Annotated in this window: 32 protein-coding genes and 1 pseudogene; 25 read left to right on the top strand and 8 right to left on the bottom strand. The window is 54.8% G+C overall.

Annotated features, from left to right (window positions below; genetic code table 11):
- Positions 1-200: 200 nt before the first annotated feature.
- From ACIGG6_RS16315 to ACIGG6_RS16305, 3 genes are read left to right on the top strand one after another with little or no spacing between them, the layout of a single operon-like run.
- The gene (locus ACIGG6_RS16315; RefSeq protein ID WP_399845894.1) at positions 201-4,754 is read left to right on the top strand and encodes an EAL domain-containing protein; all 4,554 of its coding nucleotides are present in this window, start codon (positions 201-203) and stop codon (positions 4,752-4,754) included.
- Positions 4,754-6,241, top strand: a complete 1,488-nt coding sequence (locus ACIGG6_RS16310) for a GAF domain-containing protein (RefSeq protein WP_399845892.1) — start codon at positions 4,754-4,756, stop codon at positions 6,239-6,241. The genes ACIGG6_RS16315 and ACIGG6_RS16310 overlap by 1 nt, the downstream gene beginning before the upstream one ends.
- A complete protein-coding gene (locus ACIGG6_RS16305; protein WP_399845888.1) occupies positions 6,231-6,842 on the top strand; it encodes a biliverdin-producing heme oxygenase in 612 nt (203 codons plus the stop codon). The genes ACIGG6_RS16310 and ACIGG6_RS16305 overlap by 11 nt, the downstream gene beginning before the upstream one ends.
- Here ACIGG6_RS16305 and ACIGG6_RS16300 read toward each other — a convergent pair.
- Positions 6,808-8,880, bottom strand: coding sequence for a S9 family peptidase (locus ACIGG6_RS16300; protein WP_399845885.1), 2,073 nt, complete (start codon positions 8,878-8,880; stop codon positions 6,808-6,810). The genes ACIGG6_RS16305 and ACIGG6_RS16300 overlap by 35 nt on opposite strands.
- A 62-nt stretch (positions 8,881-8,942) precedes the next feature.
- Between ACIGG6_RS16300 and ACIGG6_RS16295 the strand changes: the two genes are divergently transcribed.
- From ACIGG6_RS16295 to ACIGG6_RS16260, 8 genes are all read left to right on the top strand, one after another.
- Entirely contained in the window at positions 8,943-9,368 is a 426-nt protein-coding gene (locus ACIGG6_RS16295) for a hypothetical protein (protein WP_399845884.1), read from the top strand.
- A 27-nt stretch (positions 9,369-9,395) separates the two neighbouring features.
- Positions 9,396-10,175 (top strand): class II glutamine amidotransferase, encoded by a 780-nt coding sequence (locus ACIGG6_RS16290; protein ID WP_399845881.1) that lies wholly within the window; start codon positions 9,396-9,398, stop codon positions 10,173-10,175.
- Between the two features lie 165 nt (positions 10,176-10,340).
- Positions 10,341-12,014 (top strand): AMP-binding protein, encoded by a 1,674-nt coding sequence (locus tag ACIGG6_RS16285; protein ID WP_399845879.1) that lies wholly within the window; start codon positions 10,341-10,343, stop codon positions 12,012-12,014.
- A 203-nt stretch (positions 12,015-12,217) separates the two neighbouring features.
- Complete coding sequence (gene hrpA / locus ACIGG6_RS16280) at positions 12,218-16,129, top strand: ATP-dependent RNA helicase HrpA (RefSeq protein WP_399845900.1); 3,912 nt, start codon at positions 12,218-12,220, stop codon at positions 16,127-16,129.
- Positions 16,130-16,236: 107 nt separating this feature from the next.
- Positions 16,237-17,358: a beta-ketoacyl-ACP synthase III gene (locus ACIGG6_RS16275; protein ID WP_399845877.1), complete on the top strand. Its 1,122-nt coding sequence runs from the start codon at positions 16,237-16,239 to the stop codon at positions 17,356-17,358.
- Between the two features lie 65 nt (positions 17,359-17,423).
- Positions 17,424-18,245, top strand: coding sequence for a VacJ family lipoprotein (locus ACIGG6_RS16270; protein WP_399845875.1), 822 nt, complete (start codon positions 17,424-17,426; stop codon positions 18,243-18,245).
- Positions 18,246-18,253: 8 nt separating this feature from the next.
- Complete coding sequence (locus ACIGG6_RS16265) at positions 18,254-19,447, top strand: PP2C family protein-serine/threonine phosphatase (protein ID WP_399845873.1); 1,194 nt, start codon at positions 18,254-18,256, stop codon at positions 19,445-19,447.
- Entirely contained in the window at positions 19,437-19,955 is a 519-nt protein-coding gene (locus ACIGG6_RS16260; RefSeq protein WP_083024539.1) for an STAS domain-containing protein, read from the top strand. Before ACIGG6_RS16265 ends, ACIGG6_RS16260 begins: the two co-directional genes overlap by 11 nt.
- 60 nt (positions 19,956-20,015) lie before the next feature.
- On the opposite strand, the gene tal is transcribed toward ACIGG6_RS16260, so the two are convergent.
- The gene (gene tal / locus ACIGG6_RS16255; protein WP_399845872.1) at positions 20,016-20,954 is read right to left on the bottom strand and encodes a transaldolase; all 939 of its coding nucleotides are present in this window, start codon (positions 20,952-20,954) and stop codon (positions 20,016-20,018) included.
- Positions 20,955-21,104: 150 nt separating this feature from the next.
- Between tal and ACIGG6_RS16250 the strand changes: the two genes are divergently transcribed.
- The 8 genes from ACIGG6_RS16250 to arsJ all read left to right on the top strand — a co-directional run bounded on the left by ACIGG6_RS16250 (position 21,105) and on the right by arsJ (position 29,980).
- On the top strand, positions 21,105-22,298 hold the full coding sequence (locus ACIGG6_RS16250) for a multidrug effflux MFS transporter (protein ID WP_399845871.1): 1,194 nt from the start codon (positions 21,105-21,107) through the stop codon (positions 22,296-22,298).
- Positions 22,298-23,029, top strand: coding sequence for a sulfite exporter TauE/SafE family protein (locus tag ACIGG6_RS16245; RefSeq protein WP_399845869.1), 732 nt, complete (start codon positions 22,298-22,300; stop codon positions 23,027-23,029). The genes ACIGG6_RS16250 and ACIGG6_RS16245 overlap by 1 nt, the downstream gene beginning before the upstream one ends.
- Before the next feature lie 117 nt (positions 23,030-23,146).
- Complete coding sequence (locus ACIGG6_RS16240) at positions 23,147-24,160, top strand: substrate-binding domain-containing protein (protein WP_399845866.1); 1,014 nt, start codon at positions 23,147-23,149, stop codon at positions 24,158-24,160.
- A 146-nt stretch (positions 24,161-24,306) separates the two neighbouring features.
- Positions 24,307-25,557, top strand: coding sequence for a phosphate ABC transporter permease subunit PstC (gene pstC, locus ACIGG6_RS16235; RefSeq protein WP_399845865.1), 1,251 nt, complete (start codon positions 24,307-24,309; stop codon positions 25,555-25,557).
- An 18-nt stretch (positions 25,558-25,575) separates the two neighbouring features.
- Positions 25,576-26,742 (top strand): phosphate ABC transporter permease PstA, encoded by a 1,167-nt coding sequence (pstA, locus tag ACIGG6_RS16230; protein ID WP_399845862.1) that lies wholly within the window; start codon positions 25,576-25,578, stop codon positions 26,740-26,742.
- Between the two features lie 23 nt (positions 26,743-26,765).
- The gene (gene pstB, locus ACIGG6_RS16225) at positions 26,766-27,605 is read left to right on the top strand and encodes a phosphate ABC transporter ATP-binding protein PstB (protein ID WP_044630110.1); all 840 of its coding nucleotides are present in this window, start codon (positions 26,766-26,768) and stop codon (positions 27,603-27,605) included.
- A 127-nt stretch (positions 27,606-27,732) separates the two neighbouring features.
- Entirely contained in the window at positions 27,733-28,764 is a 1,032-nt protein-coding gene (locus ACIGG6_RS16220) for an ArsJ-associated glyceraldehyde-3-phosphate dehydrogenase (RefSeq protein ID WP_399845861.1), read from the top strand.
- Positions 28,765-28,813: 49 nt separating this feature from the next.
- Positions 28,814-29,980 (top strand): organoarsenical effux MFS transporter ArsJ, encoded by a 1,167-nt coding sequence (arsJ, locus tag ACIGG6_RS16215; protein WP_399845897.1) that lies wholly within the window; start codon positions 28,814-28,816, stop codon positions 29,978-29,980.
- 38 nt (positions 29,981-30,018) lie between these two features.
- On the opposite strand, the gene ACIGG6_RS16210 is transcribed toward arsJ, so the two are convergent.
- From ACIGG6_RS16210 to arsH, 5 genes and pseudogenes are all read right to left on the bottom strand, one after another.
- On the bottom strand, positions 30,019-30,315 hold the full coding sequence (locus ACIGG6_RS16210) for a CC/Se motif family (seleno)protein (protein ID WP_083024525.1): 297 nt from the start codon (positions 30,313-30,315) through the stop codon (positions 30,019-30,021).
- A 17-nt stretch (positions 30,316-30,332) separates the two neighbouring features.
- Positions 30,333-30,740, bottom strand: a complete 408-nt coding sequence (gene arsC, locus ACIGG6_RS16205) for an arsenate reductase (glutaredoxin) (protein WP_399845859.1) — start codon at positions 30,738-30,740, stop codon at positions 30,333-30,335.
- On the bottom strand, positions 30,740-31,393 hold the full coding sequence (locus ACIGG6_RS16200; protein WP_399845858.1) for an NADPH-dependent FMN reductase: 654 nt from the start codon (positions 31,391-31,393) through the stop codon (positions 30,740-30,742). Before ACIGG6_RS16200 ends, arsC begins: the two co-directional genes overlap by 1 nt.
- Before the next feature lie 12 nt (positions 31,394-31,405).
- Entirely contained in the window at positions 31,406-32,473 is a 1,068-nt protein-coding gene (gene arsB / locus ACIGG6_RS16195) for an ACR3 family arsenite efflux transporter (RefSeq protein WP_399845856.1), read from the bottom strand.
- A gap of 13 nt (positions 32,474-32,486) precedes the next feature.
- Positions 32,487-33,205 (bottom strand): annotated as a pseudogene (arsH, locus tag ACIGG6_RS16190) (arsenical resistance protein ArsH).
- A 148-nt stretch (positions 33,206-33,353) separates the two neighbouring features.
- Here arsH and ACIGG6_RS16185 point away from each other — a divergent pair.
- Positions 33,354-33,764, top strand: coding sequence for an arsenate reductase ArsC (locus ACIGG6_RS16185; protein ID WP_083024519.1), 411 nt, complete (start codon positions 33,354-33,356; stop codon positions 33,762-33,764).
- Positions 33,765-33,790: 26 nt separating this feature from the next.
- A complete protein-coding gene (locus tag ACIGG6_RS16180; protein WP_399845854.1) occupies positions 33,791-35,479 on the top strand; it encodes a methyl-accepting chemotaxis protein in 1,689 nt (562 codons plus the stop codon).
- A gap of 52 nt (positions 35,480-35,531) precedes the next feature.
- On the opposite strand, the gene ACIGG6_RS16175 is transcribed toward ACIGG6_RS16180, so the two are convergent.
- Positions 35,532-36,719: an acetyl-CoA C-acyltransferase gene (locus ACIGG6_RS16175; protein ID WP_399845852.1), complete on the bottom strand. Its 1,188-nt coding sequence runs from the start codon at positions 36,717-36,719 to the stop codon at positions 35,532-35,534.
- Between the two features lie 127 nt (positions 36,720-36,846).
- On the opposite strand from ACIGG6_RS16175, the gene ACIGG6_RS16170 reads away from it, so the two are divergent.
- From ACIGG6_RS16170 to ACIGG6_RS16155, 4 genes are all read left to right on the top strand, one after another.
- The gene (locus tag ACIGG6_RS16170; protein WP_058576310.1) at positions 36,847-37,410 is read left to right on the top strand and encodes a TetR/AcrR family transcriptional regulator; all 564 of its coding nucleotides are present in this window, start codon (positions 36,847-36,849) and stop codon (positions 37,408-37,410) included.
- Positions 37,411-37,603: 193 nt separating this feature from the next.
- Positions 37,604-39,274 (top strand): AMP-binding protein, encoded by a 1,671-nt coding sequence (locus tag ACIGG6_RS16165; RefSeq protein ID WP_399845849.1) that lies wholly within the window; start codon positions 37,604-37,606, stop codon positions 39,272-39,274.
- A 17-nt stretch (positions 39,275-39,291) separates the two neighbouring features.
- Positions 39,292-40,059 (top strand): SDR family NAD(P)-dependent oxidoreductase, encoded by a 768-nt coding sequence (locus tag ACIGG6_RS16160; RefSeq protein WP_399845848.1) that lies wholly within the window; start codon positions 39,292-39,294, stop codon positions 40,057-40,059.
- Positions 40,060-40,286: 227 nt separating this feature from the next.
- Positions 40,287-42,092, top strand: coding sequence for an acyl-CoA dehydrogenase C-terminal domain-containing protein (locus ACIGG6_RS16155; RefSeq protein WP_399845846.1), 1,806 nt, complete (start codon positions 40,287-40,289; stop codon positions 42,090-42,092).
- The last annotated feature ends 208 nt before the right edge of the window (positions 42,093-42,300 follow it).

The raw sequence follows: 42,300 nt of genomic DNA, 5'->3' as shown, positions 1-42,300 counted from the left end.
CCGACACGGCACAAGTGATAACTTGTCACCGGTTGAGTATGAAAGGCGTTACTTTAAGAGCCTAACGGGTGTCTAGAATACCCGGGGCGATTCAATGCTAACCAGCGCTAACGTTGATAGTTTATCGAAAGAGACCGTATAGCTTTGCTATCGAGCTGTGTAGACTGGCGAAAAGATCTCTCGATTAGCAAAGGAACCTCATGACTGCTGCAACCTCTGCCTCCGTTTCGCCATTGGTGGTGGGAATAGGCGCCTCTGCTGGCGGGCTCGAAGCTATCTCGAAATTGATTCGTCCGCTTGATCCCGCATTGCCAGTGGCGTATGTAGTGCTGCAGCATGTCTCGCCTACCCATAAGAGTATGCTAGTGGATATTCTTAGTCGTGAAACACGGCTACGGGTAACGCGGCTTGAAAGCCTCCAGCGCCCTGAAGCAGGGGTTATTTATGTAGTACCTGCTAATACCAATGCCACTATAAAAGAGGGCGTGTTTTACACAACACCCGCCTTGCCGCATGTAGTGCCGAAGCCTTCAATCAATGATTTCTTTGTGTCATTAGCCACTGATGCTCATGAGGCCTCGGTGGGTATTGTCCTGTCAGGAACCGGGTCGGATGGCACTGCAGGTTTGCGGGCGATTCTAGCGGCGGGCGGCGTGACCATGGTGCAGACGCCTGAAAGTGCTAAGTATGATGGGATGCCTCAGTCTGCAATAGGCGCAGGAGTTATTGATTACATTTTAAATGTTGAAGAAATGGCGTCACGCTTGGCCAAGCTTGCCCGGCTTGAATGCGCCAGCCTTGAAGGCAATCAGATTGAGGTACCAAGGCGGCTGCTTGAGCTGCTAAAAGAGCGTCGTCAACTGGACTTTTCTGGCTATAAGCAGGGTACCTTAAGCCGACGTATACGCCGTCGTTTGATAGCAACAAATGTTACGGATATGAATCAGTATCTTGCCTTAGCTGAAAGTGAACCTGCTGAACTTGAGCAGTTAGGCCGCGACATTCTCATATCGGTTACCGCCTTTTTTCGTGATACCAGCGCGTTTGAAGCGCTTGAAAAAGCGGTACGCCATATGGTGGAGCAGGTAGACAACACGCCTTTGAGAATCTGGGTGGCGGGTTGTGCAACTGGGGAGGAGGCCTACTCGATTGCGCTAATGATCGCTGAGGCAAAGCGTATTTTAAGCAGCCAAGTGGTTGTACAGATTTTTGCCACTGATATTGATGAAGACGCGCTGGAAATCGCTCGTAGAGGCCGGTATCTCGGCGCAGCCCTAGAGGCGCTGCCCAAGCCTATGCTAGAGCGTTACTTTGTAAAGAATGATCACACCTTTGAAGTCAACAAAATCCTACGCGATATGATTGTGTTTGCTAAACACAATCTTGTTGATGACCCGCCGTTTTTGCGCTTAAACCTGATTACCTGCCGCAACGTATTGATCTATTTCGATCATGAACTTCAGACGAAAGTGCTACAGCGTTTTCATTTTGGGCTGCGAGTCAAGGGTGTTCTCTTTTTGGGGCGCTCCGAGAGTGTTGGTCACTCTGAGACGCTGTTTACCCCACTAGATCGACGTGAGCGCTTATTTACCAAGCAGGGCGAAAGTCGAGAACTCAATGAACATGCTCCGGTTGTCCAGCGGGCCGCCTCGCCCTTAAAACGGCGTGATCGGGATATGCAGCAACTGCTTGATGCGCTAGTGGCCCATATGGGCGCCACCGTTGCACTGTGCGATGCGCGCGGCAATGTTCAGCATACCGCAGGAGATGTGGAGCGCTTTTTACGTTTTCCTGCAGGCCGCACCCAAGTAGGCATTCAGGACGTCATGAGTGCCCCCTTTCGTGGCGAGCTAATGTCCCTGCTTCACCAGTTCCAAAAGCAACGGATACCTCAGCTAGGGCGGCGTCGACGCTATGAGGGAGAGTGGTGGCGTTTGAGTGTGCGGGGGCTCACTGAGCAAGAAGATGACCGACGAATATTGGTAGTATTGTCGCCACTTTTAGAGAGTGAAAAGCCCACCAACGTGCCATTAGACCAGCTCATGGAGCCGCCGCAACTTGATGGTCTTGAGAGCCTTGAGGAGGAGTTGGAGGCTACTCGAGAGCACTTGCAGTCGCTCATTGAAGAGTTGGCGACGGCCAATGAAGAAATGCAGTCACTCAATGAAGAGGCGCAGGCTTCCAATGAGGAATTGCAGGCAACTAACGAAGAGCTAGAGGCTGCCAATGAAGAGTTGCAGGCCACCAATGAGGAGCTAATCAGCCTTAATGAAGAGCTTAATATTAAGACTGGCGAGCTCACTAAGCTAAATGATGAATATGCCTATCTCTATGATGCGCTAGATTTTCCGCTGCTTGTATTCGATAACGAATTTTGTCTCAAACGCTATAACGCTCCAGCGGCGCGCTACTTCAGCGTTCGCCCGACGGCATTACAGCGTCATGTCTCTGGGCTTAGACTGCCTGCTGTCCTTAACGATTTAGAGGACGCGTTGATCCAGGTAGCACATCAGGCAACGCCAGATGAGAACATCCTCGAGCTTGATGGGAGGCTGCTCCAGCGGCTGATTACACCTGGAGTTAATCAACATGGAGATGTTGAATTATTAGTCGTCACTTTAATGGACGTTACCGACCTTAGCCAGGTACAGGCCAAGCTCCGCCAGTCCCAGGCACAGTTGCATGCGCTGATGGAAAGCAGCACGGTGATGATTGCGCTGAAAGATCTTAACGGACGATATACTTTTGCGAATCCCCAGTTTTTGAACACGTTTGGGCTAACCCAGGAGCAGCTCATTGGGCGGAATGTATTTGAGTTATTTCCTGACGCCTATGCAGGTTCAGTGTGGTCGCGGGATCTAGAAGCACTTCGCTATCAGCAGATAGTCAAGGCAGAACACCTGCTACCAAGCGAGGGTGGTGGCTTGCGTATTATGTCGTGTGTACACCAAGTGCTTCGTGATGAACAAGGTCACCCTTACTTGATTCTGACCGAGTCAGAGGATATCACCGCGCGTAAGCACGCTGAGCGGGATATGCAAGTGGCAGCCAAAGTATTTGAGCAGGCTGGAGAAGCGATTGTTGTGATCAATGCCCTGGGTGAGGTGCAATCGGTCAACAACGCTTTTAGTCGCATTACGGGGTTTCTTGCTAGTGAAGTGGAGGGGCAACCTGCACTTCCCCTATTGTACTGTGAAGAAGAGAACCAAGGAGGAGGTCAAACTCCTGAAACTTGCTATGTCTTATGGGATGTCGTGCAGCAACACGGCTATTGGCAGGGTGAGGTCTTCAACAAACGTCGTGATGGGACGCTCTTTTCGCAATGGTTAACGCTTAACATTATTGCACCCGATAGCCATGATGATGCACTTTATGTGGCTGTTTTTTCAGATATTACACATATTAAAGAGTCTCAACGCCAAGCCGAATATCTGGCAACCCATGATGCTCTCACTGGGTTGCCTAATCGCACCTTGTTTCAGGACCGTTTGCAGGTTGTGATTGCTCATGCAAAGCGTAGTGAGCAACTAAGCGCATTGATGTTTCTTGATCTGGATAACTTCAAAAGCATCAACGATACATTAGGGCATGACGTTGGCGACGAACTTTTAATTCAGGTGGCAAGCCGGTTAAAGGAATTAGTGCGCGATATGGATACCGTGGCTCGCCTGGGGGGAGACGAGTTCACGATTATTCTCGTGGATACCACCATCGAAGGCGCGGAGCAGGTTGCCAAGCGCATTGTGGAAGCGCTCTCAAAACCCTTTGATGTTCGTCGACATGCGTTGTTTGTGACTTCCAGCATTGGTTTGGCGTTTTGCCCTGATGATGGTGATGACGTAGCAGGGCTGACCAAAGCAGCTGATACTGCCATGTATCGGGCCAAAGAGAACGGCCGTGACCGTTTTGAGCTGTTCAAGCCCGAGCTTCAAGCACGTTTAATGCGCGATGTAGCCATTGAGCAGGCGCTGCGTGAAGGCATGGAGCACAAACGGTTACGGTTAGTGTACCAACCTAAATTTTCTTGCGTGCCTGAGCCGCGACTCTCTGGCGCGGAAGCGCTATTGCGTTGGAACGACCCGGTCTTGGGCGCAGTGAGTCCCGCCGATTTTATTCCCGTTGCCGAGGCCACTGGGTTGATACTGGAACTCGACCGCTATGTAGCCCTGCTATTGATACGCCAGTTAGCCGCATGGCGAGATGAGGGGCTCAACCCACCGCCTATTGCTATGAATGTCTCAGCGCGTAGTTTTCAGGAAGAGCGGTTTGTGACGCATCTTTTTAATTGCTTGAAGCAATATCGAGTACCGCACTCGCTGGTGCAGGTTGAAATCACCGAAAGTACCTTGGTAGATCGCTCCAGTGCAGCGCTTGGCAACATCGAAAAATTGCGCGAAGCAGGTATCAAGCTAGCGGTAGATGATTTTGGTACCGGCTACTCGTCGCTGGCGTACTTGAAACGCTTGCCCTTGGCAGAATTGAAAATTGATAAAAGTTTTGTTGATGGGTTAGGCGGAAAAGATGAAGGAGATCAAGCGATTGCCCTAGCTATTTTAGGCATGGCAAAAGCACTCGGTATTTGTACTGTTGGCGAAGGGGTCGAGACGCAGGCGCAGCTTACTTGGCTAGTTGAAAACGGCTGCGACTTTGTTCAAGGCTATTTGCTGTCCATACCACTAGCGCTGGCTGATTTTGCCGCTTTAATTTCCGTCAATGGTAGTAATACCGAATACCACCCGCAGGATGCGACTTAATGGACCAACCCCGTGGTTTTATACATCAGTGCGAGCAGGAAGAGCTCCACCTATCTGGGGCTATTCAGCCCCACGGTGCACTGATCATAACCGATTCATCAGGCATCGTTACGCACCTTTCCGCCAACTGTAAAACGCTACTGGACGATGCTGCTGACAGCGTTTCACTTGGCCAGTTTTTGCCAGCGATGCTGCGCGACATTGCCTCGGTGCTGCCTGCGTTACCCCCTGGTGGGCGTTATGTGGGCCAGTGCGATAGCCCACAGCAAGAATTTGATGTGGTGGTCACGCCCAATGAGGGCGGATGGGTGTATGAGCTCTATCCGGTGGAAACTCACCCAGACCCCATGGCGATGCTTAATGGCGTCATTCCAGTGCCAGTAAGCGCGGATGAGCTGGCAGAGCAGTGCCAGTCACTTATAGAGGCACTATTAACGCTGAGTGGTTTTGATCGGGTGCTCTATTACCGCTTCATGCCTGAAGGTGATGGTGAAGTGCTGGCGGAGGCCCGCCGGGAGGGAGTGACAGGAAGCTATCAAGGGCTGCGCTTTCCGGCGAGCGACATTCCCTATATTGCTCGCGAACTTTATCTAAAGAACCCGTGGCGAACTATTCCAGATGCGACTGCTGCGCCAGTACCTATTTTCGCGGCAGAGGCCAATGTAACGCCTGACTTAAGTTATGTCGATTTGCGCAGCGTTTCACCCGTTCACTTGGAATATATGGCCAATATGGGCGTGAGTGGGGCGATTTCTCTACCGATTATTCAAGCGGGAGAGTTGGATGCGTTGATTTCCTGCCACTGTGCACAGCCTCGGCAGCTCACCGTTAGCCAGTTGCAGGCCATGCGTTCGCTAAGTGAGGGATTTAATCTGCGCTTACGTGATTATAAAGCGCGCAGACGCCTGGATGTTATCGATGGTCTTCAGCACTATTTTGACCATGCGAAAGCTGTATTGATGCGCCACGGCGAGCTTGAGAGTGCCTGGGGCGAGCTCAGCGCGTGGTTAATGGATACGTTTGCAGCAGATGGAGTGATGTTGCAAATGGGTGGTGAGTATTATCAGAAAGGGGTTGGTTTGACGCCCAATGTAATGCAGATAGTGGCGCAACAGGCGGCTCAGGCGTCCTCTAATGTATGGATCAGTGATTGCTTGCGGCGTGATTGTAGCGATATGCCATTGAGTGAGGTGGCCGGTGTGGCTCTAATCAGTGATTTGCCATTAGATCAGCACCATTTCGTCAATCTTTACCTATGCCGTGTTGAACATCTTTACGAAGTGGTTTGGGGCGGTAACCCTGATAAGCCCGTTGACTACCGGGAAGGTAGTAGGACGGTTTCGCCAAGACGCTCATTTGAATCCTGGATTGAGCAACGAGTTGGCTATAGCCGACCTTGGTCAGCGAGCACTCGGCTCTATTTGTTGAAGTTACGTACCTTACTGCAGCAGGCGAAAAGTATGCCATGGAGGAATGATGGAGAGTGATTCTTCCGTTACGCTGGCCTACTGGTTAAAACAGGAAACACAAGCAGACCATCATCGGGTGGATCATCATCCAGCATTGAGGGCTCTTCTACGTCCCAACGTGACTATGGCTACCTACGGCGCAGCGCTAGCTTGCTTATATCCTGCCATAGCGGGGCTTGAGAATGCGTTAAGTCAAGCCATAGAGAAGCGCAACAGCCGCTATGCACTGACGCTGCGTGAGCCGCTATTACGTCACGATCTAACGCAGTTAAATCAGCCGTTGCTGCCTGCATGGTGTTTTGCAGTGCCAGCTAGCGTTTATGAAATGGTAGGCATGTTATACGTGCTAGAAGGTTCTCGCCTGGGAGGCGAAGTGATAGGCCGACACGCCAAACGCTGCCTTGGTGAACAGATTCCCTGCCGATTCTTTACCGAGACGCCGCTAACACCCGCCGGGTGGGCGGGTTTTTGGTGCTTTGCCGAGGCCATTTGCCCATCAGGTTCATGGCCCCAGATATTGCGGGGCGCACAGCAAGCGTTTAGTGGTTTTACTAAGGCGTTAACGGACTCTCTGCCAGCGACGACTACGCCTCCGCTAGCCCTAGTGCCCACAGAATAAACGCATCCTGGCGAGCGGTATCGCGCCACGCCTTAAACCTTCCCGATGCGCCGCCGTGGCCGCTGCTCATATCGGTATGTAGCAGAGTAGGTGCAGCCCCTTGCTGTGCCTGACTCACTCGGGCGTAGAATTTGGCGGGTTCCCAGTAGCTAACCCGGGTATCGAACCAACTGCCTTCAATCCACAGGGCGGGGTAATGCTGCTCACGAATATTGTCGATGGGGGAATAACCGGCGATGCGTTCAGCCACATCGGGTGCTTCAGGATTACCCCACTCGGTGTACTCGGCGGTGGTGAGCGGCAGCTCTGGGTTCTGCATGGTGCGCAGCACATCCAGGAAAGGCACATCCAACACCGCCGCGCAGAAGGCCTCCGGCGCACGGTTGATGCAAGTACCCACCAGCAATCCGCCTGCACTGGCACCGCAGGCGACTATCCGCTCAGGCTGGCTGATATGGGTGGCCACAAGCGCTTCACGGGCGGCTAAAAAGTCGTGAAAGCTGTTCTCTTTATGAGCCATCTTGCCTGCTAAGTACCACGGTTCGCCGCGCTCGCCGCCGCCGCGCACATGGGCCACAGCAAAGGCCACGCCGCGCTCCAGTAGCTCTAGGCGGGCAATCGAGAACCAGGGGTCCAGCGCTTCACCGTAAGCACCGTAACCGTATAAGAGGGTGGGCAGTGGCTGGCCTGCCAAATCTGCTCGCATGACCACCGATACCGGGACTTGCTCGCCGTCGTGACTAGTGGCCCATACTCTGCGGCTAACTAACTGTTCAGGCGCCAAGTTGCCGTGAATGGGCACCTGTTTTAACAGCGTGCGTACACCGCTATCGAGGTCTAAGGCATACCAGCTCGGTGGGCGGGTAAACGACTCTTCGCGCAGGTGCAGTGTGCGCGCATTAAAGTGTGGCGAGTCTTCCAGCAGCTGTGAACAGGGCGTTTCGGGCAGGTCAATGTAGCTATCAAGCAGCGTTTGATGGTGACTATCCAGCTCCAAGCGCCGCAGCAGTACCTGCGCATCCTGATGGCTTCGCTCAGCAAGTACCAAGCCCCACTCAAACGCATCAACCCCCTCCAGCGTGGCGTCATCGCGATGCGCAATCAGCGGCTGCCAACTTGCGTTATCGCTTTCGGCGCGCATATCCAGTTGAAAGTGGGGGCCCGTCTGGTTATGTAAGCGATAAAAGACCCCTGGGCGATGATCAATGCTGACTTCCACGCCCGGCTCGCGGGCATGCAGGCAAATGAGGGGTATTTCGGGCTGGTCGGCAGGCAGGGCGAGAACTTCGGTGGTATCTTTTGAACCGCTCTCGATGATCAACCACGCTTTAGAGCGCGTCTTACCCACGCCTACCCAAAATTCTGGGTCTGCCTCGCGTAACACCAGGGCCGGTGTTTGCATGGGCACATGTTCTGCGAACGCGACCCATAGCCGCCATAGGCTGTCAGGGCGCTGGGTATCATCGAAACGGGTAAACAGCAGCGTGGCGCCGTCTGCAGTTTGGTCCTCTGCCCAGCAAACGCTGGGGCCGATATCGCTAAGCAGTTGGCGCGGGGTGCCGTTAGGCAGCGCTTTTAACCAGAGTGTAAAGCGTTCGTCGCCCTGGGTATCTTCGGTCCAGGCGAGCCACTGCTCATCCGGGGAGAGCGCCATATCACCCATATCGTAGAACGGCTGCTCGGCGGCGCGCTCGCGAACGTCAAAAAAACAGCTTTTTTGCTCAGGTTGGCCGTTCGGGTAGCGCCACCAGCAGGGGTAATCATCTTCAGCGCCGGTCTCGCTCCAGAACGTAAAGTAGTCGAGCGCTGTCTCTAGGCTTTTCACCGCCAATTCACGGCGCGCTAAATGCGAGTGGTAGAGGGTGTCCGCCAGGGGCGAGAGCGGTGCAAACCAGTTGGCATGCTGCTGGTTTGCCGCGGTAAGAAAATCGCTGACATCAGCGCTTTCGCGGTCTTCTAACCAGTGCCATTCAGGGTCATCGGCGCGATAATAGCGCGCTACGGGCGAGCCTTCGTGCATACCAGGCTGTGCTTTCATAAATTGATAGGTACCATAACGGGAAATCAACGTCGGGTGCTTCCACCCACATGAGGGGTATTATGCTGTTTGCAGACTCAATGTCACTGCTGTGGTTCAGTTATTACGGTCTTTCGCTGCTGGTGCTGCTAGCGGTTTACTTTGGAATGGCATTTTTGCCGCGTTTGCCACGGCTTATCGTGACATGGGGCGTGGCCGGGGCGATGTGGATGCCAGCCAGCTATCGACTGCCGCTGATTGAAGAGGGTGAGTTTTACAGCGGATGGGCACCTTCTGCCATGGTAGCGGCCGTTGGTTTTTTCGAGCACAGCGCGAGTGCTTTGCGCAATGGGTTGCTCTGGTTAGTGTTGGGTGTTGCCGTCGGTGCTGGGATTGGGATAGTCCTCTGGTGGTGGCGTCGCCCGGCTCGGGTCGATGATACCCCTGCACCTCGCCAAGTGGAGGAGGACCCACAGCCTACTCGCCGCCGCGAACCGGTTATCCGTTAATGCGACTGGCATCAAGGGAGTGGGCCAATGTGTGAGCTATTGGGTATGAGCGCTAATGTGCCCACGGATATCTGCTTTAGCTTTTCCGGCTTTTTACACCGCGGTGGGGGCACCGGCCCTCATCGTGATGGGTGGGGCATCGCCTTTTATGAAGAGGGCGGCTATCGCGAATTTAGAGACCCGCATCCTTCCGTGGACTCACCGATTGCCCGCTTGATCTGTGATTACCCGATTAAGTCCAACGTCGTCATCAGCCATATTCGCCAAGCCAACGTAGGCGGCGTGCGATTGGCCAACACGCACCCCTTTACTCGTGAAATGTGGGGGCGGCCCTGGTGCTATGCCCATAATGGGCAATTAAGTGATTGGCAGGAACTGCCTTTGGGGGTTTACACCCCGGTTGGCAATACCGATAGCGAACACGCGTTTTGCTGGTTAATGGGCGAGTTGCGCCGGGTGTTTCCAACGCCACCGGCTGCCCCAGAAGCGCTTTGGGAAAAGCTCCATGACCTCTGCGAGCAGCTAAGAGGGCTGGGCGTTTTTAATTTACTCCTCTCTGACGGCATCTATCTTTATAGCTACTGCTCGACTAAGTTAGCGCATATCACCCGGCGTGCTCCCTTTGGAGAGGCGGAGCTATCCGATGCGGAGATAACCGTGAACTTCATCGAGCATACGACCCAACACGATATTGTCTCTGTTATTGCCACTGAGCCGCTAACCCAAAACGAGGCGTGGCATCGGATGGTGCCTGGGGAGCTATTGGTATGGCGGGAAGGAGAAATTCACGCTCGATACTGCCCATAGTGTTATCCATTTCTATGGGTTATAAGCTAAAGTTGAAACGTAAGTTTCAATCGATCGTTTTACAGTATCTTGAACGTCGTATATCGTTGGCGTTTAGTCTCTTTAAATAACCTCGCCACAATAACAAGGTCGGTCAAACATCGACACGGATAGCGGAGATTGCCCATGAGCGAACACGCCAGCACCCCCATTTTACGCGGCCCAGCGCTTGAAGGCTTGGAACAGTACAGCTCTATTACGGATGTTTTTCAGTCAGCCGTCTCGCGCTTTACCAGCAAGCCCGCCTTCACCTGCATGGGCAAGACGCTGAGCTTTTCCGACCTTGATCGTCTTTCAGCTGATTTTGCTGCGTGGCTGCAGCATGAAACCGATTTGGTGCCGGGCGACAGAATCGCCATTCAGTTGCCGAACGTACTGCAGTTTCCTGTCGCCGTATTTGGTGCTTTGCGGGCGGGGTTAGTAGTGGTCAACACCAATCCGCTGTACACCGAGCGGGAAATGGCGCATCAGTTTAAAGACTCCAATGCCAAAGCCATTGTGATTCTGGCCAATATGGCCGACAAATTAGAAAAAGTGCTCGATAAAACGGATATCAAGCACGTCTTAGTCACACAGCTTGCTGATCTGCACGATGCGCCTAAACGCTGGTTGATCAACGCGGTGGTGAAGCACGTTAAAAAAATGGTGCCTGCCTATTCGCTTCCGAGTGCCGTCGGTTTCCGAGATGCTCTGAAGAAGGGGGCGTCGCTGAAGCACACCCCCGTCGAGCGCAATATGGATGACCTAGCGGCGCTTCAGTACACCGGCGGCACCACCGGTATGCCCAAAGGTGCCATGCTGACCCACCGGAACCTAGTGGCCAACATGCTCCAGGCGCGCTCAGCGATTGGCGAGCATCTCACGGACGGCGAAGAGCTGGTGATTGCACCGCTGCCCGTGTATCACATCTACACCTTTACTGTTAACTGTCTGTTCTTAATGGAAACTGGCAACCATTCGTTGTTGATCACTAACCCCCGTGACTTGCCTAATTTCGTTAAAGAGCTGAAGGGGCTGCCGTTCACGGGGTTTATCGGTCTCAATACGCTGTTTAACGCGCTGTGCAATCGGGACGATTTCAAGCAGCTCGACTTCTCCAAATTGAAGCTGACCATTTCAGGCGGCATGGCGTTAACCAAAGCGGCGGCACAGCGCTGGGAAGAGACCACCGGCTGCCCAATCGCCGAAGGCTATGGCCTAACGGAAACCTCGCCGATTGTCAGCTTCAACCCTAACGATGCGATTCAACTGGGCACGATTGGTAAGCCGGTTGCGGGCACCTCGGTGAAAGTAGTCGATGCTGATGGTAACGATGTGCCGCTTGGCGAGCCGGGCGAGCTTTGCGTTCAAGGCCCGCAGGTCATGAAAGGGTACTGGCAGCGTGAAGAAGAGACGCGCAACGCCATTGATGAAAACGGCTGGTTCCATACCGGCGATATCGCCGTGCTGCAGGACGATGGCTATATCAAGATCGTTGATCGTAAAAAAGACATGATTCTGGTGTCGGGCTTTAACGTCTACCCCAATGAGGTTGAAGACGTAGTAGCCGCCCACCCCGATGTGCTGGAAGCGGCGGCCGTTGGTGTTGCCGATGAAAACGCGGGTGAAGCCATCAAGCTGTTTGTGGTGTCCAAAAACAGCCAGCTTGACGCTGAAACGCTGCGCGCTTGGTGTAAGAAAGAACTCACCGCATATAAAGTGCCGAAGTACATCGAGTTCCGCGACGAGCTGCCGAAAACCAACGTCGGTAAGGTGCTGCGTCGCCAACTCCGCGACCAGGAAACAACCCATGCGCCGTAAGGGTTGAACACTCGGTCAAGCAGGCGTTAGGCGTCTCGTTCGCGAAAGCGTTACAATGGTCGGCCCACTTACGAGTGGGCCGACGTTTATTCTGAGATGGAACCGAGCCTAACGTGACCACCGACACGCACTCATCCCGCATCGATACCCCACAAGACAACGCCCCCTCGCTTACAGCGCTCACTGAGTCGCTGAGTCACGTTATGCTGCGTGATCAGGAGCGGCTCTCGCGTCGTGTGGCGGGCCTGCGGCGTCGGCAGCGAGATAAGAAGCCGATCGACCGCGGCTTGAACGAGGTGGAGCGAGAAGTCGACAAAGCTAAGCAACTGCTGGCGCAGCGCGAAGCCCTACGCGTGACGCTGGATTACCCGGCAGAGCTGCCGGTGGTAGAGCGCCGTGAGGATATTCTCACTGCGATTCGTGACCACCAGGTGGTGGTGGTGGCGGGGGAAACCGGCTCGGGTAAAACCACTCAGTTGCCCAAGATGTGTCTGGAGCTTGGCCGTGGCCGGAAAGGCCTGATTGGTCATACGCAGCCACGGCGGCTGGCGGCACGCAGTGTCGCGGGGCGGCTGGCGGAAGAGTTGAGCGTGCCGCTAGGCGAGCAGGTGGGCTATCAGGTGCGCTTTAACGACCAAAGCTCGCCGAGCACACTCGTCAAACTGATGACCGATGGCATCCTGCTGGCTGAGACGCAGCACGACCCGCTGCTGCTGCGCTACGACACACTGATTATCGACGAAGCTCACGAGCGCAGCCTCAACATTGATTTCTTACTGGGTTACCTCAAGCGCTTGCTGCAAAAGCGTCCTGATCTGAAAGTCATCATTACCTCCGCAACGATCGACGTAGAGCGCTTTGCGGCCCATTTCGGCTCGCCTAACACGCCTGCGCCGGTGGTCGAGGTGTCAGGCCGCACGTTCCCGGTAGATGTCCACTACCGCCCGCTGGTGCGCAGCGAAGAGGACGAGGATGACCGCACGCTGCAGGAGGGGATTTTGCATGCCGTGCACGAGATCGAAACAATCGAGCGTGAAAAAGGCTGGCTGCATGGCCCCCGCGATGTGCTGGTGTTTCTACCCGGCGAGCGGGAAATCCGTGAAACCGCCGATACGCTGCGCCGCGCGGATTTAAAAGGCACCGAGATTCTGCCGCTGTATGCACGGCTCTCTAATGAGGAGCAGAACCGGGTGTTTGCTCCCCACCGGGGGCGTCGCATCGTACTGGCGACTAACGTGGCTGAAACCTCACTCACCGTGCCGGGAATTCGCTATGTTATCGACCCTGGCCTTGTACGCATTAGCCGCTACAGCTACCGGGCGAAAATCCAGCGGCTGCCCATTGAGCCGGTCAGTCAGGCAAGCGCCAATCAGCGTAAAGGCCGCTGTGGGCGGATTGCGGAAGGCGTTTGTATTCGTCTTTACGACGAAGAGGATTTTCTGTCACGCCCCGCGTTTACCGACCCGGAGATTCAGCGCACCAACCTAGCATCGGTCATTCTTTCAATGCTGGCGCTCAAGCTCGGCAATATTGAAGACTTCCCCTTTGTTGATCCGCCCGATGGCCGCTTTGTCAAAGATGGCTTCCGGCTGCTATTTGAACTGGGCGCAGTGAATGATAAGCAACAGCTTAGCGCCCTGGGGCGTAAGCTGGCGAAACTACCCATTGACCCGCGTTTGGCCCGTATGGTGTTGGCCGGTGCAGAGCGAGGCAGCCTGCGGGACGTGCTGGTCGTGGTCTCTGCGCTGGCGATTCAAGACCCTCGTGACCGGCCCGCCGACAAGCGCCAAGCCGCTGACCAAGCTCACCAGCGCTGGCATGACCCAGACTCCGATTTCGTTGCGCTGCTAAATTTATGGCATGGCATCGAGAATGCTCGTGAAGCGTTATCGGGCAACCAACTGCGCCGCTGGTGCCGTGACCACTATATTAACTACCTGCGCATGCGCGAGTGGCACGATACGTTCCGCCAGTTGCGCCAACTGCTGCGGGATATGGACATTGAGGTACCTGCGCCGCTGCCTCGTGATGAGAGCGAGAGCGAAGAGCAGGCCAAGCAAGCAAGGCGAAAAACGTCGGGCAAGCTGCATCAGGCGCTGCTGTCTGGCCTGCTCTCCAATTTGGGGACGCTGCTTGAGAACCGAGAGTACCTCGGTGCGCGTAACCGCAAGTTCATGATTCACCCAGGCTCTGGGCTGGCGAAGAAAACGCCCAAGTGGGTTATGGCCTTCGAGCTGATTGAAACCACCAAGCTGTTTGCGCGCACCGTTGCCAAGATCGACCCGCAGTGGATCGAGCCACAAGCGCAGCACCTGGTGAAAAGCAGCTACAGCGAGCCTCACTGGGAAATGAAGCGCGCTCAGGTCGTGGCGTTTGAACAGGTCACCCTGTTTGGCCTGCCGATTGTGGCGCGCCGTCGCGTCCATTACGGGCCAATTGCGCCCCAGGAGTCGCGGGAGCTGTTTATTCGTCGTGCGCTGGTGGAAGGCGAGTTCCAAACCAAAGGAGAATTCTTTACCCATAACCGTGCGCTGATCGAAGAGGTAGAGGCGCTAGAAGATCGTGCCCGCCGACGGGATATCTTGGTCGACGAAGAGACGCTGTTCGCCTTCTATGACGAGCGGATACCCACCGATATCGTTAACGGCAAGGGCTTTGAACACTGGCGCAAGCAGGCCGAGCGCCAAGACCCCGCGCTGCTGAAGTTTGATATCGATGCGCTAAAGGCCCGTGATGCTCACGATGTTACTCAGGCGCAGTACCCTGATCACTTAACGCTGTCTGGCGTAGCGTATCCGGTCAGCTACCACTTTGACCCGGACGCCGACGATGATGGTGTGACGCTTACGGTGCCCGCCGCCATGTTGCCGCAGCTGCCTGTGCACGCGTTGGAGTGGCTGGTGCCGGGGCTGTTGCGTGAAAAGTGCATTGCGCTACTAAAATCGCTGCCGAAAAGTATTCGTCGCCAAGTGGTACCCATACCCGACTGGGTCGATGCCGCGCTGGAGATGCTGGTGCCCGATGAGCGGCCGCTCACTGAAGCGCTGGGGGAGTTTATCCGTCGCCGCACTGCTACCCGCGTTCACCCGGATGATTGGCGTCTCGATCTGCTGCCGCCGCACCTCATTATGAACGTGCGGGTCGTTGATCATGCGGGTAAAACGTTGGGCCAAGGACGCGATGTGCGTGCGCTGGAGCGGCGTTTCGAAGAGGCGGCGAGTGCAGGCGCCCAGGCGCTGGCCGATCAGGCAAGCCAAGCGCCCGCCTTGGATGAGTTACCAGAGTCGCCGCTGCCCGAGTCGCGGGTAACGACTCAGGCCGGTATCCGAGTGGAAGCCTACCCAGCACTAATGGCCGAGGCCCATAGCTTTAAAGTGGCGCTTTTTGATCATCCCGCGAAGGCGGCGGCGGTTCACCAGGAAGGCGTGGCACGCTTGGCCATCGCCAAGCGGCCGGAACAGGTCAAAGCCATCAAGCGCTTACCTGGCGTGGAAAAGTGCGCTCTACTCTTTGCTAAAGTGGGTAGTAAACAAGCATTAGTGGATGATTTGCTGCTGGCGGTCTTCACGCAGGTGGTGGCAACACATCCGTTGCCACGCTCTGCCAATGAGCTCACCGAGCGGCTTAAAGCAACCGAAAGTGAGCTGATTCCCTATGCAACATCGTTGCTGACGCGCATTGAAGAGGCGCTTAAAGGGCATCTAGCGGTGACCAAAGTGCTTAAAGGGAAGCTTAACTTTGCCCTAGCGCTCGTTTACAGCGATGTGAGCGCGCAGATGCAGCGCTTGGTTTATCCTGGCTTTATTCGTGACGCAGGGGAGTGGCTTAGCGAGTATCCACGCTATACCGAAGCAGCTCTTATCCGCCTCGAAAAAGCGGCCCGTGAACGCGGCCGTGACCAAATGATGATGCAGAATGTCCAAGCCCTAGAGGCACGTTTTGATGAGCGGCGAAAAAGCAAACGTAGAGGCGCCGCTGAAGACCCTGAACTCGTGGCATTTGGCTGGTGGGTACAAGAATTGCGCGTATCGCTCTTCGCCCAGCAGCTAGGCACTCAGATGCCGGTATCCGTGAAGCGCTTGGAAAAGCGTTGGGAAGAAATTACCAGCGTTTAATGCTACACAAGAAAGCGCTTAGATAGAGTGGGGTGGACAACCTCGCCATACGCTATTTTACTGACGGTTTCGGCTATTTGCCTTGAGGCCGTAATAAGGAGACAGGCATGACCAATGTAGTGATCACCGGTACAGGACTCTATACACCGGAAAACGCCATTGATAACGCGGCGTTGGTCGCTGCTTTTAACGCGTGGGTTGATCTCCATAACGCCCAGCATGCGGATGCCATCGCGCGTGGAGAGCAAGAAGCACTTGCTTATTCCAGCAGTGAATTTATTGAGAAAGCCTCGGGAATTAAAAGTCGCTATGTGCTCGATGCCCAAGGGATCCTTGACCCTGAGCGTATGCGGCCTAAACTGCCTCAACGTCATAATGATGAACCATCTATTCAGTGTGACATGGCGACCCAGGCAGCGCGTCAGGCGCTAGAAACGGCACAGGTCGATGCCGCCGATATTGAGCTGGTGATTGTGGCCTGTTCAAACCTAGAGCGTGCCTACCCGGCGGTCGCGGTAGAAGTACAGCAGGCGTTGGGAACATCGGGTTACGGCTTTGATATGAACGTGGCGTGTAGCTCCGCCACGTTCGCTTTAGAAACAGCGGCCAATGCGATTGCGTCAGGCAGCGTAAAACGCGCGCTGATTGTGAATCCAGAGATTTGCTCTGCGCATTTGAACTTCAGAGATCGTGACAGCCACTTTATTTTCGGCGATGCTTGTACGGCTATGGTACTAGAAAATAGCGATGTTGCCGTGGCCGATGAGCGCTATGAAATTCTGGGAACGCGACTGGTGACGAAGTTTTCTAATGCGATTCGCAATAACGCAGGCTTTTTAAACCGCGTGACCGATAGCGATCCGCAGGCGTTAGATAAGCTGTTCGTTCAGGAAGGGCGCCGCGTTTTTAAAGAGGTGTGCCCTATGGTCGCTAAGCTTATCACTGATCATCTCGCTTCATTAGAGCTGTCGGGGGCGGATTTAACGCGGATGTGGTTACATCAGGCCAACCGTCACATGAACGATTTGATTGCACGTAAAGTACTGGGTGAAGAGCCCAACGAAGCACAGGCACCGATTATTTTAGATCGCTATGCGAATACCAGCTCAGCGGGTTCGATTATCGCTTTCCATCTTCACCGTGAGGCACTGTCGGAAGGGGATATCGGCGTTATTTGCTCGTTTGGGGCGGGGTACAGTGCAGGCAGTGTGGTGCTACGTCGCCAGTAATAGGCCGATGTTGCCTATCACCGGTTATGTTAGGAATAGCGTTCTATGTTGAAAGAGGAAATCGCATGCTGAGGCTGTTGGCACCGCAAAAAGAGGGTCTAAGCACATGGCAGAAGCTGTTGCCTATCGTGTTGCTAGCCACGTTAAGCATGGGAGGGTGTGCCAGTACGGGGTCTTCTCAAGAGGGAGACGCTGCACAAGAGCGTGTAACGGCAGACCCGCAGGATCCGTGGGAAGGTTTCAACCGGCGTGTGTTCGCGTTTAATGATGTGCTGGATCGCTACGCCCTCAAGCCCGTTGCACGAGGGTATAAGGCAGTCACTCCCGAGCCGGTGCAAACTGGGGTTGGCAACTTTTTCTCCAACTTAGGTGAAGTGCGTACCGCGCTCAATAGCCTGCTGCAGGGCAAACCCACCAACGCGGGTTTAGCAACATCACGATTTTTGATCAACTCGACGGTGGGTATTGGCGGCTTGCTTGACTATGCCACGCTCATGGAAATTACCGCGGATAAAGAAGATTTTGGTCAAACCATGGCCGTGTGGGGGTGGGAGGATTCGCGCTATTTAGTGTTACCTCTGCTAGGTCCGCGCACGCTCAGGGATGCCTCTGGCTTGCCAGCCGATTTCGCAGCGCATCCCATTACGTATATGGACGATCACCAGCTACGTGCAGGCCTAACGGCACTCGATATTATTCACCTTCGCGCGGGCTTGTTAGACCAAGAATCGTTGATTTCGGGGGATCGCTATCGGTTTGTCCGCGATGCCTATTTGCAGCGCCGCCAGTTTGAGGTGAATGACGGCGTGCTTGGCGAAGACCCGTTTGCCACAGATGATTTTGACTTCGACGATACCGACTTCGGTGACGACGATTTCGCCGATTGAGGCCTAACATGGATCACGCTAAGCAGTTGATCGCGGTAATCGACGAGCCCGGCCCCGAGCGCGATGCGCTGGCTGAGGCGATTACCTGCGACGGCATGTGGGTGTTTGCTGCAGAGAACATTGACCATCTGCCTAGCGGCACGGCGCTGATTGTGGCCCATGCCCGGGCAGTGCCCCGTCAGCAGTGGTCTCAGTTGACTCACCGGTTGCCAACCCTGGTCGTCAGCGATTCCCGTCAAGATGCAGACTTGATCAAGGCCATTGATGTGGGGCTAGTGGACTACATCGTCCATCCACTGCGACATACCGAACTGCTGCGCCGAATGATTCGTAAGGCGATTGAGCTTCACACCTTGGCCCAAGAGCGTGATCGTGATCGTGAACGTCTCGCTGAACTCAATGAGAGCCTTGAGACCCACCTCGCGCTACTGCGGATGGACCAGCAAAGCGGGGGGCATATTCAGCGGCGTTTGTTGCCAGCGCATCCTAAAGTGATCAACGGCGTTTATTACGACTACTGGTTTGCGCCGTCGCTTTATTTGTCGGGGGATTTTCTCGACTATCAGCGTTATAACGACCGTTTTAGCGCGTTTTATTTTGCCGATGTCTCTGGGCATGGAGCGTCGTCGGCCTTTGTCACGGTGCTGCTGAAGTATCTGTGCAACCGATGGTTAAGCGAGTGGGATGGCCAAGCGCCAGAGCGGCTGCCGCCTGATTGGTTAGCGGCGATGAATCGTGAGCTTCAGGATACCAACATTGGTAAGCATGCCACGTTATTCGTCGGTGTTATTGACCATGAAGCGCATACTCTTCACTATTCGCTCGGCGCACAGCTACCGATGCCGCTGTTGGCGGCTGACGGTAAGCTGGAGCGCTTAACCGGGGAGGGAATGCCGGTAGGCCTTTTCCCAGATGTGGAGTATCCTGCGCTTAGCTGTGCTTTACCGGCCAACTTTCGTTTGTGGCTGTGTTCAGACGGTGTATTGGAATGCTTGCCGGGTAAAACGCTCGACACGCGGCTCACGGAACTTGAGCAACTCGTTAGCGAAAGTGTCACGCTTGAGCAGTTGCGCGATCGGCTAGCCAAAACCAATTCGCTTTTGATAGAGGGCGATGAGGATGATGAGGCGAACCAGGACCGCGATGCTTTACCCGATGACCTGACAATCATGATGGTGAGCGGATTTGGTCATGCTGATTGAAGAGGGCCGCATTAAAGCGGCGTTCAACTCTGGTGTTTTTGTGTTAAAGCTCTGTGGCGATGTGCGGTTAACGCTATGCGCCACGCTAGATACCCAAGCGCAACGTCTTGCTGAAACCCCTGGCCTTCAGGCGGTGATGATTGACCTGCGCGAAGCGACCAATGTCGACTCAACGGCGCTGGGTTTTCTGGCCAAAGTAGCCATGGCGGTTAAAGGGCGGCTGGAACAGCCTCCGACGATTATTGCCGATAACCCCGACGTGCGTCAGATGCTGGACGTCATGGGTTTTGCGCGTTTTTTTACCTTGATGGAAGCGCCATTAAACCAAACTGAGGGGTTAAGTTCTGCATTAGAAGATTTGCCAGAAGTACCGGCAGATGAAGAGGGTTTGCGCGATCGTATTTTAGAAGCTCACCGCATTCTAATGCACATGAATGAGCATAATCGCGAGCAGTTTCAGCCGCTGGTTGAAATGCTTGAATCGCAATCCTCTACCGTTCATAAATAAAACGCCCTCCATCCCTAAAGATAAGAGGGCGCTGCTACGTCGCTGTGAGTATTAATATACTTAGTGTTTGCGTAGCGTGCTGAGTAGCTCTTCAAGCTTGCGCTGGTCGGCCATGAACTTACGAATGCCTTCAGCTAGCTTGTCAGACGCCATTTCATCTTCGTTCATTTCCCAACGAAAATCTGCTTGGGCTAGCGCCTGCTCTGCTGAGCTGCTGGCACCCATGGGCGTTAGCTGGCGGGGAAGGTCGCCCTGTAGTTCATCTAACTCGTTAAGCAGCGCAGGGGATATAGTGAGGCGGTCACAACCTGCCAAGGCTTGTATTTCGCCTACGTTACGGAAGCTGGCTCCCATCACAATCGTTGGATAGCCGTGTCCCTTGTAGTAGTCATAAATACGCTTAACCGATTGTACGCCAGGGTCATTGGCGCCGCTGAAGTCAGCTTCCGGCGAGCGCGCTTTGTGCCAGTCGAGAATACGGCCCACAAACGGTGAAATCAGCGTAGCGCCAGCATCGGCACAGGCCTGTGCCTGAGCAAAGCCAAACAGCAGCGTCAGGTTGGTGCGAATGCCATCGCGCTCAAGCTGGCGGGCCGCTTGAATGCCTTCCCAGGTGGACGCCATTTTAATCAAAATACGCTCAGGGCCGACACCATGCTGGGCATAGCGCTCAATTAGCGAGTGCGCTTTGGCAATGGTGGCATCACGGTCAAACGAGAGGCGGGCGCTGACTTCTGTCGACACATAGCCCGGCACCAGCTTGCTAATCTCGCTGCCAATATCCACCGCGACACGGTCTACCGCGTCGTCGAGATCGGTGCTCTCTTTGGCGATGCTTGCCAAGCGAGCGCGGCGCTCTTCCTGCTGGGCAGCTTGAAGGATGAGAGAGGGGTTGGTAGTTGCATCCTGGGGCTGGAAGCGGCGAATAGCCTCAAGGTCGCCCGTATCAGCAACCACGGTGGTCATTTCTTTTAATTGGCTTAATAGGCTAGTGGCCATGCAATGCTCCTTGGTTGTCCTGTGGGTTACTTTAGCAAGGGCCGCGCGTGACGAACAGACACCGACAAATGAATTGAAATCGATTATGATTAGCGGCCTACCTTTTCGGCGGCACGCGCCGCTTTTTTTATGCCCATTTTAAGGAGGCTTATGGAACTTAATCCTCGTCGGGTGGCTTGGTTGGTGGCCGCCAACACAGCGCTTGCGCCTTTCGCGATTGATGCCTATCTGCCTGCCATCGGCATACTGGCCGAGAGTATTAATGCCAGCATTCACCATACTGAACTCTCGATCAGTATGTTTTTGTTTGGGTTTGCATTGGGCCAGCTCTGCTTTGGGCCGTTATCAGATCGGTTAGGCCGGAAGCCGGTGCTGTTAAGTGGGCTAGTGGTCTTTATGCTGGCCAGCCTAATGATTACCACTGCCGATAGCTTAACGTCGCTACTAGTCTGGCGCTTTATTCAAGCGTTAGGGGGCGGCGCCTGTGTGGTGAACTCGGCCGCCATCGTGCGTGACTGTTTCAGCGGTCGTGAGGCGGCTAAGGTGATGTCCACCATGGCCATGATCATGATGCTAGCCCCGCTGGTGGCACCGGCGGTGGGTAGCCTGCTGCTTCACATTGCTGGCTGGTGGCTCATCTTTGTTTTCCTGGCTGTTTATGCCGGTTTCTTACTTTGGCTGTTAGGTACGCGCCTACCTGAAACCCGCGATACCAACTTGCCTGCGGCCTCGCCTCGGCAAGTGATCCGCAACTATGCAAGCGTGCTGCGCCATAAAGAGGGCATGGGCTATATCTGTGCGGTAGCCGCTTCGTTTGCCGGGCTATTTGCCTTTGTGACCGCATCGCCATTTTTATACTTGGACTATTTTTCGCTTTCGCCAAGCGTCTACCCACTGGTGTTTGGGGTGAACGTAGTGGTGATTGCTCTCTCCAACCGCGTCAATATTCACTTGCTGCGCAAGCGCACGCCACAGCAGAACCTGCGCTTAGGTCTGGCTGTTCAACTGGTGGCCGCCCTGGGTCTTGTGTTGGCCACGGCACTTAACGTGGCGTCGCTCTATGTGGTGGTGCCACTGGTGATGATGTTTACGGGCATGATTGGCCTGATTACGCCCAACGCCATCTCTTCATTGTTGGATCATTTTGGCCATATAAGTGCCACCGCGACAGCGCTGTTGGGTGGCATACAGTTTAGCTGTGGGGCGCTGGCAGGTGTCTTAGTAGGGCTGTTCCAGGTTGAGCACTTATGGCCCATGGTGCTGACCATGCTAGGTGCTGCCCTGCTGGGTAATATCGGTGTGAGAATGCTAACCCAAGCCCCAAAGGCGGATGACGCGTTGTAATGGATAGCCTGCTGCAGTGGTTAGAGATGCCCTTGGATAGCTGGCTAGCCTGCGCAGCTGTACTGCTGTTAGGTGCCTTTGTACAGCGGGCCACGGGCTTTGGCTTGGCGGTGGTAGGTGCGCCACTGCTGTTGATGATAGAGCCACGGCTGGTGCCGGTGATTTTGGTGCTGTTTGGTTTCACCGTCTCTTTGATGATGGTGCGCCGTTACTGGCATGAGGTGAGGTTAAGGGAAATAGGCGTTGCCCTGATTGGACGCTTACCGGGTAACGGATTGGGCATTTGGCTGTTGCTGGCAGCGCCGATGGTTGTGCTGGAAAAGTTAATTGCCGCCATCGTGCTATTTGCTGTGCTGGTCACGGTATGCCGCTTCGAACTGCCGGTGAACCGCTTCACGCTATTTGTGGCGGGTATTCTCTCCGGCGCTTTTGGGACGGTGGCGGCCATCGGCGGGCCGCCCATTGTGCTACTGATGCATGGTTTTTCACCTGACCGCATGCGCGGCAACTTAGCAGCCTTTTTTGTCCTGACCTCTCTATTAACCCTGCTGACGCTGGCGCTGGCAGGGCAGATCAGCGTTTGGCACTTCAAGCTGGCGCTTACCTTTCTTCCTGCTGTCTTACTGGGCAATGCACTGGCCGATACCATCGCCCATCGATTGGATAAACAACTGCTGCAGCGCTTGTCATTGGGGTTATGCACCCTCGCAGCGCTTGGCTTACTGCTATAGGCGAAGCAGCCGAACAAAAAGTTTGGCTGTTTTTTTCGATGTCATAAAGATGTCATCGAAGCAGTGCAAAGTACGTCATGCGAAGGCCAGAACCCTACATCGACAGGAGTATTTCGCATGAACCGTATTCTAAAAACCACCGTTATCGCGGCGGCTGTAATGAGCGTTGCCGGTGTGGCACAAGCACGTGACCAGATTCGTATCGTCGGCTCCAGTACTGTTTATCCGTTCGCCAGCTACGTTACTGAAGAGTTTGGCGCGCTGACCAACTACCCGACGCCGGTTATCGAGTCTACAGGTTCTGGCGGTGGTATTCGTCTGTTCTGTAACGGTGTTGGCGAAGGTACGCCGGACATCACCAACGCGTCTCGTCGCATGAAGCTTTCTGAGCTTGAGCGTTGCGAAGAGAACGGTGTAACTGATATCACCGAAGCGAAAATCGGTTCTGACGGTATCGTTCTGGGCTTAGCCGCTACTAACGAACCGATCGACCTGACGCTTGAGCAAATCTTCCTGGCGGTAGCTGCACAGGTGCCGGTAGACGGCGAGCTGGTAGAAAACCCCTACACCAACTGGAGCGACATCGACGCTTCTCTGCCGGATCGCGCCATCTCTATCTATGGCCCGCCCAGCACTTCTGGTACCCGCGACGCGTTCGAAGAGCTGGTCATGGAAGCCGCTTCTTCCGAGATGGATATCTATGGTGAAGAAGGTTACACCGACATTCGTACCGACGGCGTTTATATCGACGCGGGTGAGAACGACAACCTGATCGTTCAGCGTCTGGCGGAAGACACTGGCGCCTTCGGTATTTTCGGTTACTCCTTCCTGGTCGAAAACCCGGACACCATCATGGGTGCGACCATTGGCGGTGTTGAGCCTGAAGTAGAAGCTATTAGCTCTGGTGAGTACCCGGTTGCTCGTTCACTGTGGTTCTACCTGAAGAACCAGCACGCTGACGAAGTACCGCCGATGTACGAATATGCCAACATGTTCATGGAAGATCAGATGATCGGTGACGATGGTTACCTGATCGACCTCGGCCTGATTCCGCTGCCGGAATCAGAGCGTGAGCAATCGCGTCAGAAAGTGGCTGACCGCACCAAGCTGGTGGCGGCTGACCTGAAATAATCGCTAGCACATAGCGAGTACATGGCCGGTAGCGAATGCTGCCGGCCATTTGTTTTGGGGTGTGCTGCCTTTGTCATATTGCTGTCATGTTTTTAATCCAAAGTAGCAGCCAACACGATTTCATTAGGTGATGCGAGAGAAATTCGATGCAAACTAACCAGCTACTTTTACTCTTTTGCACAGTGCTCTTGCTGCTTGGGCTAGTGGCCTTTTTTGTAGGTCGAGCGAAGGCTGCGCGAGTGCGTGCTTCTGGCACGGCGATGTATGCACAGCCTGATCAGTATGCGTGGTTTGCTGTTCTCTCAACGGCAGGGCCTGCGGTGCTGGTGGGGGCGCTGGGTTCACTGCTGCTACTGTTGTTAGGAGCGGATATTCCGCCCATGTATTTGCTGGCAGCGAGTTTAGTGGTCGCTGCGGCTGGTTTGGCAGTTGGTGTGGCTCAAGTGAAGCCACATTTTCATGCTCGTCAGGCCATTGAACGGGTGATTCGTTGGGTGCTGACCGGCGCGGCGATGATCTCGATCTTCACTACCTTCGGTATTCTTTTTTCGATCATTTCAGAGGCGCTGCGTTTTTTCCAAATGCACAGCTTCTGGGACTTCATTACTGGCACTACTTGGAACCCCGGGGCTAGCTTCCTAGCCGCCGCCGGACGCGGTGACGGTAGCAGCGCTGAATTTGGCTCGGTACCGTTGTTCGCGGGTACCTTCATGATCACTGCCATTGCGCTGTTGGTGGCAGTGCCTATCGGCTTGCTGTCAGCTGTTTATATGTCCGAGTATGCTCCTCAGCGGGTGCGTACGATCGCTAAGCCAGTGCTCGAGGTGTTGGCAGGTATTCCCACGGTGGTTTACGGCTTCTTCGCCGCCATTACCGTTGCACCTATCATCGTCAACATCGCCGGCTTTTTTGGCCTGGATGCCTCTTATAACAACGCCGTTGCCCCTGGCATCGTGATGGGCATCATGATCATCCCGTTTATCTCGTCGCTCTCTGATGACGTGATTAACTCTGTGCCTGACAGCATGCGTCAAGGCTCGCTGGCACTAGGGATGACGAAAGGTGAAACCATCCGTGACGTGGTCGTACCTGCGGCGCTGCCCGGTATTATCTCTGCCGCACTGCTGGGCATGTCCCGAGCGCTGGGCGAGACCATGATTGTGGTGATGGCGGCCGGTATGCGCCCGAACCTAACGGCCAACCCGCTAGAAGATATGACCACCGTGACCGTACGCATTGTGGCATCGCTGACTGGCGACCAAGAGTTCGAGAGTGCCGAAACGCTCTCTGCATTCGCGCTGGGTCTTGTGCTGTTTGTCGTGACCCTGACGCTCAACCTGGTATCTGTGTTAATGATTCGCCGCTTCCGCGAAAAATACCGCGTGAACAACCTGTAACGCCGAGGAACTGATTCGATGAGCCACTCTTTTGACGAGATCAGCCAGCAGCTTAAGCGGCGTCACCGTAAGTCGGCACGCCTGAAGTGGGCCTCCATGGGCGCGCTGGGCTTAGCAGGACTATTTTTAGTGCTGTTCTTTGCTGACATGCTGAGCAAAGGCCTACCTGCTTTTCAGCAGGCTTATATCAATACCGAAGTTCGCTACACTGAAGAAGCGAGCCGCGATGGCCGCCAAGCGTTTGATGAGGATTTGATACCACTTATTAGCCGCACGGTGGTACGCGTTATTCCGCTACAGCTGCGCAACAACCCAGAAATGATCGGCACTTCTGAGCAGCGCTGGATGCTAGCCACCAGCGAAGTGGACCAGTACCTGAAAGGGCATCGTAACCGCCTGAGCGATGAAGAAAAGACCGAAATTGATGAGCGCGTTGCTGCAGGTCAGGTTGATTTGCGTTTCAACAAAACGTTCTTCGGTTCGGGAGATTCGAAAATCGCCGAGAACGCCGGTATTTTGTCGGCGGTAGTCGGTACCATCATGACCATGATCGTGACGCTGCTGATCTCTTTCCCCATCGGCGTGATGACGGCTATTTATCTGGAAGAGTTTGCCCCGGATAACCGTTTTACCCAGATTATTGAGATCAATATCAACAACCTGGCAGCGATTCCATCGATTCTGTTTGGTTTGCTGGGTCTGGCGATTTTCATCAACTTCTTCGGCGTGCCGCGCTCATCACCGTTGGCAGGTGGTATGACGCTGGCGCTGATGACGCTTCCGGTCATCATTATTGCCACCCGTACCGCTCTGCGTAGCGTGCCGGATTCCATTCGCCACGCGGCATTTGGTGTAGGCTGCTCGCGCTGGCAAGTGGTGCGCGACCACGTTCTGCCGCTGGCGATGCCCGGTATCATGACAGGCTCGATTATCGGCCTGGCCCAGGCGATGGGTGAAACCGCACCGCTGATCATCGTAGGCATGGTGGCCTTTATTCCGGATGTGGGCGCTTCCTTTACTCAGGCAGCAACTGTTATGCCTGCACAGATCTTTACCTGGTCAGGTGAGCCGGAACAGGCTTTTGTTGAAAAAACCGCTGGTGGCATCCTAGTGCTACTGTCTGTGCTGATTTCGCTCAACGCCTTTGCCGTTGTGCTACGCAAGAAATTCGAGCGTCGCTGGTAAGCCGGCGCCCAAGAGGACACCTTATGAATAGCCAAGCACCCGTTATGAATCAGCAGCATGCACCAGACGTTGGCCAGCCTTACACACGTAATGAGCAAGCATGCCACGACCTCAGTATTCGTGTTCGCGACCTCAACCTGTGGTACGGCAAGAGCCAAGCGTTGAAAGGGCTGAATATCGACCTGTTCCAGAAGAACGTGACCGCGCTGATTGGCCCTTCGGGGTGCGGTAAGTCGACCTTTTTGCGCTGCTTGAACCGTATGAACGACTTGATTCCCAGCGTGCATATTGAAGGTCTGGTGGAGATGGACGGCCAGGATGTGAATGCTGGCAAGATGGATGAAGTGGCGCTGCGTCGCCGGGTGGGGATGGTGTTCCAAAAGCCTAACCCGTTCCCGAAATCTATCTACGAGAACATCGCTTACGCACCGCGTATGCACGATTTGGTGAGCCGTAAAGCCGATCAAGATGAGCTGGTCGAGAAGGCCCTGCGCGATGCCGGTTTGTGGAACGAGGTGAAGGATAAGCTGCAAGAGCCGGGCACCTCGCTCTCTGGTGGTCAGCAGCAGCGTTTGTGCATTGCTCGGGCGATCGCTGTACAGCCTGACGTCATTTTGATGGATGAACCGACCTCAGCCCTGGACCCGATCTCCACGGCCACCATCGAAGATTTGATGGATAAGCTGAAAGAGCAATTCACCATCGTGACCGTGACGCACAATATGCAGCAGGCGGCGCGCGTGGCGGACTACACGGCGTTCTTCCACCTGGGGGAAATCATCGAGTACAACGATACGAAAGTAATGTTCTCGACCCCGGCACAGAAGAAAACCGAAGACTATATTTCTGGTCGTTACGGCTAAATAGATCGCTGTTTGTTGGCCCGCTGTCATGGCGGGCTTTCAAGCAGCGTTTTTTTGACTACTGATATATGTTTTTTCGTATATAAACGGTAGGCTTGGCCTTAATTGCATATTTGGAGACAACCCTATGTCACTTCGCATCGGTATTAACGGATTTGGCCGTATTGGACGCCTAGCGCTGCGCAGCCTCTGGCCGCAGGTGGCGGCAGGCGAGGTGACCTTGGTACGTATTAACGACCCCGGTGGTGATGCGGCCACCTTTGCCCATTTATTGGAGTTTGATTCCGTCCACGGCCAATGGACGCCGGGGCAGGGCATGGCGGCGCGTCAGGATGCCATTGTCATTGATGGATATGAGGTGGCCTTTAGCACTCATAAAACCATTGCGGAAAGCGACTGGTCCAGCTGCGATGTGGTCATCGAGTGCTCCGGCAAAATGAAAAGTACCGACAAGCTGAATGCTTACCTGGATCAAGGCGTTGGGCGCGTGGTGGTGAGTGCACCGGTGAAAGAGGAGGGCGTGCTCAATGTGGTGGTGGGCGTGAACGATCACCTGTTTGAGCCAGCCAAGCACCGTATTGTTACGGCCGCTAGCTGCACCACGAACTGCCTAGCGCCGGTCGTTAAAGTAATTCTTGAGAATTTTGGTATTCGCCACGGTTCCATGACCACCGTGCATGACATTACCAATACCCAAACTATTTTGGATGCACCCCACAAAGACCTGCGCCGGGCCCGCGCCTGCGGCATGAGCCTAATCCCCACCACCACGGGCTCGGCGAAAGCCATTACGGCGATTTTCCCTGAACTGGAAGGCAAGCTTAACGGCCACGCGATCCGCGTACCGCTGGCTAATGCATCGCTCACCGATATGGTGTTCGAGCTTGAACGAGAAGTGACCGTTGATGAGGTGAATCAAGCGCTCAAGGCCGCCGCCGAAGGGCCGCTGAAAGGCATCCTAGGTTATGAGGAGCGCCCGCTGGTATCGATCGACTACCGCACCGACCCGCGTAGCTCAGTTATTGATGCCCTCTCTACAATGGTGGTGAACGGCACTCAGTTAAAGCTCTACGCGTGGTACGACAACGAGTGGGGTTACGCCAATCGTACCACCGAGCTGGCACGTATGGTTGGTGGGGAGCCGGTTGGTCGTGGCTGAATCGCTGCTGAATAACGTTAAGGCGCTACCGTTCGAGGTGCGCCAGTACATGCTGATTACCGGCAACTACTGGGCGTTCACCATTACTGACGGCGCGCTGCGGATGCTGGTGGTGATGTATTTCCACCAGCTCGGTTACTCGCCGCTGCAAATCGCCATGCTGTTTCTGTTCTATGAAGCGTTTGGCGTGGTAACGAACTTGGTGGGCGGCTGGCTAGGGGCGAGACTGGGCTTGAACCGCACTATGAATGTGGGGCTAGGGCTGCAAATTGTGGCGCTCGCCATGCTAATGGTACCGGCGAGCATGCTGACCGTGGTGTGGGTCATGGCCGCCCAGGCGCTGTCAGGCATTGCCAAAGACCTCAATAAAATGAGCGCAAAAAGCGCCGTGAAGGTGCTGGTGCCGACCACGAGTGCCAATGCCAACAGCGCCTTATACCGCTGGGTCGCTATGTTGACTGGCTCTAAAAATGCCCTGAAAGGCCTGGGCTTTTTTGTTGGCGGTGTGCTGCTCACGCTGATTGGCTTTCGTGGGGCGGTCATTGCCATGGCCATCATGCTGGGTGCTGTGCTGCTACTATCGCTCTGGCGCCTCAAGGCAGATTTAGGCAAGCAAAAAGTCAAACCCAAGTTCTCCGAGATCTTTTCAAAATCCCGTGCTATCAACGTGCTCTCTGCCGCGCGGTTTTGTCTGTTTGCTTCTCGTGATGTGTGGTTTGTCGTGGCGCTGCCGGTCTTTCTTTATGATCAGCACGGCTGGAGCCACTGGACCGTGGGCGGTCTATTAGCGGCTTGGATTATTGGGTACGGCGGAGTGCAAACCCAAGCGCCGAAGCTCACTGCCTTACTAAAAGGCGATGCGAGAACCATCACCGCTGGCTGGGCCGCCGCCCTGGCCGTTTTGGCCATTGTGCTAGCGCTACTTCCCTTGGCGCAGGTGGGCTGGCTGGTGGTGGGCCTGTTGGCGTTTGGCGTGCTGTTTGCCGTGAACTCCAGTTGGCACAGTTATCTGATCGTTCACTATGCCCGCGCTGACGGCGTCTCGATGGACGTAGGGTTTTACTATATGGCCAATGCCATGGGGCGCTTGGTCGGCACGCTGCTCTCCGGGTGGCTCTACATGGAATACGGCCTGAGTGCCTGCCTTTGGGTGGCGGCTGCCTTGGTGGCGGCAAGCTCTATGATGGCCCTTGCATTGCCTAAGCAGGCAGCGTGAGCGATGTGCACCATGCCGATTCACGGCGCGGGCGTGTCCTAGTGCCCAGCGCGTAGCGGGGCACCATCGACGAATAGCCGCTGCAGCTTCCACCACCCTTCCACCCGGAGTCGTAAGCCCTGATGGGTAAGCTCCGGGGCTATCCAGAGCGTCGCTCCTTGCAGCTGGTGGCATTCAAACGTTGAGGTCTCTTTGGGGGCAGACGTCTCGGCGATGGCGATGCGCGACGTGCCTCCGCAGCAGCCGTGACGGGGTGAAAACCGTACCGTGACCACGCCCCCTTGTTGCTTGATAAAAGCGGCGGCTTTTTCTTCTATTTCAATGATCGGGTCCATCGCTTCTTGAGCGCCTCTTACGTGGGTGGGTAGTCAACATGCTCACCATCCTCTTTCACAAAGTGCGCCACTGGCCGCTTCAGCAGCGCCAACACCTGTTCGGAAGGTCGGCAGAGTTTTGCGTCTTTGGGTGTGATAACGATAGGGCGATTGATGAGGATTGGATGTGCCAGCATGGCGTCGATAAGCTGATCATCGCTTAACGTAGGGTCATCCAATGTGAGCTCATCGTAAGGCGTGCCTTTGCGGCGCAGCAGCGCTCGCGGTGGCAGCTTCATCATCGCCAGCAGCGCTACCAACCGCTCTCGGCTGGGCGGCGTTTCCAGGTAGTGGATCACGTCAGGATCTTCCCCTGAGGCTTTGATCATGGCCAGCGTGTTGCGCGATGTGCCGCAGTTGGGGTTGTGGTAGATAGTGACTGACATTAAGGGGCGTCACGCTGAGAGGGTGTTTGGTTAATAGCTGGCGATAGGCTAATAGGATCTTGCTTGGCCTTGTGCGCTTTGGCCGCGTTTGCCCACCATATCAACTGTGCTAGCGTGCGGCCAAAATAGCCTTCCCAGCGCTCTTGCTCTGCACGAAATTGCCCATCGCTATCGAGGGCTTCATGAGCCTTTGGGATATGTGTCATCGCGGAGACAGGCAAGCAGCCCAGCTCAGATAGAAACGAGCGCATATTCACCGCAGCGCGGGTGCCGCCCCACTGGCCCATAGAGTAGGTGACGATGGCGCTGGGTTTAAACGCAAATAGCGACGCGCCAAAGTGATTCAGTAAATGACTCAGTGCTGGGCTCATGGCGTGATTGTACTCAGGGCTGACCATGACGTAGCCATCTGCTTGATCAATTTTCATTGCTAGGGCGTCCAGGTCATCCGGTACCGTGGAGGCAGAATAGGCAAAGTGTGGTTTAAACGGGCCGCTCAAATCGAGTGAGAGCGGGTCAATAATCTCCGCCGTCGTATCGCGCTGTGCGTTGAGTAACTGCAAGCACGCTTTGGCTACCCGCTCGCTCAGGCGGGCGGGCGCGGGAGGCGTTGACGTTCTGGTCGAGCCGAGAAAAATCAAATAGTGCGCCATCAAGCAGGCTCCTTAAGCATGAGTAGGGAAATGCTGGCGCGTGTTATTGGCAATGCGCACCAGGGCCAGCATCAGCGGTACCTCTACCAGTACACCCACCACCGTTGCTAGAGCAGCGCCCGATTGCAGGCCAAACAGCGCAATGGCGGCGGCCACGGCAAGCTCAAAAAAGTTGCTGGCACCAATCATCGCCCCGGGAGCAGCAATATTGTGCGGTACGCGCCACGCTTTTGCCCAACCATAGGCGATAAAGAAGATTAAAAACGTCTGTAGAATCAGCGGAATGGCGATAAGCACAATATGCAGTGGATTGTTCAGAATGACATCGCCCTGAAACGCGAAAAGCAGTACCAGGGTAATGATCAGTCCCATGGGAGTGATGGGGCCAATGCGCTTCATAAAGACGTTGTCGTACCACTTGGCACCGCGCTTAGCGATAAGGGTTTTTCGCGTGAGGTAACCTGCCGCCAGGGGAATGACGATGTAGAGCACTACCGACAGCAGCACCGTATCCCAGGGTACCTGAATATTGGAAATACCCAGCAGAAAGACCACGATCGGCGCAAAGGCAAACAGCATGATCAGGTCGTTGAGGGCGACTTGTACCAGCGTGTAGGCCGCATCGCCACGGGTCAGGTAGCTCCAGACGAAGACCATCGCCGTGCAGGGCGCAGCGCCCAGCAAAATCGCCCCCGCAAGGTACTGGCTGGCCAGCGCATCAGGAATCAAAGGTTTAAAAATCACCATAAAAAATAGCCATGCCAGGGCAAACATGGTGAAGGGTTTGATGAGCCAGTTCACCGTGGTGGTGATGGCCAGCCCTTTTGGCTGGCGGCGCACGCCAGCGATCGCGCTAAAGTCAATTTGCGCCATCATGGGAAAAATCATCGCCCATATCAGTACGGCGATCGGGATCGACACCTGCGCGTATTCAAAGCGTGAAAGAGCCTCGGGAATGGCGGGAGCCCACTGGCCTAGCGCAATACCGGCCACAATCGCAGCGGCGACCCAAAGCGACAGATAGCGTTCGAAAAGCCCCATGTCAGCACTGCTGGGGGCTGCTTGCTCCTGATGTGACATGCTCGCTCCTTGATTAGATGGCTCGCTGGTTAACGCGCTTAGAAAGCTCTTCGGCGCTCTCTTTACGCTCTGAGTATCGGTCGGTGAGCAGGTCGCTACGCTCCCGTACCAGCAGGGTGAATTTTACGAGTTCTTCCATGACATCTACGATGCGATCATAAACGGCGAGGGCTTCATGCGGTCGTTGTCATCGAACTCCATAAAGGCTTTGGGCACGGACGATTGGTTAGGGATCGTCACCATGCGCATCCAGCGGCCCAAAATGCGCAGCTGGTTCACCGTGTTAAAAGATTGTGAACCACCGCAGACCTGCATCACGGCCAGGGTTTTGCCTTGGGTAGGGCGTACGCCGCCCAACGCCAGGGGTATCCAATCAATTTGTGCTTTCATAATGCCCGTCATCGCCCCGTGACGCTCTGGTGAGCACCACACCATCCCATCTGCCCACTGTGCTAGGGAGCGCAGCTCTTCCACCTTAGGATGGCTGGCATCTTCGGCATCAGGAAGCGGCAGGCCGCGCGGATTAAAAATGTGTGTTTCAGCGCCCATCGCGTTCAGCAGGCGGGCGGCTTCTTCGACCGCCAAGCGGCTAAATGAGCGCTCGCGTAGGGATCCGTACAGCAGCAAAATCTTAGGGGCAGGTTGTGTAGAGGACGGCAGCCCTAGCGAGTCTAGACTGGGCGTGCGGAAGAGTGCAGGGTCTAGGTTGGGTAAATCCTCAAGTAGGGCCATGAGGGCTCCTTAGTGAGTAAATGCGATCAATAACACTTATGATATATGTTTTATCGTATATTTCTAGCAGGCCGTTCAGGTTGCAATATTGCCGTCATCATCTGGGTGTATGGTTGGGCTGTAAAATTAAATAAGAGGTTGTTTATTTATGTCGAAGCGTCGCGTGCTCTTTCTCTGTAATGCCAATTCTGCGCGCTCTCTCATGGGAGAAGTGCTACTTCGCCATATGGCCGGTGATCGCTTCGAATCCTTCAGTGCAGGCTCTGAACCCGATGAGCCCCATGCGCTAACCCTTGAAGCCTTAAAAAAGCAGGGTCTTTCGACAGATGGGCTGCACAGTAAGTCGCTGGATCAGTTCGAGAACGAAACGTTCGACGTAGTGATCGTGCTGTGTGACAAAGCTCAGCAGGCGTGCCGCGATTGGCAAGGGAAAGCAGGCGAAATTCTATTCTGGGACATCCGTGACCCTCGTCTGATCAGTAAGTTGGACGCTTACGAGCAGGCGCTGTTCGAGATCCGCCGACGTTTACAGCTGTGGCTACCGCTGCAAAAAAGCTGATCATTTCTATCTCGACGGGGTGCACCATGAAATTTATCAATAATTTAAGCGTCAAGGCGAGTTGGACGCTGGTACTCGTGACTTTTACTGGCCTTGTGCTCGCCATTGGTGGCTTAGGGCTTTTTGCCAACCAGTTTGGCCGCGATGCCTTTACATCGATGCAGCAGCGCGACATGGCTCAGGTGCGCGAGCTAAATAGCGCTTACACACAGCTGTTGCGCGCCAGGGTACAGATGAATCGGGCAGCTGAGCTGATCCGCACTCCCTCGTTTGATCGTCCAGAGCCGCTTCTGGAAGAGTCGGATCGGTTGCTGGCATCGGCGGCCACGCATTTTGAGGCTTTCCAAACGCATTTTCCTGAGGGGGAGCAGCCAGAACTGGTTGGTCAGTTAGCGAGTAATTTTCAATCCCTGGTGAATAACAACCTTAGCCTGCAGATGATGATGCTAGAAGAGCGCGATGTGCGTGGCTTTCTCTCTGGCGAATCTCGGGTTGATGATAGCAGTCAGCAGTTTGTTAACACCGCAGAAGCGTTTTACGGCTATTCGGTGGCCCGTGGCGCTGGCTTGTCTGAGCGTTTCGAGAACGTCTCATCGCTGCTCTTCATGGGCGTAGTTGGGGTCGTCGTGCTGGCGCTGCTGGTGGTAGGCGTGGTGGTGTGGGGGGTACGTCGTAACGTGCTGCGGCCGCTGCGGGTTATTACTCAACACTTCAAGCGTATTGCCAAGGGCGATTTATCCTCCCCGGTGGAAGCGCACGCCAATAATGAAATTGGCCTGCTGTTTAGCGAGCTGGCGAATATGCAGCGCTCGTTAACCACCACCGTGAATCACCTCAATAACAGCAGCCAGCAGGTGTATAGCGACAGCCAAGCCATGGCAACGCAAAGCCAGCAGTTGGCTGGACAAACCGATTCTCAAGTATCGGCGCTTCAGCAGATGGCCGCGAGCCTTGAGCAGCTCACTGCGACGGTGAATCAAAACGCGGAAAGCGCAGCGCATGTAAATCGCTCTACCACCGACGTGTCTCATAAAGCGCAGCAGGGCGATGAAGTGATCGCTCAGTTTATTGCCACCATGCAGTCTATCAACGAGCACTCCGAAGAAATTCAAAGCATTATCAAGGTGATCGAAAGCATTGCTTTCCAAACCAATATTTTGGCATTGAACGCTTCGGTTGAGGCGGCGCGGGCTGGCGAGCATGGACGCGGATTTGCTGTAGTGGCTAGCGAAGTGAGGGCGCTGGCAACGCGCAGTGCCGATGCTGCTCACGATATTCGTGCACGCATTGAGGCCTCAAGTAAAAGCGTTGAACAGGGTAGCGAGCTTTCCCAGCAGGCAGGTGAGCACACTCGGGCAATCATGCAAGCGGCGACTCAGGTAGAGCACTTGATGGCGCAAATGGCCAAAGCCTCTGAGGAGCAGCGTCGCGGTATTGAAGAAGTGAACGTTGCTGTCACGCAAATCGACGCGACGACTCAAGATACGATGCGCCTGGTCAACCAAACGGCACAAAGCGCCGAGGGGTTAACCCAAGAAGCGCTGCAGATGCGTGAGTACGCGGGACAGTTCCAAATTGTTGAGGAGACTCCAGTATCTGACGCATATGATGAAGAAGAGGTGGAACGGCCTCTGGAGCAGTTGGACTGGCAGGCAATGGCAAGCGCTGAATCGAGTGATCGCGATTATAAAGGCGATATGCGCGCCTTGGCATAGTGGCTGCCAAGACGCGGATGGGAACTGTACTGTGTGATGCTGTGGTGAGTGTTTAATCCATGAGCTCAACGGCAACGGCGGTGGCTTCACCGCCGCCAATGCAAAGGCTGGCAATACCGCGCTTGCCGCCTTTCGTGCGCAGGGCATGAATTAGCGTGGCGATAATACGTGAGCCGGTGGAGCCAATAGGGTGACCTTGAGCGCAAGCACCGCCAAACACGTTCACCTTCTCATGGGGTAAGCCCAGGTCGTCCATGGCCATGAGGGTTACGACGGCGAAGGCTTCATTGATCTCAAACAGATCGACGTCGTTGACTCCCCAGCCAAGCTTTTTCATCAGCTTTTCAATCGCGCCTACAGGGGCAATAGTAAATTCGCTGGGGTGGCGTGAGTGGGTAGCGTGGCCCAGCATTTTTGCCAGTGGTTTAACACCATGGCGCTGTGCGGCTTCGTGGCTTGCTAAGATGAGCGCTGATGCGCCATCAGAGATAGAGCTAGAGTTAGCTGCTGTGATGGTGCCATCTTTAGCAAATGCAGGACGCAGCTGGCGGATTTTATCCAGCTTGGCTTGGAAAGGCTGCTCATCGTGAGAAACAACGGTGTCGCCCTGGCGCGTGGTGACCGTGGCAGGGGCCATTTCGGCATCTAAATCGCCATTGTTGGTGGCGGCCATCGCTCGTTCAAGCGAAGCAATGGCGAAGTCATCCAGCCGCTCGCGGGTATAGCCGCGCTCTGTGGCTACATCCTGCGCAAAGACGCCCATTAGTTTGCCGGTTTCGGCATCTTCCAGGCCATCCAGGAACATATGGTCTTTGAGCTCGCCGTGGCCCAGTCGATAGCCGCCGCGTGCCTTAGTGAGTACATGAGGCGCATTCGACATAGACTCCATGCCGCCTGCTAATAAAACCTCCCCGCTACCGGCCTTGATCAAATCATGCGCGAGCATGGTGGCTTTCATGCCTGACCCGCAGAGTTTATTGATGGTGGTGGCACCGTTGGCATCGGGAATGCCTGCTTGGCGCATCGCCTGGCGTGCGGGGCCCTGTTTAACGCCAGCAGGCAAAACGCAGCCCATGATGCCCTCTTCAATAGCGGCAGCGTCGATACCTGCGCGTTCAATAGCGGCACGGATGGCAACTGCGGCAAGTTCGGGGGCGCTCATGCTGGAAAGGCTGCCCATCATACCGCCCATCGGGGTGCGGGCGGCGGATAAAAAGACGACGTCGGTAGCGCTACTCATTGTCTATCTCCTGATAGATTTTTTGTGATTATCTGGCTGAGTGATTAGCGATGCGTTGACCCATTCGCGGGGCTGTGGTCTTCTCCTAAGTAACCAAGCAAGCGCTAGTGTAAATGACATGAATGTAATGAATGCATCTCCTCGCCGCAAGGAATTGACGCGCTTAGCAGCTCAGCTATTCGTCCAAGAGGGCTTTGATCGCACCACGGTGCGCATGCTGGCCCAGGAAATGGGCATCAAGTCCGGCAGCCTGTTTCATCACTTCAAAGATAAGCAGGAAATTCTGGCAGCAGTGATTGAGGAGGGCACCCAGAACGCACTAGGCATCGCAAAAGCCGCGTTGCAATCTTGCCCCGACAGTGCAGAAGCTCGGCTGCACGCGATGGCAAGGGCTCACCTGGAAACGCTGTTTGCAGATCGTAATGCTCACGTAGTGGCGCTGTTTGAATGGCGACGGTTAGACCCCGCCGCCAGTGCCCACCTTAGCCACCTACGCGATGCTTATGAGGCGATGTGGGTTGAAGTGATTGATGATGCTCTGTCGGCAGGGCTGATTCATGGTGACCGCTTTCTCGTTTCCCGCTTTATTTTAGGCGCGTTGAACTGGACCGTTCGTTGGTATGACCCCAACGGCCCGCGCACGCCAGACGACCTTGCTGATGAGCTGGTGGCAATGATCCTGTCGCGCTAATGCTTGGCGCTGTCTCTCCCCAATCGACCAACGTCTAACCTCATGGCCGCGCTTGTGGCTTGCGCTCTTGGGTAAATGCTTTTAGCGTTGGTCTATCGGTAGGTTTCCGTTAACGTAAACGCACAATAATGCCAACGCTACGTTGAATCCTGCCTGTCCGGGTGCTCACGACCAACAACATAAGAGAGCCGTCATGACAGCAACATCCACGTCACTTCCCCCGTATTCGACTTTTCTTGAAAGCTTTTCGGTTGATAGCGTCGTCGCCAAGCTTGACGACCATCAGGATGGATATTTAAACGCCTTTGACGCCTGTTGTGGCCGGCATGTGCGCCAAGGGCGTGGTGATGTATTGGCGCTAGTCCATGAAGATACCCAGGGCCAAACCCATACGCTTACCTATTCCGAACTTGATCAGCAGAGCGGCCAATTAGCAGGCTGGTTCAAAAGCCAAGGGCTCGGTGAGGGCGACCGGATTGCCTGCATGCTGCCCCGTTCTGTTAATTTGCTGATCACCGTGCTAGCAACGTGGCGCATCGGGGCCGTCTATCAGCCGCTGTTCACTGCCTTTGGGCCGGATGCCGTGGATTACCGTCTTGGCCGTGCCGATACCAAGTTGGTTATTACCGATCATGCCAATCGCTACAAGTTTGATGGCTTAAGTCAGTGTCCGCCCGTTTTAGCCGTGGGCGGTGCAACCAGTGAGCATGCCAACGACCTCGATTGGCAAACCGCATTGACGTATACGTCAATGAGTGAGGCCCCACCCCGGCTTTCGCCGGATAAGCCATTTCTACAGATGTTTACTTCCGGCACGGTGGGCAAGCCCAAAGGGGTCGCCGTGCCGTTATCGGGTATGACCGCATTTGCGCTCTATATGGAGCTGGCGGTTGATCTCCGTGAAGATGACCGCTTCTGGAATATGGCGGACCCTGGCTGGGCCTATGGTCTCTATTACGCTATTGCTGGGCCGCTCTTACTGGGTGTTACAACCCATTTCTGTGAAGCAGGGTTCAGTGCAGAGGGTGCGCTGGCGTTTATGAAGCGCCATCGCATTACCAATTTTGCAGCGGCGCCGACGGCATACCGTTTGATGAAAGCGTCTGGCCTGTTTGATAGCGCCCACCAAACCCTAGCGCTGCGTGCAGCCAGTTCGGCGGGGGAGCCGCTGAACACGGAGGTCGTTACCTGGGTAGAAAAATCGCTGGGTTGCCCGGTGATGGATCATTACGGCCAAACGGAAACCGGGATGACCTGCAATAACCACCACTCTCTTGAGCACCCCAAACATGTAGGTGCCATGGGCGTTCCTATGCCGGGCTACCGACTGGCCATTCTTGATGCGGAATATAACGAGCTGCCGCCCGGTGAGCCTGGTGTTTTGGCGGTGGATATCAAGAATTCACCCGCCCACTTTTTCCAAGGCTATACCTGGCAGGAGAAAGACCCCTTCGTTAACGGTTACTACCTGACCGGCGATGTGGTGATTCGTAATGAGGATGGTTCGTTCCAGTTTGCAGGCCGCGACGATGACATCATCACGACTGCAGGTTATCGGGTAGGCCCGACAGACGTTGAAAATAGTGTAATGACACATCCAGCGGTGGCGGAATCCGCAGCGGTGGGGCAGCCGGACGAGATTCGCGGCGAAGTGATTAAATCTTACATCGTGTTGCGCGATGGTTTTGAACCCAGCGATGCCCTGGCGGAAGAGATTCGCCAGCAGGTGCGCGAACGGCTCTCTACCCATGCTTTCCCCAGGGTGATTGAGTTTGTCGATGAGCTACCTAAAACCCCCAGCGGCAAGATTCAGCGCTTTAAGCTGCGTGCCCAAGCGGCAGAGCAAGTGCGTGATAACTCATAATTCATAGGACATGTGCCATGCAGGTAAAGGATCGTACGTTTTTGATTACTGGCGCTGCCTCAGGTCTTGGTGCGGCCACGGCAGAATGGCTGGTAAACGCTGGCGCCAATGTAGTGCTGTGCGATATGAGTGATCGGTTGTTGAATCTAGCAGAACAGCTGGGTGCACAGGCCAAAGCCTGTGTCGCTGATATTACTTCTGCCACCGATATGCAGCAGGCGGTGAATACGGCGGTGGCGTTGGGTGGCGAAAGTGGGCTTTCTGGGGTGGTTCACTGTGCGGGTGTGGTGAGCGTCGCCAAGTTAGTGGATCGAGAAGGTAATCCTGCCGACCTTGATAGCTATGCGCGCACGGTCAATATCAACTTAGTTGGCACTTTTAATGTGATGCGGCTAGCGGCCGCTGCGATGGCTAAAAACCCGCCGGGTGATAGCGGTGAGCGTGGTGTGATTATCAACACGGCCTCTATTGCGGCGTTTGATGGGCAAGTGGGGCAGTGTGCCTACAGCGCTTCTAAGGCGGGGGTCGTGGGGATGAGTCTACCAGCGGCGAGAGAGTTATCCCGCCATGCCATTCGCGTTATGGCCATTGCTCCTGGAGTGTTTGAGACGCCAATGATGAGCGAGATTCCTGATGAGGCCGCCCAAGCATTAGCTGCTGCAGTGCCTTTCCCCAAGCGTTTGGGGAAACCTGAAGAGTTTGCGCTTTTAGCAGAGCAAATCATTACCAACTCCATGCTTAATGGAGAGGTGATTCGTCTGGACGGTGGAATACGCATGCAGTAAGCCGCTTTAAGCATACCGCTCCTGGCCAGCCTGCTCATATTTCGAGCAGGCTTTTTTGTATTTAAAACAGGTGCTTGTATTTGTGGCGACCAAAGTCGTAGTCGGTTTTTTAGCTTATTTCAAACGACTGCTTGACTGGGTTGTGTGAGCGCGCTAGTTTTCAAACATGTGTTTGAAAGGCGTTGGTGAAGCCCAGCCCTTTCGGCCCCCTGCTTAGGAGAAGTGACATGCCCAGCTATCAAGCCCCTCTGCGTGACATGCGTTTCGTGATGGACGAAATGTTTGATTACCCAAGCCACTACGCCGCATTTCCCAATGGTGAAGATGCTTCGCCAGATGTCGTGAGTGCTATTTTGGAAGAGGGTGGTCGCTTTGCTCGTGAGGTGCTGCTACCTCTCAATCAAAGCGGTGATGAGGAGGGTTGTTTGCTGGAAGGGGGCGAGGTGAAAGCTCCTAAAGGGTTTAAAGAAGCCTATCAGCAGTATGTTGAGGGCGGCTGGCCGAGCTTGGCGGCAGATCCTGAGCAGGGTGGTCAGGGCCTTCCGCACTCATTGGCGATGATGCTCTCTGAAATGATCTGCGCCACTAACTTAGCGTGGGGTATGTACCCGGGCTTGTCACATGGTGCGGCGGATGCGCTGCGTCATCACGGTACCGACGAGCAGAAGGCGACATACCTCACCAAGCTGGTAGAAGGTGTTTGGACTGGCACCATGTGCTTGACGGAGCCGCACTGCGGTACTGACCTGGGTTTGATCAAAACCCGTGCAGTGCTCGCTGAAGATGGTGCTTATCACATTACGGGTACCAAAATCTTTATCTCAGCCGGTGAACACAATCTCGCTGAGAACATCGTCCATCTCGTGCTGGCCAAACTTCCAGATGCTCCTGAAGGATCTAAAGGTATTTCGCTATTCGTTGTGCCCAAATTTTTGCCGGACGCTGCGGGTAACCCAGGCGAGCGCAATGGCGTTAGCTGTGGTTCGCTTGAGCACAAAATGGGTATCCATGGTAACGCTACCTGCGTCATGAACTTTGATGGCGCAACGGGCTATCTAGTTGGCGCGCCGAATAAAGGCCTGGCCTGCATGTTCACCATGATGAACGCGGCTCGCTTAGGCGTGGGTATCCAAGGCTTAGGGTTGATGGAGGCTAGCTTCCAAAACTCGCTAAGCTATGCCCGTGACCGCTTACAGATGCGTGGGCTGTCTGGCGTACAAGCGCCGGATAAAGTCGCTGATCCTATTATTGTGCACCCTGATGTACGCCGTATGCTGCTCACTCAAAAAGCCTTCGCTGAAGGCGGCCGCATGCTGGTGCTGTATACCGCCCAAATGCTCGATATTGTTGAGCACGGCGCGCCGGGCGAGGAGGAAGAGCGAGCGGAGACGCTGCTCGGTCTATTAACACCCATCGTCAAAGCTTTCCTGACGGAAGTAGGCTTCGAGTGTACCAATGAAGGCGTGCAGATTTTTGGTGGCCACGGCTTTATTAAAGAGTGGGGCATGGAGCAACTGGTGCGCGATGCGCGCATCACACGCCTCTATGAAGGTACGACCGGTATTCAAGCGCTTGATCTGCTGGGGCGCAAAGTGCTGATGAGTCAAGGTGAGTCGCTGAAAGTATTCACCAAAGAGATTCACAAGTTCTGCAAAGCAGAAGCGGATAACTCCGCATTGAAAGAGTTTATTGAGCCGCTGGCTAAGCTGAACGCCGAGTGGGGCGAGCTCACCATGGGCATCGGTATGAAAGCGATGCAGGACCGTGAAGAGGTAGGAGCTGCCAGCGTTGATTACTTGATGTACTCAGGCTACGTGACGGTTGCTTACCTGTTCGCACGTGCTGCCAAGCAGGCGGCTGCCTCCCAGGACGGTGATGATACCGCTTTCTATAAGACAAAGTTGAATACAGCGCGATTCTATTACCAGCGCTTGTTACCGCGTTCCAAAGCGCACGCGGCAATGATTCAAGCGGGAGCGGGCAGCTTAATGGCCATCTCAAGCGAAGATTTTGGCTTGGGCTTTGAGATTTAAGTCTAGGCGTTTACCAGGCACTCTCTGGTCAGGGTACTGATCGGTGGTTTGCGGCAGACTTGCTTTTGGCATCGTCTGCCGCTTTTTTTTCAAAACCCTCTTGCCAACCCGGCCGCGAATCCGTAAAGTACGCATCCGCTGCCGGGGACGCCAAGCGTTACCAGCGGTGAAGGAGGTTGAAAAACCTCTGGTTTGTCAGGAAGTTAGA

The organism is Vreelandella lionensis, assembly GCF_044543515.1.
Classification (GTDB): domain Bacteria; phylum Pseudomonadota; class Gammaproteobacteria; order Pseudomonadales; family Halomonadaceae; genus Vreelandella; species Vreelandella lionensis.
Note: the sequence above shows the minus strand (reverse complement) of the source record. Positions and strands in the feature narration are given on the sequence as shown.

Bases quoted from the DNA above. Each gene is read 5' to 3' on its own strand.
- ACIGG6_RS16315 (WP_399845894.1), top strand. From the start codon at position 201: ATGACTGCTGCAACCTCTGCCTCCGTTTCGCCATTGGTGGTGGGAATA.
- ACIGG6_RS16310 (WP_399845892.1), top strand. From the start codon at position 4,754: ATGGACCAACCCCGTGGTTTTATACATCAGTGCGAGCAGGAAGAGCTC.
- ACIGG6_RS16305 (WP_399845888.1), top strand. From the start codon at position 6,231: ATGGAGAGTGATTCTTCCGTTACGCTGGCCTACTGGTTAAAACAGGAA.
- ACIGG6_RS16300 (WP_399845885.1), bottom strand. From the start codon at position 8,880: ATGAAAGCACAGCCTGGTATGCACGAAGGCTCGCCCGTAGCGCGCTAT.
- ACIGG6_RS16295 (WP_399845884.1), top strand. From the start codon at position 8,943: ATGCTGTTTGCAGACTCAATGTCACTGCTGTGGTTCAGTTATTACGGT.
- ACIGG6_RS16290 (WP_399845881.1), top strand. From the start codon at position 9,396: ATGTGTGAGCTATTGGGTATGAGCGCTAATGTGCCCACGGATATCTGC.
- ACIGG6_RS16285 (WP_399845879.1), top strand. From the start codon at position 10,341: ATGAGCGAACACGCCAGCACCCCCATTTTACGCGGCCCAGCGCTTGAA.
- hrpA (WP_399845900.1), top strand. From the start codon at position 12,218: ATGCTGCGTGATCAGGAGCGGCTCTCGCGTCGTGTGGCGGGCCTGCGG.
- ACIGG6_RS16275 (WP_399845877.1), top strand. From the start codon at position 16,237: ATGACCAATGTAGTGATCACCGGTACAGGACTCTATACACCGGAAAAC.
- ACIGG6_RS16270 (WP_399845875.1), top strand. From the start codon at position 17,424: ATGCTGAGGCTGTTGGCACCGCAAAAAGAGGGTCTAAGCACATGGCAG.
- ACIGG6_RS16265 (WP_399845873.1), top strand. From the start codon at position 18,254: ATGGATCACGCTAAGCAGTTGATCGCGGTAATCGACGAGCCCGGCCCC.
- ACIGG6_RS16260 (WP_083024539.1), top strand. From the start codon at position 19,437: ATGCTGATTGAAGAGGGCCGCATTAAAGCGGCGTTCAACTCTGGTGTT.
- tal (WP_399845872.1), bottom strand. From the start codon at position 20,954: ATGGCCACTAGCCTATTAAGCCAATTAAAAGAAATGACCACCGTGGTT.
- ACIGG6_RS16250 (WP_399845871.1), top strand. From the start codon at position 21,105: ATGGAACTTAATCCTCGTCGGGTGGCTTGGTTGGTGGCCGCCAACACA.
- ACIGG6_RS16245 (WP_399845869.1), top strand. From the start codon at position 22,298: ATGGATAGCCTGCTGCAGTGGTTAGAGATGCCCTTGGATAGCTGGCTA.
- ACIGG6_RS16240 (WP_399845866.1), top strand. From the start codon at position 23,147: ATGAACCGTATTCTAAAAACCACCGTTATCGCGGCGGCTGTAATGAGC.
- pstC (WP_399845865.1), top strand. From the start codon at position 24,307: ATGCAAACTAACCAGCTACTTTTACTCTTTTGCACAGTGCTCTTGCTG.
- pstA (WP_399845862.1), top strand. From the start codon at position 25,576: ATGAGCCACTCTTTTGACGAGATCAGCCAGCAGCTTAAGCGGCGTCAC.
- pstB (WP_044630110.1), top strand. From the start codon at position 26,766: ATGAATAGCCAAGCACCCGTTATGAATCAGCAGCATGCACCAGACGTT.
- ACIGG6_RS16220 (WP_399845861.1), top strand. From the start codon at position 27,733: ATGTCACTTCGCATCGGTATTAACGGATTTGGCCGTATTGGACGCCTA.
- arsJ (WP_399845897.1), top strand. From the start codon at position 28,814: ATGCTGATTACCGGCAACTACTGGGCGTTCACCATTACTGACGGCGCG.
- ACIGG6_RS16210 (WP_083024525.1), bottom strand. From the start codon at position 30,315: ATGGACCCGATCATTGAAATAGAAGAAAAAGCCGCCGCTTTTATCAAG.
- arsC (WP_399845859.1), bottom strand. From the start codon at position 30,740: ATGTCAGTCACTATCTACCACAACCCCAACTGCGGCACATCGCGCAAC.
- ACIGG6_RS16200 (WP_399845858.1), bottom strand. From the start codon at position 31,393: ATGGCGCACTATTTGATTTTTCTCGGCTCGACCAGAACGTCAACGCCT.
- arsB (WP_399845856.1), bottom strand. From the start codon at position 32,473: ATGTCACATCAGGAGCAAGCAGCCCCCAGCAGTGCTGACATGGGGCTT.
- ACIGG6_RS16185 (WP_083024519.1), top strand. From the start codon at position 33,354: ATGTCGAAGCGTCGCGTGCTCTTTCTCTGTAATGCCAATTCTGCGCGC.
- ACIGG6_RS16180 (WP_399845854.1), top strand. From the start codon at position 33,791: ATGAAATTTATCAATAATTTAAGCGTCAAGGCGAGTTGGACGCTGGTA.
- ACIGG6_RS16175 (WP_399845852.1), bottom strand. From the start codon at position 36,719: ATGAGTAGCGCTACCGACGTCGTCTTTTTATCCGCCGCCCGCACCCCG.
- ACIGG6_RS16170 (WP_058576310.1), top strand. From the start codon at position 36,847: ATGAATGCATCTCCTCGCCGCAAGGAATTGACGCGCTTAGCAGCTCAG.
- ACIGG6_RS16165 (WP_399845849.1), top strand. From the start codon at position 37,604: ATGACAGCAACATCCACGTCACTTCCCCCGTATTCGACTTTTCTTGAA.
- ACIGG6_RS16160 (WP_399845848.1), top strand. From the start codon at position 39,292: ATGCAGGTAAAGGATCGTACGTTTTTGATTACTGGCGCTGCCTCAGGT.
- ACIGG6_RS16155 (WP_399845846.1), top strand. From the start codon at position 40,287: ATGCCCAGCTATCAAGCCCCTCTGCGTGACATGCGTTTCGTGATGGAC.